Here is a 52,452-nt window from a genome sequence, read left to right on the forward strand (position 1 = left end):
TTCGACCTGTTGCGCCAGCGCCGTTTCGCCCCGTTCTTCACGACCCAGTTCCTGGGTGCGCTGAACGACAACGTGTTCAAGATCGGTTTCACGTCGCTCGTCACCTATCACACCGCGCGCTTCTCCGGTGTCGATGCGAAGACGGCCGCGTTCCTGATTTCCGCGATCTTCATTTTGCCGTTCGTGCTGTTCTCGGCCACGTCCGGCCAGATCGCCGACAAATACGACAAGGCGACGCTCACGCGTTTCGTGAAGACCTTCGAGATCGCGCTGATGCTGGTCGGCGCGGCCGGGTTCGTCACGCACAGCGCGACGCTGCTGTATCTGTGCACGTTCATGATGGGGATGCACTCGACGCTGTTCGGCCCCGTCAAGTATTCGTACCTGCCGCAGCATCTCGGCGAGCATGAGCTGGTCGGCGGCAACGGCCTCGTCGAGATGGGCACGTTCATCGCGATCCTGATCGGCACGATCATCGGCGGCGCGGCTGCGGGCATCGAAGGCAGCGGCGAGCGCGTGCTTGCCGTCAGCGTGGTCGTCATCGCGCTGGCGGGGCGGCTCGTCGCGCAACGCGTGCCGCCGACGCCGGCGCCGCAGCCCGATCTCGTGATCAACTGGAACCCGTTTAGCGAAACGTGGCGCAACCTCGGCCTCGCGAAGCAGAACCGCACCGTGTTCCTGAGCCTGCTCGGCATCTCGTGGCTGTGGTTCGTCGGCGCGACGTTCCTCACGTCGTTCTTCAACTTCGCGAAGGACGTGCTGTCCGCGAGCCCCGACGTCGTCACGGTCCTGCTCGCGACGTTCTCGGTCGGGATCGGCCTCGGCTCGCTGCTGTGCGAGCGGCTGTCGCAGCGGCGCGTCGAGATCGGCCTCGTGCCGCTCGGCTCGATCGGCATCAGCGTGTTCGCGATCGAGCTGTATTTCGCGAGCCGCTCGCTGCCGTCGCCCGGCCATCTGCTGTCGGTGGGGGAATTCCTGGCCGGCGGGCGCCACTGGCGCATCCTGGCCGATCTGTTCCTGCTCGCGATGTTCGGCGGTTTCTACAGCGTGCCGCTGTATGCGCTGATCCAGAGCCGCAGCGCGCCGACCCACCGTGCGCGGATCATCGCCGCGAACAACATCCTGAACGCGCTGTTCATGATCCTGTCGGCCCTGATGGCGATGGGGCTGACCCACGCCGGTGTCGGCATCCCGGGCCTGTTCCTCGTCACCGCGCTGCTGAACGTCGTCGTCGCGACGTACATCTACCTGCTGGTTCCCGAGTTCCTGCTGCGCTTCGTCGCATGGGTGCTGGTGCACACGTTCTACCGGATTCGCCTCGTGCATGCGGAGCGCATCCCGGAGGAGGGCGCGGCCGTGCTCGTGTGCAACCACGTGAGCTACGTCGATGCGCTCGTGCTGGCCGCCGCGAGCCCGCGGCCGATCCGGTTCGTGATGGATCACCGGATCTTCAAGGCACGTTTTGCGAGCTGGGTGTTCCGGCATGCGAAGGCGATCCCGATCGCGCCGCGCCACGAGGATCCCGACATGCTCGCGCGTGCGTATGACGCATGCGAGGCCGCGCTGAAGGACGGCGAACTCGTGTGCATCTTCCCCGAAGGCAAGCTGACCAAGACGGGCGACATCAACACGTTCCACCGCGGCATCACCGAAATCCTGGGCCGCACGCCGGCGCCCGTGATTCCGATGGCGCTGCGCGGGCTCTGGGGCAGCTATTTCTCGCGCCATTCCGATGCGCGGATGCCGCGGCCCATCAAGCGCGGCGTGATGAGCCGGCTGACGCTCGCGGTCGGCGAGCCGATATCGGCATCGATCGCGACGCCCGAGGCGCTGCAGGCCGCGGTGACCGAACTGCGCGGCGCGCGCAAGTAAGCGCGGCGGGCCCGGCGGCATCGCGCCGGGCCGTATGGATGGCCGGCCCGTGTGGTCTGAACGGTTCACACGGCCCACCGGCCCGGGACGGCTGGCATAATAGCGGTTTACCTCTTTTTCTCGACCGGCAAACGATCGGCCTGCCCGCGGCCCCGGCAGCGCATCGGTTTGTCCATTTCTCTTTGGGCGGTTCCATCATGTCCGGCAATACCCTCGGCACGCTTTTCACTGTCACGACCTTCGGCGAATCGCACGGTCCCGCGATCGGCTGCGTGATCGACGGCTGCCCGCCGGGAATGGGGCTGACTGAAGCCGACATCCAGTTCGAGCTCGATCGCCGCAAGCCCGGCACGTCGCGGCACGTGACGCAGCGCCAGGAGGCCGACGAGGTCGAGATCCTGTCGGGCGTGTTCGAAGGCGTGACGACCGGCACGCCGATCGCGCTGCTGATCCGCAACACCGACCAGCGCAGCAAGGACTACGGCAACATCGTCGAGACGTTCCGTCCCGGCCATGCCGACTACACCTACTGGCAGAAGTACGGCATCCGCGATTACCGCGGCGGCGGCCGTTCGTCCGCACGCTTGACCGCGCCGATCGTCGGTGCGGGCGCGGTCGCGAAGAAGTGGCTGCGCGAGCGTTTCGGCGTCGAGGTGCGCGGCTACATGAGCTGCCTGGGCGACGTCGACGTGCCGTTCGTCGACTGGTCGCATGTGCGCGAGAACCCATTCTTCTCGCCGAACGCGGCGATCGTTCCGGAACTGGAAGCCTACATGGACGCGCTGCGCAAGGACGGCGACTCGATCGGCGCGCGCATCGACGTCGTTGCGTCGGGCGTGCCGGTCGGCTGGGGCGAGCCGGTATTCGACCGTCTCGACGCGGACATCGCGAAGGCGATGATGAGCATCAACGCGGTGAAGGGCGTCGAGATCGGCGCGGGGTTCGACAGCGTCGCGCAGCGCGGCTCGGTGCACGGCGACGAACTGACGCCGGCCGGCTTCATCGGCAACCATGCGGGCGGCGTGCTCGGCGGGATTTCGACTGGGCAGGACATCACCGTGTCGATCGCGATCAAGCCGACGTCGAGCATCCGCACGCCGCGCCGTTCGATCACGAAGGCCGGCGAAGAGGCGACGGTCGAAACCTTCGGCCGCCACGATCCGTGCGTCGGCATTCGCGCGACGCCGATCGCCGAGTCGATGCTCGCGCTGGTGCTGATCGATCATGCGCTGCGCCATCGCGCGCAGTGCGGCGACGTCGAGACGTCGACGCCGAAGATCGCCGGCAGCGCGACCTGATGCGCGCGGGCCGGCGCCCGCCGGCTCGACCGATACGATGCGAAACGGGGCGCCTGGAGCGCCCCGTTTTCATTGAGCTGCCCGCGCCGGCGGTGGCGGCGCGGCCGATTCACGCACCCGCAGTTCCGGCAGCACCGCGAAACCGGGCCCGGTTTCGCCATTCCCGAGCGCGTCGAGCAACGCGTGGGCGGCCTTGCGCCCGATCGCGGCGGTGTCGACCCACATCGTCGTCAGCGACGGCCGGATTTCGCGCGCCAGCGCGACGTCGTCGAATCCGGTGATCGACAATTGCGACGGCACGTCCAGCCCCAGTGCCTGCGCCTCGAGCAGCGCGCCGAGCGCGAGGGCGTCGTTGCCGCAAATCACGGCCGTCGGGCGCGTCGCCCCGCTGTCGGCAATCGCGCGCAGGCTCGCCCGCCCGAACGCGATCGTTGCCGCGCCCTCATGCTGGTGTACCGGACGAACCGCGAGCCCGCGCGCGGCAAGCGTGTCGTGAATGCCGCGCAGGCGGGCCTGCACGCGGTCGTTGTCCGCGGAAGGCTGCATGATGATCGCGAAATCGCGGTGGCCGAGGTCGAGCAGGTGCGTGGTCAGCCGCGCGAATGCCGCGCGGTTGTCGAAGCCGATGCAGCAGTGCGGGCTGTCGTCGCGATACGCGTAGGTCACGACATACGGCACGCGATGCTGGTGGAGCAGTTCGAAGACTTCCGGCGGATACGCTTCACCGACCAGCGACACGGCTTCCACGCCGCGCGACAGCATCGCGCGCACCTGTGCCAGCGCTTGCGCGGGGTCGTAATTCGAGCAGCCCAGAAAGAGGGTGATGCCGTGTTCGGCCATGACCGCCTGCATTCCCGCTACCTGCGACGCGAACACCTGGTCGTCGAGTGTCGGGATGATCGCCCCCGTGATGTGGGTGCGCGTGGACGCGAGTGCGCGGCCGGCGGCGTTCGGAATCCAGTTCAGCGCGCGTGCGGCGTCGCGCACGCGCTGCTGTACGTCGGCCGATACCTTGCCGGGATCGTTGTACACGCGCGAAACGGTCGCGGTCGACACGCCGGCGAGTTTCGCGACATCCCCGAGCACCGACCGGCCGCTGCCCCGGCGTGCGCGCGTCGCGCCACCGCTGGAAGGAGGCGTGCTCATCGGGCCCCCCTGGCCACGGCTGTCGCGCAGACGCCGCCCGTTCTGAAAAGCGCCATCGTTTACCCTCGATTCATCGTGGTCCCGCTTGCATTTCCATTCTTGCCTGTGAGAATGTAAGCGCTATCTTGATGCGAATCCGTATTATGTCAGACATAGATTCCAGCTGCATTGTGAAGTTTTTGTCGACGTCGGCCTCTCCGGCCATTTTGTTTGTCTCAAATGTAAGCGGTTACATTCGATGATGAATTCTGTAAAGCCACCCCGAATCGCCGTCGTCGGCAGCGTCAACGTCGATCTCGTCACACGCGCGCCGCGTCTGCCCGTACCGGGCGAAACACTGCTCGGCACCTCGTTCCAGACCGTCCACGGCGGCAAGGGGGCGAACCAGGCGGTGGCTGCCGCGCGCCTCGGTGCGTCGGTCGCGATGATCGGCTGCGTCGGCAACGACGCGTTCGGGGCACGCCTGCACGACGCGCTTGCGGCGGAGCGTATCGACGTGACGCACCTGCACCGGATCGACGGGGAGGCAACCGGCGTCGCCACGATCACGGTCGACGCACACGGGGCGAACAGCATCGTCGTCGTGCCCGGTGCGAACGCATGTCTCGATGCCGCATTGATCGACGCGTCGCGCGACGTGATCGCCGGCGCGGCGCTGATGGTGTGCCAGCTCGAGGTGCCGATCGAGACCGTCGCGCGCGCCATCGGCAGCGCCATCGCCCATCGGACGCCCGTGCTGCTCAATCCGGCGCCCGCCCGGCCGCTGTTCGACGCATTGCTGGCCCGCATCGACTACCTCGTCGTCAACGAAACGGAAGCGGAGTCGCTGACCGGCATCGCCGTCGGCGATGACGCATCGGCGGTGCGCGCCGCGGATGTGCTGTGCGCGAAGGGCGTCGGCAACGTGCTGGTCACGCTCGGCGCGCGCGGCGTCTGCTGGCGAGGGACGGCAGGGCACGGCCGCCATCGGGCGAGGGCGGTGGTCGCCGTCGATACGACGGCGGCCGGCGACACCTTCGTCGGTGGGTTCGCGGCGGCCCGTGCGAGCGGTGCGTCGATGGATGACGCAATTGCATACGGCCAGCACGCGGCCGCGATCAGCGTGACGCGCCACGGCGCGCAGACCTCGATTCCCACACGCGAAGAAGTGGAGCGTGCGGCCGAATAGATTCCGCGACGAGGGAAAGGGCCGGAGCCCGGCCAACCATTCAGGACAATGGAGACAGACGCAATGAACGAGAATCATGCAGTTCCCACTGCGCCCCCACGTATCCGGCGCGGACAACGTATCGCGCTCGCGCTGTTGATGGTGAGCGGTATCGTCAACTATCTCGACCGCGGCACGCTGGCCGTCGCGAGTTCGGCCATCCGGAACGATCTGGGTCTGTCGCTCTCCGAGATGGGCTTGCTGCTGTCTGCATTTTCGTGGAGCTATGCGTTATGCCAGTTCCCCGTCGGCGGACTCGTCGATCGCATCGGACCGCGCCGTTTGCTGGGCGTCGGGCTGATCGTCTGGTCGCTCGCGCAGGCGTCGGGCGGCATCGTCGCCACCTTCGGCTGGTTCATCGTCGCGCGTATCGTGCTCGGCATCGGCGAGGCGCCGCAGTTCCCGTCGGCGGCGCGGGTCGTGAGCAACTGGTTTCCGCTGCGCGCGCGCGGGACGCCGACCGGCATCTTCAACGCGGCATCGCCGCTCGGCACCGCGCTCGCGCCGTTGCTGCTGGCGGTGCTCGTCGCCTCGTTCAACTGGCGCTGGGCGTTCGTCGCGACGGGGGCGCTCGGCCTCGTCGTGGCCGTCATCTGGTTCGCCCTGTACCGCGATCCGGCGCGTGCGCAATTGACGGCAGCGGAACGGGCGTATCTCGATGACGATGCGCAGACTGCCGTCGCGATGCCGAAGCTGACCTTCGCCGACTGGCGCAGCCTGTTCTCGCACGGTACGACCTGGGGCATGCTGATCGGATTCTTCGGGTCCGTGTATCTGAACTGGGTCTACCTGACCTGGCTGCCGGGGTACCTGACGATGGAGCGTCACATGAGCCTCATTCGCACCGGGTTTGCGGCGTCGGTGCCGTTCCTGTGCGGATTCGTCGGCTCGCTGGTCGCCGGCTGGCTGTCGGATGTGGTCACGCGCCGCAGCCGCTCGCCGGTCGTGAGCCGGCGCAACGCGGTGGTCGTCGCGATGCTCGGGATGGTCGCATTCACGATTCCGGCCGCGCTCGTGCAGAGCAACACGGTCGCGCTCGCGTGCATTTCGGTCGTGATCTTTCTCGCCAATGCGGCATCGGCGTGTTCGTGGGCGCTCGCGACGGCGGCCGCACCGCCGAGCCGCATCGCATCGCTCGGCGCGATCCAGAATTTCGGCGGTTTCATCGGCGGGGCGCTCGCGCCTATCCTGACGGGTGTCATCGCGCAGAAGTGGTCGTTCGTGCCCGCGCTGCTGACGGCGGCGGCAATCGCATTCGCTGGTGCGATGGCCTACCTGCTGCTGGTTCGCAAGCCGATTCCCGAGCAGGCCGCGAGCACCGCGTCCGGCGCGCTGCCGGCCTGAGCGCCGCGCCACCATCACGTATTGACGAAAGCAAGGAGAAACAGATGCAACACCATCAGCAGTCGAGCGCGACCATCGAGGGGATCGTACCGGTGATGCTGACGCCGTTCGACGACGCCGGTGCCATCGATTACGCGGGGCTCGAGCGACTCATCGAATGGTATCTGGCGCACGGCTCGGATGCGCTGTTCGCGGTCGCACAATCGAGCGAGATGCAATTCCTGAGTCTGGCCGAACGGGCGGAACTCGCGCGTTTCGTGGTCGAGCGCGTGGCCGGGCGCGTGCCCGTCGTCGCGTCCGGGCACATCAGCGACGATCTCGATGCGCAGGTCGCCGAGCTGCGCGCGGCCGCGGAATCGGGCGCACAGGGCGTCGTGCTCGTGACCAACCGCCTCGACCCGCAGCGCAAAGGCAGCGCCGCGTTTCTCGACCATCTTCACAAGCTGCTGGCGCGCCTGCCGTCGGATTTGCCGCTCGGCTTGTATGAATGTCCGGCGCCTTACCGCCGATTGCTGTCCGACGACGAACTGCGTGCGTGCATCGACACCGGCCGCTTCGTGATGCTCAAGGACGTGAGTTGCGACCTGGCGACGGTGAAGCGGCGCGTTGCGCTCGCCGCGGGATCGCCGCTGAAGATCCTCAATGCGAACGCCGCGATCGCGTGGGATGCGATGAAGGCGGGCTCCGCCGGCTTCAACGGCGTGTTTACCAACTTTCATCCGGATCTGTATCGATGGTTGCGCACGCAGGGCGACTCGGATCCGGCGCTCGCCGACGAGTTGTCGACGTTCCTGGTGGTCTCGGCCGTATCGGAAGTGCTGGGCTACCCGGCGCTGGCGAAGATCTATCACCAGCGGATCGGCACGTTCGCGTCGATTCGCTGCCGCGCGATCGACTACGACGTGCGCGAGCGGTTCTGGGCGCTCGATGCGGTGCTCGACAAGATCGTGTCCGGTACCGAGCACTTCCGGCGGCGGATCGCGGCGCGCTGACCGGGCCGCTCCGGCGTGTCGTGCATGCGTCGCACGCCGGAGCGCGGGCAGGGCAGCATCGACGGTCGAACGGGCGAAAAAAACGCCGCGCGAGGCGGCGTTTTCCGGCAGGTTACATGTTCGGGTAATTCGGCCCGCCGCCACCTTCCGGCGTGACCCACACGATGTTCTGCGTCGGGTCCTTGATGTCGCAGGTCTTGCAGTGCACGCAGTTCTGCGCGTTGATCACGAGGCGATCGCCGCCGTCGTCGTTCTTCACGAACTCGTACACCGCCGCCGGGCAGAAGCGGGCCTCCGGCCCCGCGTACGTGCGCAGGTTCACGTTCACCGGCACGTTCGCATCCTTCAGCGTCAGGTGCGCCGGCTGGTTTTCCTCGTGATTCGTGTTCGAGATGAACACCGACGACAGTCGGTCGAACGTCAGCTTGCCGTCCGGCTTCGGATACTCGATCGGCGTGCATTGCGATGCGGGCTTCAGCATCTCGTGGTCCGCATGCTTGTGGTGCAGCGTCCACGGCACGTTGCCGCCCATCACCTTCTGCTCGAGCCCGACCATCAGCGTGCCGAGATACAGCCCCTTGGCCATCCACTGCTTGAAGTTGCGCGCGCGGTACAGCTCCGTGTACAGCCACGATTGCTTGAACGCATCCGGGTACGCGTTGAGCTCGTCCGACTGACGGCCAGCCTGCACCGCGTCGAACGCGGCGTCCGCCGCCAGCATGCCGGTCTTGATCGCCGCGTGGCTGCCCTTGATCCGCGATGCGTTCAGGAAGCCCGCGTCGTCGCCGATCAGCGCGCCGCCGGGGAACACCGTCTTCGGCAGCGACAGCAGGCCGCCCGCGGTGATCGCGCGCGCGCCGTACGACACGCGCTTGCCGCCCTCCAGGAATGCGCGGATCGACGGATGCGTCTTGTAGCGCTGGAATTCCTCGAACGGCGACAGGTACGGGTTCGTATAGCCCAGGCCCACCACGAAGCCGACCACCACCTGGTTGTTGTCCATGTGATACAGGAACGAGCCGCCGTAGGTATCCGACTTCAGCGGCCAGCCGGCCGTGTGGATCACGAGGCCCGGCTTGTGCTTCGCGGGATCGATTTCCCACAGCTCCTTGATGCCGATCCCGTAGGCCTGCGGATCGGCGTTCGCGTCGAGCTTGAACTTCGAGATCAGCTGGCGGCCCAGGTGGCCGCGGCAGCCTTCGGCGAACAGCGTGTACTTCGCGTGCAGCTCCATGCCGAGCTGGAAGTTCTCGGTCGGCTCGCCGTCCTTGCCCACGCCCATGTTGCCGGTGGCGACGCCCTTCACCGAGCCGTCGTCGTTGTACAGAATCTCGGCAGCCGGGAAGCCCGGGAAGATCTCGACGCCCAGCGCTTCCGCCTGTGCCCCCAGCCAGCGCGTGACGTTGCCCAGCGAGATCACGTAGTTGCCGTGGTTCTGGAAGTTGGCGGGCAGCGCCCAGTTGGGCGTGGTGACCGCGCTCTGCTCGGACAGGAACAGGAAGCGGTCTTCCGTCACCTCGACATCGAGCGGCGCGCCGCGTTCCTTCCAGTCGGGGAACAGTTCGTTGATCGCGCGCGGATCCATCACCGCGCCCGACAGGATGTGCGCGCCGATCTCGGAACCCTTCTCGAGCACGCACACGCCGATCTCGGTGCCTTTCTCGGCGGCCAGCTGCTTGAGCCGGATCGCCGCCGACAGCCCGGCGGGGCCGCCGCCGACGATCACGACGTCGTATTCCATCGATTCGCGCGGGCCGTACTGCTCGATGAGGCTTGCGGGGGTCATTGGCGTTCCTCTAACCGTTAGAATGCTTTTATTCGGGAGCGTATTGTCTGCGAAACGAAACGCTTGCCGCAACAGCATGCGAATAGATTAGCACGATCGTTCTATTTTTTGTGCCAGGGTTATGCTGCGTGGGACAGGGCGCCCGTCGCGGCGAAACGATATCGAAAGGGGATGTGCAATGGGTCGATCGATCAATCTGGAAGGCAAGGTCGCGCTGGTCACGGGCGCATCGAGCGGTCTCGGGCAACGCTTCGCGCAGGTGCTGTCGCAGGCCGGTGCGAAGGTCGTGCTCGCGAGCCGCCGCGTCGAGCGCCTGAAGGAACTGCGCGCGGAGATCGAGGCGGCGGGCGGTGCCGCACACGTCGTGTCGCTCGACGTCACCGACGTGCAGAGCATCAAGGCGGCCATCGCGCACGCGGAGACGGAAGCCGGTACGATCGACATCCTCGTGAACAATTCGGGCGTCTCGACGATGCAGAAGCTCGTCGACGTGACGCCGGCCGATTTCGAATTCGTGTTCGATACCAACACGCGCGGCGCGTTTTTCGTCGCGCAGGAAGTCGCGAAACGGATGATGATGCGCGCGAACGGCAACGGCAAGCCGCCGTACCGGATCATCAACATCGCGTCGGTGGCCGGCCTGCGCGTGTTTCCGCAGATCGGCCTGTATGCGATGAGCAAGTCGGCGGTCGTGCAGATGACGCGCGCGATGGCGCTCGAATGGGGCCGCCACGGGATCAACGTCAACGCGATCTGTCCGGGCTATATCGATACCGAAATCAATCATTACCTGTGGGAAACCGAGCAGGGCCAGAAGCTGCAGTCGATGCTGCCGCGCCGGCGCGTCGGCAAGCCGCAGGATCTCGACGGGCTGTTGTTGCTGCTCGCGGCCGACGAGTCGCAGTTCATCAACGGCTCGATTATCTCCGCCGACGACGGCTTCGGCCTCGCCTGAGTGGATGACCCTCAGCAACAAAGAAGACTGCAATGAGCGAATATTCCCCCGTATTTGAAATGTCGATGCCGATCCGCTGGGGCGACATGGATGCGTTCGGCCACGTGAACAACACGGTCTATTTCCGCTACATGGAACAGGCCCGGATCTCGTGGTTCGAGGAACTCGGCATCGCGGGCGGCAACGGTGAGGGGCAGGGGCCCGTGATCGTCACGGCGTCCATGGAATTCCTGAAGCAACTGCACTATCCGGGCGACGTGATCGCGCGGATGTCGGCCGCGAAGCCTGGCCGCAGCAGCTTCGACACAGGTTTCGAGCTGACGCGCGCGGACGATCCGCAGCACGTCTATGCGCGCGGCAATGCGCGCTGCGTGTGGGTCGACTATGCGCTCGGCAAGTCGGTGGCGCTGCCGCAACTGTTGCGCGATACGATCGAGCGCGCGCTCGCGGCGAAGGTCGGCTGAGCGCCGCGGCATCGAACCCGGTGCGCGGGCGCCGGCGTGTCGCCATTTCCTGAGAGTCCCCCGAATCGGCCGTGTCACGCGGCCGATTGCCATTCCGGCGCGCGTGTTACTGGCCGAGCAGGCGCTGCAGCAGTTCCGGCGTATTGTTCGTGCCGTACTTGCGCATCAGCCGCGCGCGGTAGATGTCGACCGTGCGCGAACTGATGTCGAGCATGCGCCCGATCTGCTTGCTGGTCTTGCCGGTCGCGAGCTGCGCGGCGATCTCGCGTTCGCGCGGCGTCAGCTCGACGGCGACGCGGCGTGTCGCGCTCAGGTCCTCGAAGGTCCAGATGCCGGCCGCGAGCGGCGCGGTGCGGTCGAGCGCGCGGCCCGTCACGTGGCACCAGAACAGCTCGCCGTCGGCCCGTTTCATGATTCTGTCATCGGCGTAGATGCCGTTCGCGATCATCACTCGCGAAATGCGTTCGCCGATCCGCTGGAATTCGCCCGGCGACGGATAGAGCACCTCGTACGACTTCCCGAGCAGATCGGCCCGCGCGCAGCGGAAGATCGACGCGAGCGCGTCGTTGCAGTCCTCGATCACGCGGTCGCGCGACATCACGAGGCCGAGCGGCGCGAGGTGAAAGGCAGTCTGGTAATCGAGAGCGGGCATGGCGCAGGCAAGCGGAGGGAAACGCTTATGTATTTTTGCGTATTGTGCCGTATCCGCGCCGCATCGTACCCTTTCAGGCATCTCGCGGCGGTTTGTCGCGATATAAAAACAGCGCGCCTCGACGCAGGTATGGCCGTGCATGCATAGAATGATGCGGCGGGCTTGCGGCCCAGTGGGCGCGTGAACCGGTTTTGCTGGTTTCCATAGAGGAAGGGACAAACAGATGAACAAAGTCTATCCAAGCGCGGCCGCCGCGCTGGAAGGGATCGTCCGTGACGGACAGACCTTCGCGGTGGGCGGCTTCGGCCTGTGCGGGATTCCCGAGGCGCTGATCGGCGCGTTGCGCGATTCGGCCGTCAAGGGCATCACCTGCATCAGCAACAACGCGGGCGTCGACGGCTTCGGTCTCGGCCTGCTGCTGGAAACGCGCCAGATCAAGAAGATGATCTCGTCGTACGTCGGCGAGAACAAGGAGTTCGAGCGCCAGTACCTAGCCGGCGAACTCGAGCTCGAATTCACGCCGCAGGGCACGCTCGCCGAGAAGCTGCGCGCGGGCGGCGCCGGCATTCCCGCGTTCTTCACGAACACCGGCTACGGCACCGTGATCGCGGAAGGCAAGGAAACGCGCCAGTTCGGCGATCGCCACTACGTGCTCGAGCCGTCGCTGACGGCCGACGTCGCGCTCGTGAAGGCGTGGAAGGCCGACAAGTCCGGCAACCTGATCTATCGCCGCACCGCGCGCAACTTCAACCCGATGTGCGCGATGGCCGGCAAGATCACCGTCGTGGAAGTCGAGGAGATCGTCGAGAACGGCACGCTCGATCCGGACCAGGTCCACACGCCGGGCATTTTCGTGCAGCGCATCGTGCTGAACGCGACGCCCGAGAAACGCATCGAACAACGCGTCGTACGCGCGAAAGGAGACTGACATGGCCTGGAATCGTGACCAGATGGCCGCGCGCGCGGCGAAGGAACTGCAGGACGGCTTCTACGTGAACCTCGGCATCGGCCTGCCGACGCTCGTCGCGAACCACGTGCCGGAAGGCGTCGAGGTGTGGCTGCAGTCGGAGAACGGCCTGCTCGGCATCGGCCCGTCGCCGACCGAGGACGAAGTCGACGCGGATCTCATCAACGCCGGCAAGCAGACCGTCACGACGCTGCCGGGCTCGTCGATCTTCTCGTCGGCCGATTCGTTCGCGATGATTCGCGGCGGCCACATCAACCTCGCGATCCTCGGCGCGATGCAGGTCAGCAAGACAGGCGACCTCGCGAACTGGATGATCCCGGGCAAGATGATCAAGGGGATGGGCGGCGCGATGGATCTCGTCGCGGGCGTGAAGCGCGTCGTCGTGCTGATGGAGCACGTCGCGAAGGGCGACCAGCACAAGATCCTCGACGAATGCAACTTGCCGCTGACGGGTGTGGGCGTGGTCGACCTGATCATCACTGATCTCGGTGTGATCGAAGTGACGCCGAACGGCCTGAAGGTGCTCGAGCTCGCCGATGGCGTGAGCGCGGAAGAGATCCAGACGAAGACGGGCGCACCGCTCGATGTGAGCGCGGTCGCCTGAGCGTCGTTCTTTCAGCATGACCCTCGACGCCCCGCGTTCCGTCAGGAACGCGGGGCGTTTTGCCATGACCGCATGCGTCACGCGATCGCGCCGCCGCCGTCGATCAGCACCGTCGAACCGGTCGCGTAAGGCGTCGTGGCCAGGTAGACGATCGCGTTCGCGACGTCCTCGGGCTGGCCCACGCGGCGTGCGGGAAGGCGCTGGGCGGCGCCGGCGTACATCGCATCGCGCGCGTCGGGTGCGAGCTTGTCCCACAGCGGCGTCGCGATCAGTCCGGGCGACACGGTGTTCACCCGCACGGGCGCCAGTTCGAGCGCAAGGCCGCGGGCGAGCGCCTCGAGCGCCGCGTTGATCGCACCCTGCAGCACCGACGACGCGTTCGGCCGTACGCTGAGGTAACCCGACACGAATGTCAGCGAACCGCCGGGTGCAATATCGATCGAGCGGGCGATGCGGTATGCGCCCCAGAACTTGCTGTCCATCGCTGCCTGCGCGTCGGCAAGCGGCAGTGCGCGCAGCGGGCCCGTGGCCGTCTTCGCGGCCGAAATCACGACGTGGTCGAACTGGCCGACGCGCGCGCAGAACGCATCGACGGCCGCCGTATCGGTGATGTCGAGCGCTTCGGTGCGCACGTGCTCGTCCGGCGTGGCATCTGCACCGGCCCTGGCCGGGTCGCGCGATGCGATCGTGACGACAGCGCCGCGTTGCGCGAAGGCTTTCGCTGCCGCGGCGCCGATGCCCGAGCTGCCGCCGACGACAAGTACTTTGTTTCCGTGGAGTGGATCGTTCATGGTGGTCGTTCCGATGAGAGGAGGTGAGTGGAATCCGGTCAGATCGTTTCGGTTTCGCGCAGCGTCGACGGGCTGCGCAGCGCGAAGCGGGCGATGTCGTCCTTGCGCATGAAGGCCACCCCCGGGTGCGATCGAGCGTAACGCAGGAAAGCGTCCCAGGCGCGGACCATCTGCGGCGTGCCGCTGATCCGGTCGTGCGCGCTGATCGACATCAATCTGCGCCGCTGCCCGGCTTCCGCGTACAGCTGGTCGAAATCGAGCTTGATCTGCTCGAGAAACATCGTCGGCGAGTAGTTGCGGTCCTCGATCAGCAGGATGTCGTTGTTGCGCAGCGTGTACGGGACGACCACGAAATCGCGACCGCCGACGGTCTCGATGAAGGGCTCGTCCCGGCTGACGTCGTCGATGTGATACACGTAACCGAGTTCCTGCAGCAGCGGCAGCGTGTGCGGCCCGCGCCGCAGCCAGTTGCAGTTGTAGCCGACCGGGCGCTGCCCCGTCGCCGCTTCGACCATGTCGCGGGCTTCGGTGAGGAAGCGACGTTCGTCGTCGCGAGTCATCGCGAATTGCGAGCGCCATGTCGGGCCGTGCGCGGCCGCTTCGTGGCCGCGCGACACGATCTCGCGCGCCAGGTCGGGATGCCGGCGTGCGGCTTCCCCGATCATGTGCGACGTGACTTTCACACCATGCCGATCCCACAGGTCAAGCAGGCGCGGAATCCCTTCACGATAGCCATACGCGAACCACGTGGCCGACGCCAGATCGACCGGCACTGACGATGGAAATTCGACGGGCGGGAACGGGCTGTCCGCGCCCTTGGGCGGTTGTCCGCCGGCCTCGAATTGCATCGAGATCGAGATGACGAGCCGCGTATCGTTCGGCCAGAATCCGCCGGCGCGCGTGTCTTCCGGCTGCGGTGCCGGCGCGGCGGCGGCCGGCCGGGAGGCGCCCGCGACCACCGCGACGCCGGCCGCCAGCCCGGCGCCGGCCTGTGCAAGAAACGTGCGGCGCGCCGGAGGCGTCGCCGAATTGGAGTCGCTGTAGGTCATCGTCATCTCCTTCAGCCGACGAGCCCGAGCTGACGCATCAGCGTCAGGTTGTCCTCGATGTGCCAGTTTTCCGCAATCCGGCCGTGGTCGATCCGGTAGATGTCGGTCGCGATGAAGTCGACGGTCTGCCCGCTGCCGGCCGTGCCATTGAACGTGCCGGTGAAATGCCCGCGAAAATGCAGGTGCACGACGACTCGGTCGCCCGCGACGATCATCTGCTCGATGTCGCAACGCAGATCCGGGATGGCCGCGCGCATCGTCTGGGATGCCGCGAGCGGTCCCGGTACGCCCTGTGCGCGGCCGGCCGGAAGCGTTCGGTCGATGAAGCCGGCAGCGAGTGCCGTGCGGGCGAGGCTGGCGTCGCCGGTATCCCAGAACGTGCCGTAGCGACGCGCGGCGAGGATCTGCGCGCGTGCCTGCTGGGCCGGCAGGTCGGCCGCGACGGTCAGGCCGTGCGGCTCGACGAGGCCGGCCGAGTGGGAGACGGCCGGCGACAGCGCAACGACGCAGGCGGCCGCGGCGATGACGCGGGTGATCGGGCGAGCGGCCGAAAGAAGGCGAATCGACATGGTTTCGGGGGTCCTGTGTATGGCGTCGTGCGACGACGCGGAACAGGTATGGTAGGTTTTCGATTTCCATCTAAATACCGTCGGAAATCGAATGGATTATTCGAAAAAAGGAAAGGTTCAATCGGGGCCGGTGCCGCGATGCTGATCGACGATCTCCCGGCGCTCGATACCTTCGCGAGAATCGTGTCGGCCGGCAGCCTGTCGGCGGCGGCGCGCGAGCTGGACTTGTCGCTGTCCGTCGTCAGCAAGCGGCTTGCGCATCTCGAGTCGCAGCTCGGCGTGCGTCTGCTGCATCGGACGACGCGGCAGCAGACGCTGACCGACGACGGTGCGCAGTTCCACGCGCAGGTGCTGCGCATCCTGGCCGAAGTGGAGCGTGCCGAAACGCTGATGACCGATCGCCGCGGCACGGTCGGCGGTGTGCTGCGCGTCACGGCGCCGGGCGAGCTCGGCCGACTGCGGATCGCGCCGCTCGTCGCGGCGTTGCAGCGGCGGCATCCCGAGCTGATCGTGCAACTGATGCTGACCGATACGATCGTCGACCTGCTCGCGCATGACATCGATGTCGCCGTGCGGATCGGCAGCCTCGCCGATTCGACCATGATCGCCCGCGAGCTCGCACCGAATCATCGTGTGCTTTGCGCGTCGTCGAGCTATCTCGCCGCGCACGGGGTGCCGGCCGATCCGGCCGAGCTTCGTGCGCACCGATGCATCGTGATGGGCGACCAGCCGCGTGCCGAGTGGCGGTTCGACGGTGCACAGGGCACGGTTGCGGTCGAGGTGACGGCCGCGCTGCTGACGAACGACGGCGGCGCGGCTCGTACGTTGGCGCTGGAGGGCGCGGGCATCGCGCTGAAGTCGATCTGGGACGTCGGTGCCGATCTCGATGCCGGTCGACTGGTCCGCGTGCTGCCGGCATTCGCGGCGCCCGCGGCACCGCTTCATGCGGTTTATCCCGGTGGTCGTCACGTGCCGTTGCGCGTGCGCGCATTCGTCGATTTCCTGCGCGAGCAGTTGCGCGGCGCGTGGGGCCGCGGCGACTGAGCACGCTGCGAACGATGTGCCGGCGGTGGCGTGTGCGTGACGACCTGCGGTGACGAAGCGGTTTACAATCGTTTGCATCGGGCGGCGCAAGCGTTGTCCGCCGCGCCGCCTCTGTTCGACAGGATGCCAACGATGCCGATCACCTCAGCGAATCCTCCGATTCCCCGTCAGCGACGCGTGCAGTGTGCAAGCGCCGCTGGCCTTCACCACGTCGCCTATACCGAATGGGGCGACCCGGCCAATCCGCGCGTGCTGGTCTGCGTGCACGGCCTGACCCGTTCGGGGCGCGACTTCGACCGGCTCGCCGCCGCGCTGTCCGATACGTATCGCGTCGTCTGCCCCGACGTCGTCGGGCGCGGTCGCTCCGACTGGCTCGCCGATCCGCGGCATTACGCGATTCCGCAATACGTGGCCGACATGGTCACGCTGATCGCGCGGCTCGACGTCGAGTCGGTCGACTGGTTCGGCACGTCGATGGGCGGGCTGATCGGCATGGCGCTCGCGGGGCTGCCCGGTTCGCCGCTGCGCCGGATGATCGTCAACGACGTTGGCCCGCGCATCGAACCCGATTCGCTGACGCGCATCGGCGAATACCTCGGCGTGCAGCCGCACTTCGCGACCGAGCAGGAAGGTGTCGACTATCTGACGTCGCTGTCGCTGCCGTTCGGGGAGTTGACCGGCGACGAATGGCGCGAGATCAACCGGCCGCTGCTGCGCGAGCTGCCCGACGGCGGCTGGACGATGCGCTACGATCCGCGCATCGCCGAGCCGTTCAAGGCGACGACGCCCGAACTGGCCGCGCTCGGTGAGGCCGCGCTGTGGCGCGCGATCGAGACGACCGATGCGTCGCTGCTCGTCGTGCGCGGCGCCGAGTCGGACCTGTTGTCGCGCGAGACCGCCGCCGAGATGGTGCGCCGCGGCCGGCATGTGACGCAGGCGGAAATTCCCGGCACGGGGCATGCACCGGCATTCCTGGACGCCGACCAGATTGCGCTCGCGCGGCGGTTTTTCGTCGAAGGCGTCTCATAAACGCGTCATAATATGTGGTTCGGCGGCATGCGGGCCGCGTCGTCGCCGATTCTTCACCCACTCAAACGACCGGAACATTCCATGGCAGTCATTCGTCACCACGTCGGAGCCCGTCTCTCCGAAACCGCGATCCACAACGGTACCGTGTATCTGGCTGGCCAGATCGCCGAAGACACCACCCAGGACATCAAGGGCCAGACGCGTGAAGTGCTGGGCCACATCGACCGCCTGCTCGCCGAAGCGAAGAGCGACAAGGCGCATCTGCTGTCGGTGCAGATCTACATTTCGGATCTTGCGAACTTCGAAGGCATGAACGCGGAGTGGGACGCGTGGGTCGCGCCGGGCAACACGCCGCCGCGCGCGACCGTCGAGGCGAAGCTCGCGGATCCGGCGCTGCTGGTCGAGATCGTCGTCGTCGCCGCGCAGCGGAGCTAAGCGAAGCATCACGATGACCGAAATACGCCAGGCCGTGCGATGACCGAGTCCGTTACCGCTTCTTCCGTCGCGGCGCCGTCGTTCGACGACGTGCTCGCGTTCGTGCGCGAGCGGGCCGGCGACGCGCGCCTGTCGACGGGCGAACTGCTTGCCGATCACTCGGCGGGCACGGCGTCGATCATGCGCACGTTGAACGTCGACCCGCACGCGATGCAGGCGGCCGCGCTGTTCGTGCTGACGCCGCACCTGAACGATCCCGAGCGGGAACTGACCGAACGGTTCGGCGAAGAAGTCGCGCGGCTCGTGTCCGACGTGCGCAAGCTGCTGCGGCTCGGCACCGTCAGCCTGCGCGCCCAGAATGCGATGCCTGAAGCCGGGCGCGATGCGGCGGAAGAGCGGCGCACGCAGATCGAGGCGCTGCGCAAGATGCTGCTCGCGTTCGCGCAGGACATCCGCGTGGTGCTGATCCGGCTGGCGTCGCGGTTGCAGTCGCTGCGTTATTACGCGGCGGCGAAGATCGATCCGCCGCCCGACGTCGCGCGCGAGACACTCGAGATCTACGCGCCGCTCGCGAACCGTCTCGGCATCTGGCAACTGAAGTGGGAGCTCGAGGACCTCGCGTTCCGCTTCGAGGATCCGGTCACCTACAAGCGCATCGCCAAGCTGCTCGACGAGAAGCGCATCGAGCGCGAGGCCTACGTCGCCCAGGCGATCGAGCGGCTCCAGCACGAGCTGGCGGAAGCGCACATTCCGGCCGACGTGAGCGGGCGGCCGAAACATATCTACAGCATCTGGCGCAAGATGCGCGGCAAGGAGCTCGACTTCGCCGAGCTGTACGACGTGCGGGCGTTCCGCGTGATCGTGCCGGACATCAAGGATTGCTACGCGGTGCTCGGCATCGTGCATCACCTGTGGCAGCCGGTGCCGAAGGAATTCGACGACTACATCTCGCGCCCGAAGCCGAACGGCTACAAGTCGCTGCATACGGTCGTGATCGGCGACGACGGCCGCGCGTTCGAAGTGCAGATCCGCACGCAGGAAATGCACCGCTTCGCGGAGTACGGCATCGCCGCGCACTGGCGCTACAAGGAAGCCGGCGCGCGCGGCTATGGCGGCCAGTTCTCGGCGAGCGACAAGTACGACGAGAAGATCGCGTGGCTGCGCCAGCTGCTCGCATGGAAGGACGACGTCGAAGTGTCGGGCGACCAGGCGTGGGCCCAACTGCGCGAGACGTCGCTCGACGACGACCACATCTACGTGCTGACGCCGCAGGCGCGCGTGATCGCGCTGCCGCAGGGTGCGACGCCGGTCGATTTCGCCTACCACCTGCACAGCGAGCTCGGCCATCGCTGCCGCGGCGCACGCGTCGACGGCGTGATGGTGCCGCTGAACACGTCGCTCGCGAACGGCCAGACGGTCGAGATCGTCGCGGTGAAGGAGGGCGGGCCGTCGCGCGACTGGCTGAACCTGCAGCTCGGCTATCTGAAGAGTTCGCGCGCGCGACAGAAGGTGCGGGCGTGGTTCAACTCGATCGAGCAGGAAGAGAATATCGCGCATGGCCGCGCGCTCGTCGAAAAGACGCTGCAGCGCGAGGGCAAGACGTCGGTCAATCTCGACAACCTCGCCGCGAAGCTCGGCTTCAAGTCGCCCGAGGAACTGTTCTCGGTCGTCGGCAAGGAAGAATTCAGCCTGCGCAACGTCGAGCACGCGCTGTCCGATGCGCCGCCGCCCGAGCATGCGCCCGAGGCGCCCGCGGATTTCGAGAAGCGCAGCAGCGGGGCGAGTGTCGCGCACGGCGCGTCGACCGGCGTGCTGGTGGTCGGCGTCGATGCGCTGCTGACCCAGCTTGCGCGCTGCTGCCGTCCGGCGCCGCCCGACCCGATCAGCGGTTTCGTCACGCGCGGCAAGGGGATGTCGATCCACCGCAGCGACTGCCCGACGTTCCGGCGGATGGCCGAACGGGCGCCGGAGCGCGTGCTGCAGACGACCTGGTCGGCCGACGTGCTGGGCGGACGCGGCGTGTCCGTCTATCCGGTCGACCTGATGATCGAGGCGAGTGACCGGCAAGGCTTGCTGCGCGACATCTCGGAAGTGTTCGCACGCGAGAAAATGAACGTGGTGGGCGTGAAGACGCAGAGCCGCCGCAATGCGGCGTTCATGCAGTTCACGGTCGAGGTGTCGAATTCCGCGCAGGTGCAGCGTGCGTGCACGCTGCTTGGCGAAGTGCAGGGCGTCGTGCGGGCGGGGCGCAAGACGTGACGTCCCCGTCATGGGGGCGGAACGTAATCGTTTTGCTGCGTCCGCATAAAAACACTTGCCAAGTCAGCGTTAGCTCCATATAATCTTAGCTTCTCTAGGCTCGTAGCTCAGCTGGTTAGAGCACCACCTTGACATGGTGGGGGTCGTTGGTTCGAGTCCAATCGAGCCTACCAACGAATTGAGAATGCCCGGTTTCCGGGTATTCGATGCAGTAGATAACTCAACGCGAACAGGGCGAATACGGTTATGACACCGCGAACGTTGACCGAAACCTTTTCGGAGCGACGCTAGTCGAGGAACGTTTTCGCCCTTTCAGCCTGAGTGAAGTATCGAATGCGGCCCCTCGAAAGCGGGGCCGCATTTTTTTTGTCGCGAAATTTCGCGCGTGATTTTTTATATCGCGTACCTGGTTTGCCGCCCACTGTCGGCATCACGGAGATTGCTATGGTTTCGATACGCTTGCCTGACGGCTCAGTTCGACAATACGAGCATCCGGTGACAGTTGCCGAGGTTGCGGCCTCGATCGGTCCCGGCCTCGCGAAGGCTGCGCTTGGAGGCAAGCTCGACGGCGAGCTCGTCGACACGTCCACGGTCATCGATCGCGACGCAGCGCTCGCGATCGTCACGGACAAGGATGCCGACGGTCTCGACATCATCCGTCACTCGACCGCCCACTTGCTCGCGTACGCAGTGAAGGAACTGTATCCGGATGCGCAGGTGACGATCGGTCCCGTGATCGACAATGGCTTCTACTACGACTTCTCGTATAACCGCCCGTTTACGCCCGAAGATCTGGAAAAGATCGAAAAGCGCATGCAGGAAATCGCGAAGAAGGACGAGCCGGTGACGCGCCGCGTCGTGTCGCGCGACGAGGCGGCCGGCTATTTCCGCAGCATCGGCGAGAAGTACAAGGCCGAGATCATCGAATCGATTCCGCAAAGCGACGAAATCAAGTTGTACTCGCACGGCGGCTTCACGGATCTGTGCCGCGGCCCGCACGTGCCGTCGACCGGCAAGCTGAAGGTCTTCAAGCTGATGAAGGTCGCGGGCGCGTACTGGCGCGGCGACTCGAAGAACGAGCAGCTGCAGCGCATCTACGGTACGGCCTGGACGAAGAAGGAAGACCAGGATCAATATCTGCACATGCTCGAGGAAGCGGAAAAGCGCGACCACCGCAAGCTCGGCAAGCAGCTCGACCTGTTCCACATGCAGGAAGAGTCGCCGGGCATGGTGTTCTGGCATCCGAAGGGCTGGGCGCTGTGGCAGCAGGTCGAACAGTACATGCGCCGCCGCGTGAACGACGCCGGCTACCTCGAGATCAAGACGCCGATGATCATGGACCGCTCGCTGTGGGAAGCGTCGGGCCACTGGCAGAACTACCGCGAGAACATGTTCACGACGGAGTCGGAGAAGCGCGACTACGCGATCAAGCCGATGAACTGTCCGGGGCACGTTCAGGTGTTCAAGCACGGCCTGCGTTCGTACCGCGACCTGCCGCTGCGCTACGCGGAATTCGGTTCGTGCCACCGCAACGAGGCATCGGGCGCGCTGCATGGCCTGATGCGCGTGCGCGGCTTCGTGCAGGACGATGCGCACATCTTCTGTACCGAAGAGCAGTTCATCGCCGAGTCGATCGCGTTCAATACGCTGGCGATGAGCGTGTACAAGGATTTCGGGTTCGATCACATCGACATCAAGCTGTCGCTGCGCCCCGAACAGCGTGCGGGCACGGATGAAACCTGGGATCGTGCCGAGCAGGGCCTGCGCGACGCGCTGACGGCGTGCGGCCTGTCGTGGGAAGAGCTGCCGGGCGAGGGTGCGTTCTATGGTCCGAAGATCGAATACCACATCAAGGATGCGCTCGGCCGTTCGTGGCAGTGCGGCACGCTGCAGCTCGACATGGTGCTGCCGGAGCGCCTCGGCGCCGAGTACGTCGCGGAAGACAACAGCCGCCGCCGGCCGGTGATGCTGCACCGTGCGATCGTCGGTTCGATGGAGCGATTCCTCGGCATTCTGATCGAGCACCATGCCGGCGCGATGCCGGCCTGGCTTGCGCCGTTCCAGGCAGTTGTGCTCAATATCGCCGAAAGTCAGGTGGAATATGCACACTCTCTGACCCAAACGTTGCAAAAACAAGGGGTTAGAGTGGCGGGCGATTTGCGCAACGAGAAGATTAGCTATAAAATACGCGAGCACACGCTGGAAAAGGTGCCTTATCTCCTCGTCGTGGGTGATAAGGAGCGTGATGCGCAAACGGTAGCCGTGCGTGCCCGTGGCGGCGTCGATCTTGGCGTTATGCCGATCGAAGCCTTCGTTGAGCGTCTGCAGGAAGACCTGCGCTCGTTCAAGTAACCGCCCTGGCAGCGCGGCTCGTTTTTTTAATTTTTAGAGGAAACGTAACATCGCTACTGATAAGTCGTCGCATCGCATCAACGGTGAAATCTCTGCGCCGGAAGTGCGTCTGGTCGGGATCGAGAACGAACCGCTCGGTATCGTAAAACTCGCTGATGCTTTCCGTAAATCGGAAGAACTGGATGTTGATCTGGTGGAAATCGCGCCGCAAGCGGTTCCCCCGGTCTGCCGTCTGATGGACTACGGCAAGTTCAAGTATCAGGAGTCCAAGAAGCAGCACGAAGCGAAGCTGAAGCAGAAGGTCATCCAGGTGAAGGAAGTCAAATTCCGCCCGGGTACCGATGACGGTGACTACAACGTCAAGCTCCGCAATCTCATGCGCTTCCTCGAAGAGGGCGACAAGACGAAGATCACGTTGCGTTTCCGCGGCCGTGAAATGGCTCACCAAGAGATCGGCATGCGGATGCTGGAACGTCTGCGCACGGATCTCGAGGAAGTCGGCCAGGTCGAGCAGATGCCGAAGATGGAAGGGCGCCAGATGATCATGGTGCTCTCGCCGAAGAAAAAGAAGTAACGGGCCCGCGCGCACGGCGCGCAGGTTCGAAAGTGGTTCGGTGCGTTGCCCGGTCAGGGCGGCGCGCCAACAATGACGGCGGCTGCGCAAGCGGTTCGCCGTACACAAGTGGACTGGGTTTCGAAGGGCGGGTCAAGGGCGCATGCCAACCGCACACCCATCGCCATCTAATAAACTGGAGTTGTTCGTCATGCCTAAGATGAAGACCAAGAAGAGTGCTGCAAAGCGCTTCGTGGTGCGTCCGGGCGGTACCGTCAAGCGCGGTCAAGCCTTCAAGCGTCACATCCTGACCAAGAAAACCACGAAGAACAAGCGTCACCTGCGCGGCGCAACGGCAGTTCATGATTCCGATCTGAACTCCGTCCGCGCAATGCTGCCGTTCGCGTAACCCCTCAACTGATACTCTAAGGAGAGAAACATGCCTCGAGTCAAACGTGGGGTAACCGCACGGGCCCGCCACAAGAAGATCATCAAGCTGGCCAAGGGTTATCGCGGCCGTCGCAATAACGTCTACCGCATCGCCAAGCAGGCGGTGATGCGCGCTGGTCAGTACGCGTACCGCGATCGCCGCAACAAGAAGCGTGTGTTCCGCGCACTGTGGATCACGCGTATCAACGCGGCAGTTCGCCAGCACGACATGACCTACAGCGTGTTCATCAACGGCCTGAAGAAGGCGTCGATCGAACTCGACCGCAAGGTCCTGGCCGACATGGCGGTGTTCGACAAGGCTGCTTTTGCTGCGATCGTCCAGCAGGTGAAAGCCGCCGTTGCAGCCTAATTGCGAAATTAGCACTGCGTGGTTAGTTGCAGCGATGTTCCGGTAGTTTCGGCCGCTGCAGCGAAAACGGGGCTCTTCCGAGCCCCTTTTTTGTTTGGTGGGCAGATTTGCTCGCCAAGACCGAATGACGTTGGAAATGATGGGATCTATGGATCTGGACCAGATTGTCGCCGACGCGCAGCAGTCCTTCGAACAGGCTGCCGACATCACCACGCTCGAAAACGAGAAAGCACGATTTCTCGGCAAGTCGGGTGCGCTGACCGAGTTGCTCAAGGGCCTCGGCAAGCTCGATCCCGAAGCACGCAAGACCGAAGGCGCACGCATCAACGTCGCGAAGCAGCAGGTTGAAGCCGCGCTGACCGCACGTCGCCAGGCGCTCGCCGATGCACTCTTGAACCAGCGCCTCGCCGCCGAGGCGATCGACGTCACGCTGCCGGGCCGCGGCGCAGGTGCAGGCAGCCTGCACCCGGTGATGCGCACGTGGGAGCGCGTCGAACAGATTTTCCGCTCGATCGGTTTCGACGTGGCCGACGGTCCCGAAATCGAGACCGACTGGTACAACTTCACGTCGCTGAACAGCCCGGAGAACCATCCGGCGCGTTCGATGCAGGACACCTTCTACGTCGAAGGCAAGGATGCCGACGGCCGCCAGCTGCTGCTGCGCACGCACACGAGCCCGATGCAGGTGCGTTACGCGCGCATGAACCGTCCGCCGATCAAGGTGATCGCGCCGGGCCGCACGTACCGCGTGGACAGCGATGCGACTCACTCGCCGATGTTCAATCAGGTCGAAGGGCTGTGGATCGACGAAAACATCAGCTTCGCCGACCTCAAGGGCGTCTATACCGATTTCCTGAAGAAATTCTTCGAGCGCGACGACATCCTCGTGCGCTTCCGTCCGTCGTATTTCCCGTTCACGGAACCGTCGGCCGAGATCGACATGATGTTCGAGCACGGCAAGAACGCCGGCAAATGGCTCGAGATCTCGGGCTCGGGGCAGGTGCATCCGACCGTGATCCGCAACATGGGCCTCGATCCCGAGCGCTACATCGGCTTTGCGTTCGGCAGCGGCCTCGAGCGCCTGACGATGCTGCGCTACGGCGTGCAGGATCTCCGGCTGTTCTTCGAGAACGATCTGCGTTTCCTGCGCCAGTTCGCATAACGCACGCGCCGCGCCGACATGTGCCCGCGCACGCCCCGCCGGACGTTTCCGACGGGGCCCGGGCGTCGATCTAACCTGTTTCGAACGTAGACATCCATGCAATTCCCTGAATCCTGGTTGAGAACCTTTGTCGACCCGCAGCTGACGACCGACGAACTGTCGCACGCGCTGACGATGGCGGGGCTCGAAGTCGAATCGCTGAGCAAGGCTGCGCCGCCGACGTCGAAGATCGTCGTCGGCCGCGTGCTCGAAGTCGTCAAGCATCCGGATGCGGACAAGCTCAATGTCTGCCAGGTCGACGCCGGCACCGGCGCGACGCTGAATATCGTTTGCGGCGCACCGAACGTGGCGCCCGGCATCAAGGTGCCGGTCGCACTGGTCGGCGCGGAACTGCCGCCGGCGGAAGAGGGCGGCAAGCCGTTCGCGATCAAGCTGTCGAAGCTGCGCGGCGTGGAGAGCCAGGGGATGCTGTGCTCGGCGCGCGAGCTGAAGCTGTCCGAAGACCACAGCGGCCTGCTGATCCTGCCGGAAGACACGCCGGTCGGTCAGGACATCCGCGACACGCTCAATCTCGACGACACGATCTTCGAAATCAAGCTGACGCCGAACAAGGCCGATTGCCTGTCCGTGTTCGGCATCGCGCGCGAGACGGCCGCGATCACCGGCGCTCCGCTGACGCCGGTCGATATCCGTCCGGTGCGCGTCGAGCTCGACGAGACGCTGCCCGTGCGCATTGCCGCGCCCGATCTGTGCGGCCGCTTCTCCGGCCGCGTGATCCGCGGCGTGAACGCGCACGCGAAGACGCCGCAATGGATGGTCGAGCGCCTCGAGCGTTCGGGCCAGCGCAGCGTGTCGGCGCTCGTCGACATCTCGAACTACGTGATGTTCGAGCTCGGCCGCCCGTCGCACGTGTTCGACCTGGACAAGATCCACGGCGGCATCGAGGTGCGCTGGGGCAAGCGTGGCGAGTCGCTGAAGCTGCTGAACGGCAATACGGTCGAACTCGACGAAACGGTCGGCGTGATCGCGGACGACCGCCACGTCGAAAGCCTCGCGGGCATCATGGGCGGCGACAGCACGGCCGTCACGCTCGACACGACCAACATCTACCTGGAAGCCGCGTTCTGGTGGCCGGACAGCATCCGTGGCCGCGCGCGCAAGTACAACTTCTCGACCGATGCGGCCCATCGCTTCGAGCGCGGCGTCGACTATGCGACGACCGTCGAGCACGTCGAGCGCATTACTCAACTGATTCTCGAGATCTGCGGCGGCAAGGCCGGCCCGATCGACGATCAGGCGGTCAACCTGCCGCAGCGCGCGCCGGTGAAGATGCGCGTATCGCGCGCGAACCGCATCATCGGCGTGAAGATCGACGCCGACGAGATTGCGGACATCTTCACGCGCCTCGGCCTGCCGTTCGAGCGTGACGACGACGCATTCCTGGTCACGCCGCCGTCGCACCGCTTCGACATCGAGATCGAGGAAGACCTGATCGAGGAAGTCGCACGCATTTACGGCTTCGAGAAGATTCCGGCGCGTCCGCCGGTCGCGACGAGCGAGATGCGCGCGACCAACGAGACGCAGCGTTCGATCCACGACATCCGTCATGCGCTCGCGGCGCGCGACTACGCGGAAACGGTCAACTTCAGCTTCGTCGATGCGGAGTGGGAGCACGATTTCGCCGGCAACGACAACCCGATCCGCCTGCTGAACCCGATCGCGAGCCAGCTGTCGGTGATGCGCACGACGCTGTTCGGCAGCCTGATCTCGGTGCTGCGCCACAACCTGAACCGTCGCGCGGATCGCGTGCGCGTGTTCGAGGCGGGCCGCGTGTTCCTCGCCGATCCGTCGGTGAAGGCCGGCGAGCTGACCGTCGAAGGCTACACGCAGCCGAAACGTGTCGGCGCGCTCGCGTACGGCCCGGCGGTCGACGAGCAGTGGGGCGTGACAACCCGCGCAGTCGATTTCTTCGACGTGAAGGGCGATCTCGAGGCGCTGCTCGCGCCGGCTGCCGCGCGCTTCGTGAAGGCCGAACATCCGGCCCTCCATCCGGGCCGCAGCGCGCGCATCGAAGTCGATGGCCGCGCGGTCGGCTGGATCGGCGAGCTGCATCCGCGCCTGATGCAGAAGTACGAGCTGCCGCATGCGCCGGTGATGTTCGAAATCGACTCGGACGCGCTGATCGCGCGTGCGCTGCCGGCACCGACCGACGTGTCGAAATTCCCGCCGGTACGGCGCGATATCGCCGTCGTGGTCGATCAGGCGGTCGAGGTTCAGGCACTTTTCGACGAAATGAAGAAGGCGCTGGCCGACGACGCCTGCCGATTCGTTCAGAAGGTTGTACTCTTCGACGAATTTCGTGCAAAATCAAATACTTCCGGTGGCCTTGCCGCGCACGAGAAGAGCCTTGCCTTCCGCGTGACGCTGCAGGACGCGGCTGGCACGCTACAGGACGAGGTCGTCGATCAGGCGATCCAGACGCTGGTCGAGCGAATGGCTCGTGCTGGTGCTCGCCTGCGCGGCTAAGGAGAGGGGCCGCCCGTTGGCGGGCGGCTTTTCCCCATCGTAAGTTTTGGTTTAACGCGCTGTATGGCAGATATGAACGACATGACCTCGAGTGAATTCGAAGCCCTCCTGACGGCGCAACGCAGCGCCATGAACCGCGACGCTTCGGCGCCGGCGTCCACCGAGACGCCGACGCTGACGAAAGCGGAACTGGCGGAGCTGCTGTTCGACAGCGTCGGGCTGAACAAGCGTGAAGCGAAGGACATGGTCGAGGCTTTTTTCGAAGTGATCCGCGACGCGCTCGAAAACGGTGAAAGCGTCAAGCTGTCGGGATTCGGCAATTTCCAGCTGCGCGACAAGCCGCAGCGTCCGGGCCGTAATCCGAAGACGGGCGAGGCGATTCCGATCGCGGCCCGCCGGGTCGTAACCTTCCACGCGAGCCAGAAGCTGAAGGCGCTGGTCGAAAACGGCGTGGAATAACGCCCGCGCGTTGACGTCTCCGCGCGGTCGCCGCGCACCCTTACCGACGGTTAACCGACGATGACCACTACGGTTGAGAAAGTCGTCTTGCCTCCGATTCCCGCGAAGCGCTACTTCACGATCGGTGAGGTCAGTGAGCTGTGCGGGGTCAAGCCGCACGTGCTGCGTTACTGGGAACAGGAATTCACGCAGTTGCGGCCGGTGAAGCGGCGTGGCAATCGCCGGTACTACCAGCATCACGAAGTGCTGCTGATCCGGCGGATTCGCGAGTTGCTGTACGAACAGGGGTTCACGATCAACGGGGCGCGCAACCGGCTCGATTCGCCGGGCGGCGAACGCGGTGCCGTGGCACCGGTCGAGCCGGACATGCCGGCAGCCGATGAGCGTGCGCCGGGCAAGCAGGGGGCAACGGTCGACGTGAACGCGTTGCGGCAGGCGCTCCTCGACGTGATCGACGGACTGAAGCACGACTGAGCGTGACGCTCGAATCAAGAAAAAGCCCGGTTGGCGAAGTGCCACCGGGCTTTTTTCATGCACGCGGGACCGCGCTGTCAGCGCGATGCGAGCGGATTCGGCTTGCCCATGTCGACGACGAGCGTGCCGTCCGGCAGCATCCGCACCGAGCCCTGCGCGACCTGGCTGCGGTAGCCGTACAGGTCGAAACGCATCGGGCCGGCCTCGGCAGAGTTCCGAATCAGTGCGCGCACATTCAGTTCGAGTACGTTGAACATCTTCATGTCGCCGCCGTCCATCCACATGTAGCTCGGCGCGTCGATCTGTGGCCGCTTCGGCACCGGTGCGTCGGCGGCACGCCGGAACGTGAGACGCAGTCCGTCGCGTTCGACCGTCGCCTGGGCGAGTTTTCCGTTCAGCACCGGCGGCGGAAATACGGTGTACTGATCGAGCACGAGCGTGTCGCCGCGCAGTTCCGCGCCGCGGCGCTGCAGCGGCGTCAGCGACGCGAGTTCGATGCCGAGCGAGCGCAGCAGCTTCGCCTGCGGAATGCCGAGCACCGAGACCTGCGACGGCTTGAACGCGAGGTGCCGATCGTCGAGCACCGACAGCGAGCCCTTCATGTCGGTCGGCAGCCACACGCCGGGCACGTGATTCCAGAGCTTGATGCCGCCCTGGACGCGCAGGTCCTGGCCATCCGCGCTCAGTTGCAGGTCGTTCAGCGAGCGCGGCGAATAGTCGAGCAGATAGTTGTTGAAGAGCGCCGACATCGCCTTCCACGATTCGACGACCGTTCCGCCGAGAATGCGGATGTCGTACTGGTTCGGATCGTCGAGGTCGACCGGCTCGCCCGGCCGTTTCGCGATGAGCTGCACGTCGAGATCCTCGACATGGAAGCCGATGTCGCCGGACAGGTTGAAGTCGACGTTGTGCAGATGGATCGTCGGGTTGCGGTTCGACACGTGCCGTTCGTTGAACGGCGTGGTCGACGAGCGTCGCATCGCGACTTTCTGCATGCTGGGCTGCGCCGCGGTGGCCGCGAGCGCAAACGCTTCCCAGTGCTGGCGCAAGTCGCGCAACGCGTTCTGCTGCGCGGCGAGGAAGCTGTCGTTCAGGCGTGCGGCCGCATTGCCCAGCGGCGCGCCGCTCGCGGGGCCCGCATACGACGGCATCCGGATCGCCATCGCACCGCTTTCGTCGAAATTGAAATAGCCGGCCGACACCTGGTCGCGATAGTGGTACAGGTCGAACACGAAATTCTGGTCGCGCTTCGTCGGATCGACGGGGCTGATCAGGATGTCGGCATTCATCGGCATCGAGCGCATGAATTTCACGTCGCCGCCGCGAATGTACATCGCCTGTTGCGGCGCGTTGGCGGGCAGCGCGAAGCCGGCGTGCGAGCCGTCGTCGAGCGTCAGGTCGAGTCCGGCCGGCGTCACGCGCAGCGCGGTGATCCGGATCTTCAGCCGCGGCGGCGGCATCAGCTTGTCGACCGACATCACGAGGTCGTCGCCGACGAGCCGCGCGATCGGTGTCTCGACCTTCAGTAGGTCGGCCATCTTCACGTTGGCCGCGCGCATCACCGGCTGCGCATTGATGCCCGATACGCGCACGCCGCTCGGGTGGAACACGAGCTGACTGCCGTCGCGGATCGCCAGCGTGCCGGTCAGCGAGAACGGCACCCAGCCGTCGCGCTGCATCTCGCCTTGCAGATGGATCACGCCGTCGCCGGCCGATACGGCGAGCTTGCGCAGCGGTGCGTTGCGGTAACCGAAGATGTAGGTGTCGAAGAGGGCGGTCAGCTTCGTGTTGTCGAGCGTGACCGTGCCTTCGTGCACGTCGATCTCGAAGCTCGTCGGATCATCGAACACGATCGGCGCGCCGGCCTGCGTCGGCACGAGTGTCGCGGACAGCTGGTGGATGAAGAAGCCGAGGTTGTTGACGATGCGGAAATCGACATCGCGCAGAAACGTCATCGCACCGTTCTGGCCCGAGTCGCGCAGCGTGAACGGGCGCGGCTGCGTGAGGCGGATCGACGCGAGCGACGGCACGGTGCGGGCGATCTGCTGTTCATGAGCGAGACGTTCGGCCTTGGCGCGCTCGATTTTCGTCGAGGCGACCGACGCGTTGCCGTCACGCTGCGCGGCTGGTTCCGCGCAGCCGGCGCAGAGCAGCGCGAGCGCCAGCGCGCCGCAGCCGAGTGCACGGGAGGTGCCGCGTGAAACCGAGGCTGCCGCGCGTCGCTGGGCAGCCATCCAGTCGAAAATTGCCAAAGGCGTGCGATGGCCGCGCCGGACCGCATTCCGCATCGTCTGTCTCCAAGTCTTGTCGTGATCGACGGGGGGCGCGCGGCCGATGCGCGGCGCGGACGTCGATGCGGTGCAGTGTGGCATAGCGCGGTAGAGCGGCGTCACCAAACAACGGGAGTCCGGGCAAGGCCGGGCGGCGCACGACAGGACAATGGATTCCCGGTGGCAGGGCGGCAAGATCAAACGGTCGTTTGGTTTTGCTGCGGGGGCGGTCGGCGCGCTGAGCCGATCGTCAAACCGGCGCCGGCATGGGCCGACGCGGGTTTTCGTGCCGGGTGAGAGCCGCGTTCGATTCGGGACGCAGGCGGCGGCGCGGCGGCGGATGCGGTATCGCTGCCGTCGCCGGCACGGCCGATCAGACCAGCATGCGCTGCCGGATCGCATTCTGCGTCGGCTGGTCCAGTTGCAGGCCGTTATCGATGTACGACGCCATCGAGCCGTACGACGTGACGACTTGATCGAATGCCGCCTGCAAATAGGCGTCCTGCGCGCTCTGCAGCGCGGCCATCATGTCCGCCGCATCCTGGCCGCCGCTCTTGCGCGCCTGCGCGACATAGGCGGCGATTTCCGACGCGCTGTAGACGTTGGTCAGCAAATAGTCGGCGAGAATCGTCTGCCGGGGGACGCCGAGGATCGTGTGCAGAATGGCCGTCGCCCAGCCGGTGCGATCCTTGCCGGCGGTGCAGTGGAAGACCAGGTTGCCGCCGGACGCGGCAAAGCCGGCGAATAGCGTGCGGTAACTCGTCCGCGCCGTTTCCGACGTCACGAACGCCCGATACATGCGCTGCATGAAGGCCTCGGCCGTCGCGCCACTGGTCGGAAGCGGACCGAGCCCAGCGGCACCAAGCACGTTGAGGTTCTGCCAGGTGGCGCCGGCCAATGGCACATCCGGCTGCGCCTGGATCTCGGAAGTCGTGCGCAGGTCGCACACCTGCGTGATGCCGAGCGTATCGATCGTTGCGAGGTCGGCAGCGGACAACGCGAGCGCGGAAGACCGGTAGATCACGCCTTTTTTCATCGCTGCGCCGCTCGCGGTGGCATAGCCTGTTCCGTCGGGTCCCGCGGTGTCACGAAAGTTCGCTGCCGACCCGAGCCTGGGCGTCGTGACGGGGGCGACCCCGATCGAGTCGCCGCCGCACGCGGACAGAAGCGACGTGCTTCCCAGCGCGATGCCGAGCGTGCCGGCACCCAGCTGGAGAAAGTGTCGACGGGAAATTTCGTTTTTCTGATTCATTCACTGGCCTTTTTCGGAGACGGTGACAGGAAGTCGCGACCGCGGTTGCGACCGAAACCGCTGCCGGCATGCCGCACGGCGCGACAAAGCGCGGCGGTGCCGTTTCGGTCGGCATGCAGCCGGACGATGCGCCGTGCGCGTCGATTTCGCGTCAATCTCGCGCCGGGTAAGCGCACGGTAGCGATCCGCGGCGAAACGGCCATCGTCCTTTTCGATTAGGACGCGACGTGGATTGCCGGTGCGATTCACGCAACTTGTCGTGGGTGCCACGGCCGAGGCGCGGTAAGATCGGCATCAGTGGCTGGATGGATCAGCATGGTGGCCGACACGGGGGAGGCGTCATGGATCTGAAGGAGCTCGACGTATTGGGAGCGGATGTAGGCGATCACTGGTACTACGCGTCGAAGGCGCGCGCGATCCGTCGGCTTCTGGGCCCGTCGGACGCGAGCCGGATCCTCGACGTCGGTGCGGGCTCGGGGTTCTTTTCCAAGCATTTGCTCGAGCGCACGCAGGCGACCGAAGCGTGGTGTGTCGATACGAGCTACCCCGACGATACCGACGGGGAGGCGGCCGGCAAGCCCGTCCATTTTCGGCGCGCCGTCGATCGATTCGATGCCGATCTCGTGTTGCTGATGGATGTCCTCGAGCACGTCGATGACGATGTCGGGCTGCTTGCGCGATATGTGGCGGGTGCGCCGAAGGGCAGCCGGTTCCTGATCACGGTTCCCGCGTTTCAGTTCCTCTGGAGCGCGCATGACGATTTTCTCGAGCACAAGCGCAGGTACACGCTCGACGGTCTTGAAGACGTCGCGCGTCGTGCGGGGCTCGAGGTCGAGCACGGCGCCTACTACTTCGGCCTCACGTTTCCGCTCGCGGCGGCATTGCGGCTGAGCGAGCGGGCGCGTCGGCAACCGCGCGAACCGGCGTCGCAATTGCGCCGGCACCATCCGGTCGTCAATGGTTTGCTCAAGCTGATCTGCCGGGCCGAGTTGCCGATGTTCCGGTTCAATCGGATGGCGGGCCTCACGGTCATCTGTGTCGCGCGCAAGCGGTGAGCATCGGGCGGATCGCATGGCCGGCGTATGGGCGTGGCACGATGCGCGTTGCCGCCCGCGTCGAGGCCGTCACGTGGAGTCACGCCATCTCGAAAAAATTTCGCAGGAACATTCACAAAATGCATGCGACCCGTTCTAAACCGGACAACTGTCTGTTATAATTTTTTTCTTTCGGGGCGTAGCGCAGCCTGGTAGCGTACCTGCATGGGGTGCAGGTGGTCGGAGGTTCAAATCCTCTCGCCCCGACCAGATCTAAACCCGCACAGCGTAAGGCTGTGCGGGTTTTTTACTTCGTGCTCAATTTTTGTGCAAATTGGAGACCGTATTAGAGAATCTCTAATATCGGGGCGCGATTTATGCAGATTTGAGCGTCGGCAGGTGAAGGACGACGTTCGATCGCGGCACCTCGCGCGACTTGATGTAGGTCTCGGTCGTTGAAGTGTCGGTATGTGCGCCGGCGACCCGCAGCTCCTCGATCGCATAGCCTGCGCGCTTGGCATCGGTCATCGCCTTCGCGCGGATGTCCTTGATCGTATAGGGTTTGCCCTTAATCGATGCGTCGAACTTCTCGACGCGTTCGATCGCACCGTCCCACGCGTCGCGGCATGCCTGGTCCGTCTTCGGATTTCCCTTTTTGTCCCGGATCACATACTTCTGGCCGAACGCGGGATCGAGCAGCTTCGCGCGCGCGAGCACCGCGTCGATGTCAGGCGTGAGAGGCCAATCGACAGCTTCGCCGCTCGAGTCTTCGGTCTTCGTCGGGATGAAGTGGATCACGCCGGCTTCGCGGTCAATCTGGTCCCAGCGCAGTAGCCGGATTTCGGTCGACCGCTGGCAGGTCAGGTAACACAGGTCGACAAAGCACTGCATCATGGCGCCGGTCGGGACCGTGCCGATGATCGTTTTCTCGTTCGGCTTCCCCTCGTTCTTCTTGTACCGATAGGTCATCATGGCGGCGCGGATCGCGAGGAAGTGCCGATCAGGGATGTAGACGTCCCGGTCCTTCGGCTTCTTCACCTTGACCTCGCGGCAGGGGTTCACCTGCATCAGCTTCTTCTTCCGGATCACCCAGCTGAAAAATCGCGTGAGCCATGCCTTCATGGCGCGCTGCATCGGCAGCTTGTCACCCCATTTCAGGTTCAAAAAATCCTCTACCGCGCCCGCGTCGATCCGCTCGACATTCCAATCACGTAGGGCCGAGATCACCGCGTCGCCGCGCCGAATCCACTCGTCGCGATAGGTCTCAGCGTACTGCTTCTTGTGCGTGTCGACGTACTCGCCGACGAGCCGCGGAATATTGCCGACACCGGTGGTCGGCTCGAACTTCCGCTTCTCCTCGGCGAGCCGCTCGTGCATGCGGATGTCTCCATCGTCGACGCGGCACAGGCGTTTCCACTTCCCATCGGGGCGCACCCAGTAGAACGAGCCGTCTCGCATGTAGACGCGACTCGGCAGCCCGTCTGGCCGTTTTCGGCGGCGTGCATTCATGGATTGCTGTCCTAGTAGATCCGTGGCCGTTCGAACACGGCTTCGGCGCGAGCTTCTGCCGTGCGCAGACCGAGCTTCGCTTCGGCGAGGAGCCGGAACGTTTCCCAGGTGAGCGCGATGCTGCCGTCGTCGCGCCGCGGTACGTCGACGTCGAACTGAGCCTTGAACCATGCCGCCTGAGCGCTGTAGCGCTTCTTGCCGCTCGCCTGTTCGAGGTCGGCGGCCGTCATCAGACCGGTGCTCATCGTTCGATCCTCCGAAATTCCAGAGCCCACACCCAAGGGTTTGCTTCCCAACCATAGCCGCGGGCAGCATTGATACCGTCCCAGAGCGTCAGGAACGAGCCGATCGGGTTGCCTGACGCCATCCCATCCTCGGAATAGTCTCGCCACATTCCTTGCAGATCGGGGTCGTCGGTTTCGAATACCTCGATGCCTTCTGAGATCGCATCAGCCTCGCTGATGCTTTGCAGGCGCTCGACGCGCACGCCGGTGATCTCGAGCGTGATGCGCGATGCCGCGCGCGGCATGTGGATCGACGGCCGCCACACCCTGTACTTCCCCTCAGGCGATTTCTCGCCATCCGGCCCGTGTGGATCGTCGATATAGTCGGCGCGATAGTGCACAAGGCAGTCGGCGTCGTACGGGCCGAGCGGGTGGTTGCTGTGTTGCCAGGCTTCGCGCACCCACAGGCGATCGCTGATCTTGCCGTATGGGCTGGGCGTCCAGTACCAGTCACCAGCCATCGGGTGCTTCTCCGGCAATACGGGCCAGCGCCTCAGCGTCTTAAGGGGTTTCCCCGCCTGCTGCTCCTCGGACCAGTAAAACGATCCGACCGGGCGTGGCTTGCCGTCTTGCATCAACGAATGACCCTCCGAGGCGAATGTGGCCCAGGCCGGCGGCTGCTCGCCGCGCACGGTCACGACGCGGCGGGTTTGCGTCTTCCGGCCTTCGAGGATGGCGCGCACCATCGCGCCGCTGAAAAGAATGGGGCGTTCTTTCATCGCGCGGCCTCCGAATAGCGTTTCAGGAAGATGCTTTCCTGGTAACTGACGCCTCGCCGGTCGCAGATCCGCATGACCGAGATCAGGAACGAGTCGACATTGTTGCCGGCGAGCGAAAGCGCGCGCAGGAGGTCCATCTCAATACCGCGTTCGACCGGAAGTTCGAACGTAGATCCCCGTTTCCCGCGTTCGAACTCGACGGTTGCTACCATCGACATGCCTCTGGTCCTGAGCTTGTGTGCAAGCTCGAGTAGGGCAGGGGCGATCTCATCGTCGTAGAATTTTTCGTTTTCGCTCATGAATTCGCCTCGGCTGTTTCGACGAGGTTGGACGCAACCCATTGGCGCATACGAGTCCAGCGCTCTTCGGGCGTCTCGAAAACCGATTTCCCGAGAGCGTGATCCCAGCGGTAGCCGTTCTCGTCATTCTCGAAAACGACTTCGGCGGCGAGAGCGGGAGCGATGTTAAAGGCCGTGGCGACTGCTTCCCTGTCTTCGGGATCGATGCTCTTCAGATCGAGGCCTCGCACGTTGCCGAGCACGCCAAGCGTGCAGAAATCGCCATCCGCATCCTGCAGCTCTGCTGTAATCAACCGCTTTTCCGGCATCGCATCGAGCGCGGCAGCCAGATCGCGGAGCAGGGATTGCCCGCGTTTTCCGCGAATCGCATTGCGCACCGCCATGCGCCACAGTTCGACGTTCTCGCAATCGTCGCTATATCCACTTCTGCTCATGACTGGGACTCCGTGAGGTTGTCGGCCGGTACTTCAGCTGCGCGAGCTGCGTGGCGGTCTGCGATGAACTTCTTCAGCCACTCGACTGCGTCGTCGGGCGAGCCGAGTGAGCCAGTGACCTTGCGGCGCTTATTCATCGCGCCGCATTGCTCGAACGTGATCGGGACTGCGCCGGCGGCGATGGCGGCAGCGCGCTTGCTGATCGCGATGTCGAAGTGCTCGTCGCGCGTGCCGCGGTGCTGGATCCATTTCGGATTGACGTCGATCGCGCGGACCATGGCGAGCAGCTCATCGGATGTATCTGCGATGAGGTGCGACATCTTGTAGACGCGGCCGCTCGCCGTCTTGAATTCGCCGATCGGGTGGCGATACATGTCGTCGACGTAGACGGTCATTGCATCACCTTGGGCGCATGGATGGTGATGTCGCGCTGCTCGACGCCATCGATTCTGATTTCCTTGTTCACGTCGTGACCTTCTCGGCGCACCAGCTCGAGCGTCAGGCCGACGAAAACGCCGGTGACGAATGCAAGGACATCGGTGACGGGCGCGTCGTCCAACGCGCGGTCGATGGCTTCGCCGAGAGCTTCAATTGCGGTGCGGCTCATGATTGCTCTCCAGCGCGATCGAGACGTTCGATCTCCGCGAGGATCATTCCGCCAGCCTTGATCAGGTTGCGGCGTTTCGTCGTCGGCTTCCACCATTTCCGAGACCATCCGGCTGGCCACAGCTTGTTGAATAACCCGAACATGTCAAACACGAACAGTTCGGCCAACAGGTAGCATGCGGCCGCGAAAGCCAATTCTCCGTCGTCGTGCTCATCGTCATGCTCGGGAGTCCAGCCTTCCTGTTCTACCTGCCGACGGCGCTCGGCAATGACGTCCCGTACGGCTTGGGTGTCGTGCGCCACCCACGCAGGCGGTTTTCCGAGCGGAGGCTTCCACTGCTCGGCGCCATCCACATATGTGTAACCCCTGGCTTCGAGGGTGCGCACCGCAGCGTTTCGTGCGCGCAGCGCTGCCTCGCGTGCTTCATCGCGCGCCTTGCGCATCTTGAAGAAGCCGCACGGTTCGACAGTGCCATTCTCGACGTTTCGATCGTCCCCGCAATCGTTGAGGCAATCGCAATTAGGTTTCGTGCTCATTGGGGTTCTCCTGCGCGGGCGGCGGCACGGTCGAGCCTCTCGATCTCGGCGAGGATCAGCGCGCCCGCCTTGACGAGATTGCGGCGCGCGCCCGCATCCTTCCACCATTCGTTATCCCACGGCCAGAACGTCGGCGGCTGCGGGCATGGCCCAACCATCGCACCAGCTTCGTGCATTCCTGCGCGTTGCGCGTAAGACGCGGCAGCACTAGCCATTTCGCCACCGTTGTGCTCGTCGTCATGTTCAGGCGTCCATCCTTCGTCCTCGACTTGCCGACGACGCTCCGCGAGAACATCGCGCGTAGCGTCCGTCACCTCGGCGCGCGGCTCCGGGTGCTGGGTGGCGAGGACTTCTCGCTCGATGGCTCGGGCAAAGTCCCGTAGACGCACCTGTCGGTCATATCCTAGATTGAGCAATGCGAGTTCCTCGATGCGCTCGTTTGTCAGCGTCTTATTCATTCTTGGCACCTTCGAGAAGGGCGCGGAGAACCTTGGAATAGCCGGCATACGGCGTATCGGGGAGCACGGACTGGTCGAACCACTTGACTGCGAATTCGATCGCTTCCCGCTCTCCATCCGTCAGCCCCTGCCGAGTGGCGACCTGCGCGGGCGGGGCGGTGTAGACCTCGTATGACCCGTCCGACAGCGAACCGTAGTAGTCGAAATCGGTGTTCACAAGCCCCCTAAAACGCGAGACAGTCAGGCAGCCGACCGTCTCTTGCCCCGCTGCCGCTGCAGGTTCGTCGTCTACCGTCTGATGCATCGCGGCTTCCAATTCGTGATACTTGTCGCACCACTCTTTCGCGCATTGCTTCCAGATTTCGATCTGACCGCGCTCGCCCGACAGCATCGTTTGAAGCTGCTCGACGACCGCTGCGGGCTGCGATGCTGCCGCGCGGGCCGCTTCCCAGCCCATTCGAGCATCGCGCGCGTCGCCAATCAATGCGCGCCGTTGCGGCGACAAGGACGAAAGCCATTCTTCGAACGTCGCCACCGCCCGCTCGTCTGCCGGCGCTGCCGCTGCATCTGCGGAGGGAGGCTGCGGGGCAAACGGGTGAAGCCCGACGTGCCAAACGACGATCCCGCCGATCTCGAACGAGCAACTCCACGTATCGGCGGCCCACTGGTCGTCATCGTCGAGATCTTGTGCATACATGGCGCGCAAGTCTCCCGTCGCATCCGATGCTGATCCGTAGATCATGCCGAGAACAGCGTCGAGCAAGTCGTCGCGACGCGTGACGATCTTTGCCTCGGGAATATCGCTTTCGCCGTGGCCGATGACGATGAAGCATTCGCCCGCCACCGCTCCCGCCACATCAGTGCGAGGGGTGCGGGCGGCATATTCTCGAGCGACCTGCTTTCGGCCGTCCTCAACACCGCGCAAGTACTCGCTGCGCAATTCTTCTTGGCGAGCATCTTCAGGAGTTGCCACGCGCACATGAGCACGTGGCGCATCGTGTGCGTATCCGCTACCCCCGCAAACATCGCAGGTGTAGCTTTCGCAAAGTGCGTCACCGAGCTGACCGTGACCTTGACATTGCGAGCAGGTGCTCATGCCTTTTCTCCTGCATCGACCAGCAGCCGCGCAAGATCATTGATAGCGCCGACCGTCAGCGTGATCCCATGTTCGCCTTGCCAGTCGAACACTGCCGCGCGCGCACGCACCATAGCCGCCCGCTCATCCGCCCCATTGCCCGTGCCTTCGAGCGGGGCGGCTTGCGTCTGCTGAGACAGAAACAGCTTCACCCCTTCGCTCACCTTCAGGTCCGGGTGTGCGGCGGCGAATTCTTCCGTGTATCCGATCGCGTTCAGCACAGCTACCAGCGTGTCCATAGCATCTTTCGCGTCGGCCGGCGCTGCTTCGTGCTGCTCGACAGCAATCAATGCCTCAATTTCACGCGCCCATACCTTGTGGATATGCGCGCCCTTGTATTCGTCGGCGGCCGGATTGTAAGTGCGCAACTCATGCACAATGCGGCGTAACTCGGTCAGCGCATCAGCCACGTCATCCAGCGTCATGCCGAGTGCCTCACGCCGGCTCTTGAGCAGTTCTCCGAGTTTCATATCAGTCGGCCCTCCAGCACGAACCATCCGTCTTCATCTTGCATGCTTCGTTCGTGGCGCATCCGCAATCCGACGCTTCGTCGGCCACTGATGACGATTCTGGCTGCACTGCCAAATATCTACGCTCACTACCAACTGCGCCGCAAATTTCGCATTGGTCCTGATCGGACCCGATCGATTTCCAACTTGGGTGCTGGCACCTGGAAGGACATTGCTCGTTAATCCGCCCTTCGTCATCCATACGCATCGCATCGCTTATCGCCATAGCATCATCACTCGGCGCTGCTTCGTGCTGCTCGACAGGGGATGCGCCTGCCGGTGGCGGCGGCAGCGTCAGGACCGTGCCGACCGGGAAATACTCGTGCGGCAGCATGTCCGCGAATTCTGGATTGCACGCCAGGATGTGCCGCCACTCCATTTCGTTGCCGCACTGGCGCAGGGCGATGCCCATGACGGATTCGCCCGGCTGCGTGGTGTGCGTGCGCGGCTGCTCGACAGGGCGCGCGGCATCCTTGGCGAAACCGCAGAACTTGCAAACGGTTTCTCCATTCATTCCGTACGGTCCATAGAGGCAGTCCGCATCTACCAGAAGCGGGCATCGGGTCAGCGCATCAGCGCGGCTATTGTCGGTGGTGGTCATGGTGGTCCTCAGGTCGTCAGGCGTTCTGAAAGGTCAGCACAACGCAGCCAAATGGCGGACTGCTATTGAACTTGCCATCTTCATTTCCAGGCACGCCGAAGTTGAATCGGCGACGCAGGAATTCGGCCTTTATGGGTGATCCCGGCTTGTCCCTGAATGGCTCTACATGGTCTTGCCACCATGCCTGCTCGGTCCGGTTAGCCGGTAAAAGCATGACGATCACGGGGCAGCCTGCGGCGAATTCTCCGTGTGCTTTTGCGACCCATGAACCGAGATTGCTGTACGGCGGATTGCACCAGACTCGGTGGGGCGCCCAAGGCTGCTTCAACCCGTCGCTCTCCAGATCGAAGAACGCCGGCTTCTTCGCGTTGCTGGCATTTGCCGCAGCGTCCAATGTGAACCCGTGCAAGGCGTCGTATCGTTCGAACAGCCAGTCAGGCGTGATGCGCTCGTCAACGGTGTCGCGCGCTCCACGCTTCGCGACCTGTTGCGGGTGGTTCGTGATCTTGAAACCTACAAGGCTCATCGTCATCCTCAATCAGTAGTACAGCCTCAATGGCGGGTGCTCGATTAGGCCGAGCGATAGGTTTTCGTCAGATCGCCGTCAACGGCTTTGCCAAGTGACCTGAGAAGGTTCGCCAGTCGCGCGCGATCCTCGTGACTGGCAGTTGCCTGACGCAGCAGCCCGAAATAGGAATTCGCAACTTGCATCATGTCGCCGGGCGAAGTGTCGGCAACGCGGCGCAGTGCTTCGTTGCGTGTGCGCTTCCGCGTCTCCCGGCGCCATGGTTTGATGACCTGGCCGACGAAGTCGACGCCGCGGTCGATTGGCTGCAGGATCGTCTTGCGCGGGTTGATCCGCGCGCCGAGACGCGCCGGCAGGAATACCGTCACATCCGAGAGGATCTCGTTCAGGCGCGCCGTCGATTCGTGCAGGAACATGAAATCGTCGACGTATCGAATGTAGTGCCGGGCGCGTAGCTGATGCTTGGCGCGCTGGTCGAGCACGTCGAGATAGACGTTCGCGAAAAACTGACTCGACAAGTTCCCGATCGGCAATCCGAGATGCGGCGCCTGTTCGAGCAACCTCTTATGGGGCGGAACGAGATCCATCATGACCGGATCGCCGTGGTACACGTAGTCGGCCCGTGGATCGTGCATCAGCACGGTTTCGGTCAGCGATCGCCAGAATGGCTCGGAGATCTTCGCGAAAAGCAGGTGGAGCAGAATTCGCTTGTCGATGCTGACGAAGAAGTTGGCGAGGTCGCACTTCAGGTAAAACGCGCGCCGCGACCAGTTCTGCGTGATCGAGCGCACCTTCGATTCCAGGCGCTCGGCAGCGTATAGCGTGCCGCGGCCCTTGATGCAGGCGCAAGAATCGGCGATGAACGACCGTTCGAAGCGCGGCCCGATCCGGTTGTAGAGCAGGTGGTGCACGATACGATCGCGAAAAGCTGCCGCCCATACTTCGCGCGGCTTCGGTCGCGTGATGACGAAGCACTTCGAGCGGCCTGGCGTGTAACTGCCATCGGCCAACTCGTCGTATAGGCGGCGCAGGTTGCGCTCGAGCCGCATCTCGAACGCAAGCGCCGCATTGCTGTTTCGCTTCGTTCGCCGGCAGTCGAGATATGCCTCGACGAGATCGACGAACGAAATTGGCCCTCGATCTGCGGACGGCGCGGGCGCGGAACTCGTAGTGCTGGTGGTTGTTGTTCTGGTTGCCATTGTTGAAGTTCTGATACCACGCCCAGCCGGAATATCGTGCTATCTACGTCGCCCGACCGATTTCTCGGGTGGGAAACTGCGCTGGACCTTTCCGCACGCCGGCGGCCGGTTTCCTCATTGCGCATGGCGGTGGCCTTATGAGCCAGCGGCACGACCAGATTGAAATATCGCTCAGTCGCGAAAGCCTTGACCTTCGCGAAGCGGGCGATTGGATGCGGACTTCTTCCATGCGGTGGCCTGCTTGCCGATGCTGGTCGTCAATTCGACTGCGCGCGCATATGCGCCCTTGTCGACCTTGCGCTTGTTGAAGCCGAGTCGAAGCAGAAGATTGATTACCTGCAGACGCTCGATGAGCGCCGTCAGATGCGGAGACTTATCGGCGGCGACGTTGGCGCGATAGACGAGCACGATAATTTCGATGCACTCGTCATTGATCTTCTCGCCGACTGACCGCTTGAAGTTCCGCTGCATGTTCGTGACCACATCGGTCACGACATCCAGAAGATCCTCCGCCGCTCGGTAAATCGGCAGTTGGGTATGCAGGGCCACGGTGGATTAGAAAATCAAATTACTGAAGGAATGAATCTGCGGACGGCGCGGGCGCGGAACTCGTAGTGCTGGCGGCTGCCGCACTGGTCGCCATCGAGGAAGTGCTGATACCACGCCCAGCCGGGTTCCGATTCATGCGCCTCTGCAGACCAATAAGCGCGCTCCTCGAACTCGCCTTTCAGGGTGGCGAACAGCAACGATTGCTCGCGGCGCGTCGGCAGTTCGCCGCCACGCTCTGCCGCCCATTCCTTGGCGTCCGACCAGGGGATGTCATCTGCGTCGCCGGGCAGCAGAATCAGGTAATGGCTCAGCGTGCCATCCTCATTGAGGACTTGACCTGCGAAACGCTCGCCGGCCTCGAGCGGGATCGTGAGAGCTTCGATGCGGTAATTCGTCGCTTGCCCTTGCTTCTTGATTGCTTCGATCATCGCGCCGATGCGCGCATGATCCGCTTCGATCTGTTCGAGCGTGATCGTCATTGCTTTCTCCGTTGAAAATGGATGAAGGGTTAAATCGACAATCTGCGGACGGCGCGGGCGCGGAACTCGTAGTGCTGGTGGGTGAGGCTCTGGAAGCCAGTGCCGAAGTACTGATACCACGCCCAGCCGGCGTATTCCGGATCGTCGTCAGGCGTGTTCGACCAGTACGCAGTCGGCTTGAACTGATCGCTAAGCTTCTCGTACGCGATTACGAGCTCGGCGCGGGTCGGAAGGTCGCCCCCGATGCTCTTAGCCCACTCCATCTGTTCCTGCCACGAGGCGAGATCGTTGTCGCCCGGCAGGAGGATCGTGTGCGTGACGTCACCGTTCTTGTCGACGAAGCCGCCGAGGTAGATCTCGCCTTCAGCGAGCGGGGGAAGCTGGATCTGCATGGGATCTCCATGAAAAAGGAGCGGGCGCCACAAAGGACGCCCGCAAAGTGCTACTGCCAATCAGTAAGTCGAAAGGGAAGGCGCCGTTACGCGCGCCGTACGACCGGAGTGCGCTCCAGACGCTCGGAATGCTCCTGAAGCAGCGCCTGAAGGGAGAGGAACACGATGAGGGCGGCGAGGGCGCCCAGCCAGATTTTCAGAAGGACCACGGCAGCACCCCCGCACGAAAAGCAACGCAGAGAAACCAGACACACCCAACGCTCACGCCGCACAAGAGGGACATCGCGCATGCTTTGACGATGCCGCCGTGAATCTGGTGGCATGAGGCGAGTAAGTCGTTGTCGCGCGGGACGCGCGTCACAAGCGATCGCCTGTTTTCGTGAAATACAGGCTGCAGGCTGTTAGAGGCACCCCGCATCACAAATTCTCCCCGCACATCCGATAGTAGGTGGGCGGATCGGGCTTCCGTTCGATGGTCAGATAGCCGGCTTTGACGAGCGCCGCTTCCATCACAATCCGCGTCGCGGACTTGATCGCATCCGCCGGGATCGTGTTGAGCGCGAGTTGCAGCGCATCGGCCATATCCACGGCCGTGCTAGCCAGGCGGCAGTCGTCCGCGCTGATAAACCGAGCGGCGCCGGCACCGTCGATCGTGAGCAGGGAAAGCGTCGGCGCATGCGCCGAAACGAGGCATTCCGGGTATTGCGCGTGTTGGAGCCAAGGCCCCGGAGTGTGCTTGATCTGGTTCATGTGGTCTCTCGATGTGGTTTGCCGCGGATCAGGCGCCCTCGAGCGCGTTCGCGACGCCGGCCGCGATCAGGTTTAGGGCGATTCGGCGAAGCTCCGGCGAGTGCGGATTCTCTCGGCGCAGTTCGATCAGGTCGCGCGCTGCTTGGCTCATGATGTACCCCTGGGTGATTGGCCGCCGTAGCGGGCGCAGTTGTTATGCGATGTGATCGGCTATCCAGTGCTGGGCCGTGTCGCGGTAGCTGCAATGGGTAACGCGCTTTCCTGCGAAGTAGATCGCGAAGGCCTTTTCCCAGCCTTCCGGTTCTTCCTGCTTGATCGTGTACATCTCGTTCCCCTTCGTGGTTGCGTGGTCAGTGGCGCTGCCGGCGCGTCGGCACTTTCCTGAGATCGAGGACGACGACGAGCAGAAGTGCAGCGGAAAAAACTCCCAGGCCGAAGCCAATCAGGAATGTGCTCACAGATTCGTACTCCGAAATTAATTGGTGTCTGAACTGCGTCGAGCCGCCTGACTGCGCTCAAGGAATGGCACTGTGCGAGGCAATGCCATTCGATCAGAACAGTCGAACTCTCAAGGGCGCGCACTCGGGGTGCTGCGTGCGCTGCTGCTCGGTGGATGAATGCGGAGGATCCGCGTCCGAATGCGCGCTCTTGAGAGCATTGTTTTACGTCCCTGTCCGGCAACACCTGGCCGGGCCAGCTCCGGAGCAGGGACGGTGCGACGGGTTACCACGCCACTCATCGCTGGGCGCCGCAATGCGGTAGCAGCTCATCAGGCCGCCATTTCTCGCGCTTTTACATTCAGCCGCACGAGGCCAAGGGCTGGGTGCTGAGCACCTATTCATCTGCCGCCAGGGTTAGAGAGCGATCCGCCGGGGCGGTGGCGCAGCGATCTGTGCTGCGTTGGAATGAATAATAGCGGCGCTATTTGTAAATTGCAATAGCGGAGCTAGTCGAGCGCGTGGAAATTTGTAACATCAGGATGACCGGCCTGATGTGCATGTTGGATTTGGCGGTATTACCCATCACGGAACGCAGGTATGGGCCGGCGCTGCTATTCTGGTGCTCGTTGCGACCACAAGAGATGAGGGAGGAGGGGCGGTGATAAGCGATAGATGGGCAATTCGAGGCGCGGTCGGCGTGCTCGCATTCCTCGGCTACCTAGCATGGAAGTTTGCGTCCGAGCCTATGTCAGCCGCCGATGTGACGATTATCGATCCAGCAAAAGCGGTGACCGACCGCGTGCATAGCCAACGCGTTTCGGCAGCATATGTCGCATACAGAAGGATCGCCGCCTCCATGCGAGATCCCGATAGCTTCCATCTCGAATCGGCTGTTTTGGTCGGTGAGGGAGCCGTGTGTTACCAGTTTCGCGCGCGAAACGGTTACGGTGGCATGAATCGGGGCTACGCCGTCCTGAACTCGCCTGGCGGGATGCTGACTACCAATGAAATGTCGACGTTCCGAAGTGCATGGCGCGCGTCGTGCAATGGGAAAGCCGGAGAGGACATTTTGCGTCAACTTGTCGTTTTGGACGGCCTAAATCCGGACCTTCGTAGAAATTAGTTGCGGCCGAGAAGCCAAAGCCTGTTGAAAGCCCCCAATTCTGGCGCTACACTACTGTACATGCATACAGGTATTTGGCGCTGACGAAGACGAGGGCAGCGGATGAAACAAGAAGCGATGAAGCGCCTGCGCTGCAGGCCCGGGGACTTGGCGATTGTGACGAGCTGTCGTGTGCCGGAACGGCTTGGATTGTTGGTGCGCGTGATAGAGCGCAGCTCCGACGCCGCATATGACTGGCTCGTCGAGCTATCTGGGAGCGGAATTGAGGCGCCCGGAGTAACCACAGGCATCGTAATGAATAGAACTCGTGCTGTGCTTCGGGATGGCAGCCTTACCCCGATCGGCGCGGATCCTCATCCATATCAAACGGCTCTTCCGAATTCGGAAGCATACGAAGCATCAACCTGAAGGTCGTTTCAGGTTCACCGGCCTGGTCGGCCCTGTAAACAGCCTCGACGACTTTGGCTGCCGGCTCGCTAAGTTCCTGCTGGATGCTGTTGACGACCCGTGAATATGCCCGCTCTATATCTAGAGCGAGCCTCGGGCTGAACGACGGGATCTTGACCCCCAGACCGATCGAAAAAGCGGTCGCTGCGGCGATATTTAGGGGGCGTCGGCCATTTAGGTATTGCCAAACCATTCCCTGCGTGCCGATCCCATATCGAGCGCCAAACTCCCCTTGCGACAGGTCGCTCCTCTCTTCGAAGAGCTTGGCCAATGCTGCCGCCTCCTCGGCCTGCCAGGGAGGAACTTCCTTCTCGTCGGGTTTGCGGTTATCTGACATGGCTGAAGTGTAGCAATGCTATTACTCGCCTCAACTAGCCCTGCTATTGACAAGATGTAATAGCGTAGCTAGTATCGGTGCATGGATCTCTCAACTTATCTCTCGTCGCGGAAGATCACCCAAGCCGCATTCGCCCAGCAACTGGGCGTAAGCCAAGGACTGATCTATCAGTGGCTCACTGGCCGGCGGCCGATTGCCATTGACAAGTGCGTGGTTATTGAGCGCATCACGGCGGGAGAAGTCAGCCGTCGAGAGCTCCGGCCGAACGACTGGCAACTGATCTGGCCGGAGTTGTCCGATCTGTCGGGACGTGTAGACGCCTCCGACGACGTGCAGCCTCCGGGTGGCGTTCCGGATCGAAAGGAGGGAGCGTGAAGATCACTCTTTCGAAATGGGTCTGCAATTTCTGCAATCGAACCGAGGACGATGTTGCTCATATCGTCACGGGACCGTCGAACGTGGCGATCTGCGATGAGTGCGTGGCGATTTGTGCCGAGGTCATTGCCAAACCCCGCAACCCATCCGATGTTCAGCCTCCGGCCGGAACGTCGGATCGAAAGGAGGGGGAGTGATATGCAGCCACCACCCGAGTTGGTTGGTGTTTGTGCGTCGTACTCGAGGGCATTGGAGCTTTCGATGCTCTCCATTCTCACGATGCTTGGCCAGGATCTGACGAGAACGCAGCAGGCACGACTTCGGCGGCTACGCCGCGTTGCAAAGCGACGGCTAGAAGTCGCTCGAGTGGCGGATGCCCATACGCTTGTTCCGGGGCCGTCGCCTGGCAGACGAGGACTTTGAGTACGTCCCAGTGATACTCGCGCAGATGTCGAACGAATGACGTGACAGCAGTTGATGGGTTCGACGAGAACGTAAGGCCGTGTGCAACCCCTGTTTCTAGCAGGCGTGCTTGCGGATTGGTCGGAAGCGGTTTGATTCTGACCTGAAGCACGAACAGATGCTGTTTCGTGAATTGATCTTGTGTAGCGACGGTCATGCGAGCCCCGTTGTGTGGTGGTTGAAGAGGTCAGAGGCTTCAATTCTCGCATGGCGGTGGTTCGCATCTAGTTGGTTGGGTGATGCAAAAAATTTTGCGCCTCACCCGAGTCGTAATTCCAGTGGTAACCCGGTTGTTTTTTCCTATGGAGTCTGAATGCTCTTACAGCCTCACCACCAGCCTGCAAGCGGCGCCCGTGCGGAGCAGGCTGAGTTTGTGCCGCAAGAATCGATCGCGGAATGTCGTTCCTTCCGTGATGCCGTGCGCCTCGCGTGGAAGCAGCGAGTCGAGCGCGGCATGACGCAAAGAACGCTGGCTGAGCGCCTGGAGGTTCCTGCATCGCACCTTTCGAACATGCTCAACCGCGACCCGGTTGATCGACACGGGAAGGCGCGGCAGGACTTGCCTGCGAGGCTGATCGCGGACTTTGAACGGGTCGTCGGCAACCGCGCTGTGTCGCAGTATCTCGCGCGCATGGCGATGCTGACGTTGATGGAGGAAGTGATTCAGCAGAGGGCCACTATGAAATGACCGAGGAACAGGCGCTTCGGATTGGCCGGAAGGCCGTAGAGGATGCCCGGCGACGGGTGGGGAATGACCGAAACGCACTGCTACAGGAGTTGGAGAAAGGCACAAAGAAAAACGTGGAGACGATGCAGGCGTTTGCGATAGCTGGACGTCTGTTTCTTCTGGCAAGTCAGGCAACGAAGCAGTAAGGCACGCCGGCTCCGGCCGGCGTACTGAATTCGATCACAAGCGTTCGCGCGCGAGCTCTTCTGATCCGATTTAGTAGTCCTACGCGGTAGAGACCGCAAGGAGATGCCAGTGGACGATTTTTTCAGCGCCCGCACCGGGCACCGCGTCAGCGAGACGCAGCAAGACAGCTTCCATTCCATCCCGCTGGCCGAACTCACGGCCAAGCAGAAGATGGTGATGGACTGCTTCGATTCGCCCATGGTCCTGCTCACCCGCGAGGACATCTCGGCGCGGACGAATCTCAAACTTTCAAGCGTGTGCGGCCGCGCACGTGAACTACTCGACGCTGGCCGCCTGGCGAAGCGTGGCTCGCGGAAGCGCACTGCCACGGGCAAGTCACAAGAATTGCTCGGCCTGCCGGTGGCGTGACATGGCGCGATTCCATTGCCGATGCCGGCACTGTGAGGCGCGCCGGGTTCTGAAGAAGCCCCCCCAGAGTACGCCCGGCAGCCGCAGTGCAACGTCTGCGGTCGACGCGATTTCCGAATCGATTCATGGATGCAGAAGCGCAACACGCGACTCATGGCGTGCACCTGCGCCGGCTACTGGTTCTGGCATCGCCGCGGCTCTCTGTACTGCTGGCACCGGGCCGACGGCTCAATCCGATCACCTGGCGATCCCGATTTCGCGGATCGCAATCCGCTGCCTGACGCTGTAGCGGCCTGAATCTCCCTCCTGGAGGAAACGTGGCAAAGAATTCCATCGACGCGTACGGCGCGGCCGGCAAGAGCAACGTCCTGTTCTTCGATCCGGACGCGCTGACGCTCATCACGGACCCGGCACACCCGCTGTTCGATCGGCGCGCGCTCCTGCCTTTCGATGAAGCAATGGTTCGGAATATCCGTCATCGCGGCGTGCTCGAGACGATCCTCGTGCACAAGGATCCGGAAACGGGCGATGTGATCGTCGTCGACGGCCGGCGCCGCGTAATCGCAGCGCGTGAGGCAAACCGTCGCCTGCGCGAAGCTGGGGAGGCGCCGGTGATGGTGCCGGCGCTCCCCAAGCGCGGGAAAAAATCGGAACTCGCCGGGATGATGGTCGCGACGAACGAACATCGCGAGCACGACAGCCCGATCAACCGTGCCGAAAAGATGCAGCGCCTGCGCGATCTCGGGTACGACGACGAGCAGATCGCCGCCGAGTTTCGTATCGAGCCGCCGACGGTCGCGGCATCGCTGCGCCTGCTCGATTGCACGGCTGCCGTGCGCGACGCGCTCGAAGCCGACCAGATCACGGTATCGCATGCGCTGAAGCTGGCGAAGCTGACCCCGGAGCAGCAGCGCGAGAAGGTCGCGGCAGTGATCGCGGCTGCCGACGGCAAGGAAGGCCATGCCAAGGCACGCGCGCAGAAGGCCGCGCTGACGGGCGATGCTGCCCCGCGCATGCGTACGCGCAAGCAGATTGCTGCCGAGCTCGCGCAGGCCACTGGCGAGCGCGCTGACGCGCTGCGTTGGGTGCTCGGCTTGGACGCCGGGGCTCAAGACGGAGCGGCAGTCGATCCGCGCCAATTGTCGATCGACGAGGCAGCATGAGCGTCACCGCTACATTTTGGGTCCGCGCACAACGCGTCGGCAAAGGGTCGCCGAAGGCCGTTCTGATCGCGCTCGCCGACTTCGCCGGTGAGGATTTTCGCGTGTGGGCGAGTATGGACGCGATCGAGCAGTTCATCGAGCAGGACCGCAAGACGATTCTCGCGAACATCAAGCGCCTGAAGGAGCTGGGCTATCTCGAAGATACCGGCGAGCGTACCGGCCGAACCGGTCAGGTAATCGTCTACCAGATGACGAGCCCGGTCGGCGCCCCGAAAGTGCAGATGACCAATCGCGATGGCAAGGTCGTCGAGATCGGGCCGCCCCAATCCAAACAAACCCAAATCCGGAACAGTTCCGAAAACGGAACCGTTAAACACACCCAGAAACGGAATAGTTCCGAAAACGGAACAGTTCCGAATTTGGATGGCAACGGTCCCGTTTTTCCGTCGAAACAGTCCCAAATTTCCGCCGAAACGGTCCCAAATTTGGGACACGGAACTACCAAGGAACTACCAGAGGAACTGAAAGGCAACGACCAACCCGCGCGGCGTGCGCCGCGAGTTGCGTTGCATTCCGAGCTGCGTGAACTCGAACTGCCCGACTGGCTGACGGCAGACGCATGGGTCGATTGGTGCGAACACCGCGAAGCGAAGGCCCGAGACAAGTCGGCGCCGTGGACGCGTCCGGCTGCGAAGGTCTCGATTCGTCGTCTAGCGAAGCTCCGCGAGCTCGGTCACGATCCGGTCGCATGCATCGACGAAGCCGTGCTTCGTGGTTGGACGGGACTGTTCCCGGTGAAGGACGCACAACAGGGCGCCGCAGGCATCCCCTCGGCTCCTGCTGACTGGTGGAAATCGGAGAGCGGCTATCTGGCCCGTGGCGCGCAGCTTGGTGTCGACCGAGCGAAGTTCCAGTACTTCGAGCAGTACAAGGCGAAGGTCTGCAAGCTGGCGGGCCCGGGTGAATGGATGGAAGAGCTGCTCCGCACGGTCAGCCGTGAAAGCGAGGAGCGCTACGAGGCCCTGTACGCCTACTTCAACGACATCCCGCGCGAGCAGGTTGCGCAGACGGAGGCCGCGTGACAAAGCGAACCTCCTGGCCGATGCGGATCGACGCTGGAACCAAGACAGTCGGCACGGCGCGCGTGCGCGACGACTCACGTCCGAAGATGACGGCCGCCCAGAAGGCGATCTTCGACACAACCGGGAACCGGCCGCAGGTCGCTGCCGGCTTCGATGACATCGCTGATGGCGTCGATGCTGGCCGGCCGGTCCCGCTGTCCATGCAGAAGCCGAAGAAGGAATCGAAATACCGGAACCAGGCGTGCGAACACGACGGTATCAAGTTCGACAGCCGCCGCGAGCGCGATCGCTGGATTGAACTGTCGCGCCAGCTCGCGGCCGGCGAGATCTCCGAGCTCGAGCGTCAGGTCGTGTTTGTGCTGGCTGACGCGGTTGTGATCGACGGTCGCAAGAAGCCTGCACTCCGCTACATCGCGGACTTCGTCTACGAGCGTGATGGCAAGACCGTGATCGAGGACGTCAAGGGCATGGTCACTCGGGAATACCGAATCAAGAGGCATCTGATGGCCGTGCGTGGCCTGCAGATCGTCGAGATCAAGTAAGGGGCGAAATCAAATGGCTGAACGGATGATGGGTCACACGGCGCGCCTGATCTGCGAGTCCCTCGCGCAGACGCCGAACATGACGGCAAACCAGGTCGCGGAAAGCCTCGACAAGACATTCGAGGCGATCAAGAACCCGCTGCGCAAGCTAATTGCCGAGGGCTATATCAAGCGCGGTCATCGTCGAAAGGACGGATTCCCCATGTGCCTCACCGGTAAGCCGTTCCCGCCGTCGAGCGCTAACGCGCGACGGCCCGATCCCGCATTCCTGCGGGCGGTCCGTATTGACGAGGGCTTTGGCGCCCTCATTCCCGCCATGCGCGCGATGGTCGAAATCGGGCGAGTCTCGGCATGAATGCCATGACACCGATGGAGCGGCTCATTCAAGAGGGCGTCAATGTCGAGCACGACGGCGTCGAGGTATCGGGGTATTGGCGCGGAAACCATATATGGGTTCGACGCAGCACAGATCTGCGTGACGGCGCTTGGTACATCCAAGTGAGGCATTCGGACGGTGGCTACCTATATGACGGATGGTGGGAAAACTCCGATGCCTCTCCCGCTGATGCCGTCGCCGAAGCTTTCGGTGGCGCTTGCCTCTTGGAGGATGAATGAAGCGGTCTGGTTTCGGCCCGCGCAAAACACCGATGTCGCGCGGATCATGGTCCCGTAAAAGCTCACCGTTACCGCAGCAGGCGCCGCGAAAGGCTGCGATGAAGCGGAGCGCGAAGCGGCCGACGGTCGCCGAAGGCTCGAAGTATCTCGCGGTATGCCGCGGCGAGCCCTGCTATTTGCGCGTGCCGGGCGTCTGCCGGCTCAATCCGCTCGATGACACCGTCGTGCCGTGCCATTCGAACCAGGCGCGGCAC

General features: G+C 63.8%; 61 protein-coding genes and 2 tRNA genes (2 of these 63 running past the window's edge). 34 read left to right on the forward strand and 29 right to left on the reverse strand.

The genetic code is table 11. The features are described 5' to 3' along the window. Both LMA02_RS06895 and aroC read left to right on the forward strand, forming a co-directional pair. A protein-coding gene (locus LMA02_RS06895) for an MFS transporter (protein WP_228907399.1) crosses the window boundary here: on the forward strand, window positions 1-1,872 show its 3' portion. It extends 63 nt beyond the left edge of the window; 1,872 of the gene's 1,935 nt are visible here — the last part of the coding sequence; the start codon falls outside the window, past its left edge; it ends in the stop codon at window positions 1,870-1,872. Window positions 1,873-2,069: 197 nt separating this feature from the next. After that, window positions 2,070-3,170 carry a chorismate synthase gene (gene aroC / locus LMA02_RS06900; RefSeq protein WP_228907400.1) on the forward strand — a complete coding sequence of 367 codons (1,101 nt, stop codon included), beginning with the start codon at window positions 2,070-2,072 and terminating at the stop codon, window positions 3,168-3,170. A 69-nt stretch (window positions 3,171-3,239) separates the two neighbouring features. Here the strand turns inward: aroC and LMA02_RS06905 are convergent, their stop codons facing one another. Then, on the reverse strand, window positions 3,240-4,316 hold the full coding sequence (locus LMA02_RS06905) for a LacI family DNA-binding transcriptional regulator (RefSeq protein ID WP_228907401.1): 1,077 nt from the start codon (window positions 4,314-4,316) through the stop codon (window positions 3,240-3,242). A 238-nt stretch (window positions 4,317-4,554) separates the two neighbouring features. On the opposite strand from LMA02_RS06905, the gene rbsK reads away from it, so the two are divergent. From rbsK to LMA02_RS06920, 3 genes are all read left to right on the forward strand, one after another. Continuing rightward, on the forward strand, window positions 4,555-5,484 hold the full coding sequence (rbsK, locus tag LMA02_RS06910) for a ribokinase (RefSeq protein WP_228907402.1): 930 nt from the start codon (window positions 4,555-4,557) through the stop codon (window positions 5,482-5,484). A 63-nt stretch (window positions 5,485-5,547) separates the two neighbouring features. Further along, window positions 5,548-6,867, forward strand: coding sequence for an MFS transporter (locus tag LMA02_RS06915; RefSeq protein WP_228907403.1), 1,320 nt, complete (start codon window positions 5,548-5,550; stop codon window positions 6,865-6,867). A 44-nt stretch (window positions 6,868-6,911) separates the two neighbouring features. Beyond that, window positions 6,912-7,859 carry a dihydrodipicolinate synthase family protein gene (locus LMA02_RS06920; protein WP_228907404.1) on the forward strand — a complete coding sequence of 316 codons (948 nt, stop codon included), beginning with the start codon at window positions 6,912-6,914 and terminating at the stop codon, window positions 7,857-7,859. 112 nt (window positions 7,860-7,971) lie between these two features. On the opposite strand, the gene LMA02_RS06925 is transcribed toward LMA02_RS06920, so the two are convergent. Further along, entirely contained in the window at window positions 7,972-9,645 is a 1,674-nt protein-coding gene (locus tag LMA02_RS06925) for an electron transfer flavoprotein-ubiquinone oxidoreductase (protein ID WP_228907405.1), read from the reverse strand. A gap of 178 nt (window positions 9,646-9,823) precedes the next feature. Here LMA02_RS06925 and LMA02_RS06930 point away from each other — a divergent pair, with 178 nt between their 5' ends. Further along, window positions 9,824-10,600 carry an SDR family oxidoreductase gene (locus LMA02_RS06930; RefSeq protein ID WP_006753332.1) on the forward strand — a complete coding sequence of 259 codons (777 nt, stop codon included), beginning with the start codon at window positions 9,824-9,826 and terminating at the stop codon, window positions 10,598-10,600. Window positions 10,601-10,632: 32 nt separating this feature from the next. After that, window positions 10,633-11,064: an acyl-CoA thioesterase gene (locus tag LMA02_RS06935; protein WP_228907406.1), complete on the forward strand. Its 432-nt coding sequence runs from the start codon at window positions 10,633-10,635 to the stop codon at window positions 11,062-11,064. A gap of 106 nt (window positions 11,065-11,170) precedes the next feature. Here the strand turns inward: LMA02_RS06935 and LMA02_RS06940 are convergent, their stop codons facing one another. Continuing rightward, on the reverse strand, window positions 11,171-11,716 hold the full coding sequence (locus tag LMA02_RS06940) for a PAS and helix-turn-helix domain-containing protein (protein WP_011656664.1): 546 nt from the start codon (window positions 11,714-11,716) through the stop codon (window positions 11,171-11,173). 223 nt (window positions 11,717-11,939) lie between these two features. Between LMA02_RS06940 and LMA02_RS06945 the strand changes: the two genes are divergently transcribed. Together LMA02_RS06945 and LMA02_RS06950 are read left to right on the forward strand one after the other, a co-directional pair. Next, window positions 11,940-12,644, forward strand: a complete 705-nt coding sequence (locus LMA02_RS06945) for a CoA transferase subunit A (protein WP_006753329.1) — start codon at window positions 11,940-11,942, stop codon at window positions 12,642-12,644. A gap of 1 nt (window position 12,645) precedes the next feature. Beyond that, on the forward strand, window positions 12,646-13,287 hold the full coding sequence (locus LMA02_RS06950; protein ID WP_228907407.1) for a CoA transferase subunit B: 642 nt from the start codon (window positions 12,646-12,648) through the stop codon (window positions 13,285-13,287). A 77-nt stretch (window positions 13,288-13,364) separates the two neighbouring features. Here the strand turns inward: LMA02_RS06950 and LMA02_RS06955 are convergent, their stop codons facing one another. From LMA02_RS06955 to LMA02_RS06965, 3 genes are read right to left on the reverse strand one after another with little or no spacing between them, the layout of a single operon-like run. Continuing rightward, entirely contained in the window at window positions 13,365-14,078 is a 714-nt protein-coding gene (locus tag LMA02_RS06955) for an SDR family oxidoreductase (RefSeq protein WP_228907408.1), read from the reverse strand. A gap of 38 nt (window positions 14,079-14,116) precedes the next feature. Then, window positions 14,117-15,133, reverse strand: a complete 1,017-nt coding sequence (locus tag LMA02_RS06960) for a polysaccharide deacetylase family protein (protein ID WP_416378661.1) — start codon at window positions 15,131-15,133, stop codon at window positions 14,117-14,119. 5 nt (window positions 15,134-15,138) lie between these two features. Next, on the reverse strand, window positions 15,139-15,696 hold the full coding sequence (locus tag LMA02_RS06965; RefSeq protein WP_228907410.1) for an ester cyclase: 558 nt from the start codon (window positions 15,694-15,696) through the stop codon (window positions 15,139-15,141). A 138-nt stretch (window positions 15,697-15,834) separates the two neighbouring features. On the opposite strand from LMA02_RS06965, the gene LMA02_RS06970 reads away from it, so the two are divergent. From LMA02_RS06970 to LMA02_RS07030, 13 genes are all read left to right on the forward strand, one after another. After that, on the forward strand, window positions 15,835-16,740 hold the full coding sequence (locus tag LMA02_RS06970) for a LysR family transcriptional regulator (protein ID WP_228907619.1): 906 nt from the start codon (window positions 15,835-15,837) through the stop codon (window positions 16,738-16,740). A gap of 132 nt (window positions 16,741-16,872) precedes the next feature. Then, window positions 16,873-17,769, forward strand: coding sequence for an alpha/beta fold hydrolase (locus LMA02_RS06975; protein ID WP_228907411.1), 897 nt, complete (start codon window positions 16,873-16,875; stop codon window positions 17,767-17,769). An 81-nt stretch (window positions 17,770-17,850) separates the two neighbouring features. Beyond that, on the forward strand, window positions 17,851-18,204 hold the full coding sequence (locus tag LMA02_RS06980; protein WP_228907412.1) for a RidA family protein: 354 nt from the start codon (window positions 17,851-17,853) through the stop codon (window positions 18,202-18,204). A 39-nt stretch (window positions 18,205-18,243) separates the two neighbouring features. Beyond that, window positions 18,244-20,463, forward strand: coding sequence for a RelA/SpoT family protein (locus tag LMA02_RS06985; RefSeq protein WP_228907413.1), 2,220 nt, complete (start codon window positions 18,244-18,246; stop codon window positions 20,461-20,463). Window positions 20,464-20,559: 96 nt separating this feature from the next. Then, a tRNA-Val gene (locus LMA02_RS06990) sits at window positions 20,560-20,636 on the forward strand. 271 nt (window positions 20,637-20,907) lie between these two features. Beyond that, complete coding sequence (gene thrS / locus LMA02_RS06995; protein ID WP_228907414.1) at window positions 20,908-22,815, forward strand: threonine--tRNA ligase; 1,908 nt, start codon at window positions 20,908-20,910, stop codon at window positions 22,813-22,815. A 49-nt stretch (window positions 22,816-22,864) separates the two neighbouring features. Beyond that, window positions 22,865-23,389: a translation initiation factor IF-3 gene (infC, locus tag LMA02_RS07000; protein WP_166721564.1), complete on the forward strand. Its 525-nt coding sequence runs from the start codon at window positions 22,865-22,867 to the stop codon at window positions 23,387-23,389. A gap of 190 nt (window positions 23,390-23,579) precedes the next feature. Next, complete coding sequence (gene rpmI / locus LMA02_RS07005) at window positions 23,580-23,777, forward strand: 50S ribosomal protein L35 (protein WP_004191477.1); 198 nt, start codon at window positions 23,580-23,582, stop codon at window positions 23,775-23,777. Between the two features lie 30 nt (window positions 23,778-23,807). Beyond that, window positions 23,808-24,167 carry a 50S ribosomal protein L20 gene (rplT, locus tag LMA02_RS07010; RefSeq protein ID WP_006052502.1) on the forward strand — a complete coding sequence of 120 codons (360 nt, stop codon included), beginning with the start codon at window positions 23,808-23,810 and terminating at the stop codon, window positions 24,165-24,167. A gap of 148 nt (window positions 24,168-24,315) precedes the next feature. Beyond that, on the forward strand, window positions 24,316-25,329 hold the full coding sequence (gene pheS / locus LMA02_RS07015) for a phenylalanine--tRNA ligase subunit alpha (protein WP_006753318.1): 1,014 nt from the start codon (window positions 24,316-24,318) through the stop codon (window positions 25,327-25,329). 96 nt (window positions 25,330-25,425) lie between these two features. Beyond that, window positions 25,426-27,855 carry a phenylalanine--tRNA ligase subunit beta gene (gene pheT / locus LMA02_RS07020; protein ID WP_228907415.1) on the forward strand — a complete coding sequence of 810 codons (2,430 nt, stop codon included), beginning with the start codon at window positions 25,426-25,428 and terminating at the stop codon, window positions 27,853-27,855. Between the two features lie 72 nt (window positions 27,856-27,927). Next, window positions 27,928-28,314: an integration host factor subunit alpha gene (locus LMA02_RS07025; protein WP_006753316.1), complete on the forward strand. Its 387-nt coding sequence runs from the start codon at window positions 27,928-27,930 to the stop codon at window positions 28,312-28,314. Window positions 28,315-28,374: 60 nt separating this feature from the next. Then, entirely contained in the window at window positions 28,375-28,788 is a 414-nt protein-coding gene (locus tag LMA02_RS07030) for a MerR family transcriptional regulator (RefSeq protein WP_228907416.1), read from the forward strand. A 77-nt stretch (window positions 28,789-28,865) separates the two neighbouring features. Here the strand turns inward: LMA02_RS07030 and LMA02_RS07035 are convergent, their stop codons facing one another. Beyond that, complete coding sequence (locus LMA02_RS07035; RefSeq protein ID WP_228907417.1) at window positions 28,866-31,076, reverse strand: hypothetical protein; 2,211 nt, start codon at window positions 31,074-31,076, stop codon at window positions 28,866-28,868. A 355-nt stretch (window positions 31,077-31,431) separates the two neighbouring features. After that, a complete protein-coding gene (locus LMA02_RS07040; RefSeq protein WP_228907418.1) occupies window positions 31,432-32,310 on the reverse strand; it encodes a tyrosine-protein phosphatase in 879 nt (292 codons plus the stop codon). 341 nt (window positions 32,311-32,651) lie between these two features. Here LMA02_RS07040 and LMA02_RS07045 point away from each other — a divergent pair, with 341 nt between their 5' ends. Beyond that, the gene (locus tag LMA02_RS07045; RefSeq protein ID WP_228907419.1) at window positions 32,652-33,365 is read left to right on the forward strand and encodes a methyltransferase domain-containing protein; all 714 of its coding nucleotides are present in this window, start codon (window positions 32,652-32,654) and stop codon (window positions 33,363-33,365) included. Between the two features lie 172 nt (window positions 33,366-33,537). Continuing rightward, a tRNA-Pro gene (locus LMA02_RS07050) sits at window positions 33,538-33,614 on the forward strand. Window positions 33,615-33,719: 105 nt separating this feature from the next. On the opposite strand, the gene LMA02_RS07055 is transcribed toward LMA02_RS07050, so the two are convergent. From LMA02_RS07055 to LMA02_RS07145, 21 genes are all read right to left on the reverse strand, one after another. Beyond that, the gene (locus LMA02_RS07055; protein ID WP_228907420.1) at window positions 33,720-34,853 is read right to left on the reverse strand and encodes a tyrosine-type recombinase/integrase; all 1,134 of its coding nucleotides are present in this window, start codon (window positions 34,851-34,853) and stop codon (window positions 33,720-33,722) included. Between the two features lie 11 nt (window positions 34,854-34,864). Beyond that, the gene (locus LMA02_RS07060) at window positions 34,865-35,098 is read right to left on the reverse strand and encodes a DUF4224 domain-containing protein (RefSeq protein WP_228907421.1); all 234 of its coding nucleotides are present in this window, start codon (window positions 35,096-35,098) and stop codon (window positions 34,865-34,867) included. After that, window positions 35,095-35,856, reverse strand: a complete 762-nt coding sequence (locus LMA02_RS07065; RefSeq protein ID WP_228907422.1) for a hypothetical protein — start codon at window positions 35,854-35,856, stop codon at window positions 35,095-35,097. Before LMA02_RS07065 ends, LMA02_RS07060 begins: the two co-directional genes overlap by 4 nt. Further along, window positions 35,853-36,155 carry a hypothetical protein gene (locus LMA02_RS07070; RefSeq protein ID WP_228907423.1) on the reverse strand — a complete coding sequence of 101 codons (303 nt, stop codon included), beginning with the start codon at window positions 36,153-36,155 and terminating at the stop codon, window positions 35,853-35,855. The genes LMA02_RS07065 and LMA02_RS07070 overlap by 4 nt, the downstream gene beginning before the upstream one ends. Next, a complete protein-coding gene (locus LMA02_RS07075; protein ID WP_228907424.1) occupies window positions 36,152-36,589 on the reverse strand; it encodes a hypothetical protein in 438 nt (145 codons plus the stop codon). Before LMA02_RS07075 ends, LMA02_RS07070 begins: the two co-directional genes overlap by 4 nt. Then, a complete protein-coding gene (locus LMA02_RS07080) occupies window positions 36,586-36,984 on the reverse strand; it encodes a DUF4031 domain-containing protein (protein WP_228907425.1) in 399 nt (132 codons plus the stop codon). The genes LMA02_RS07075 and LMA02_RS07080 overlap by 4 nt, the downstream gene beginning before the upstream one ends. Further along, window positions 36,981-37,196, reverse strand: coding sequence for a hypothetical protein (locus LMA02_RS07085; RefSeq protein ID WP_228907426.1), 216 nt, complete (start codon window positions 37,194-37,196; stop codon window positions 36,981-36,983). The genes LMA02_RS07080 and LMA02_RS07085 overlap by 4 nt, the downstream gene beginning before the upstream one ends. Next, window positions 37,193-37,732, reverse strand: a complete 540-nt coding sequence (locus tag LMA02_RS07090) for a hypothetical protein (RefSeq protein ID WP_228907427.1) — start codon at window positions 37,730-37,732, stop codon at window positions 37,193-37,195. The genes LMA02_RS07085 and LMA02_RS07090 overlap by 4 nt, the downstream gene beginning before the upstream one ends. After that, on the reverse strand, window positions 37,729-38,190 hold the full coding sequence (locus LMA02_RS07095) for a hypothetical protein (protein WP_228907428.1): 462 nt from the start codon (window positions 38,188-38,190) through the stop codon (window positions 37,729-37,731). The genes LMA02_RS07090 and LMA02_RS07095 overlap by 4 nt, the downstream gene beginning before the upstream one ends. Continuing rightward, window positions 38,183-39,286 (reverse strand): hypothetical protein, encoded by a 1,104-nt coding sequence (locus LMA02_RS07100; protein ID WP_228907429.1) that lies wholly within the window; start codon window positions 39,284-39,286, stop codon window positions 38,183-38,185. Before LMA02_RS07100 ends, LMA02_RS07095 begins: the two co-directional genes overlap by 8 nt. After that, window positions 39,283-39,795: a helix-turn-helix domain-containing protein gene (locus LMA02_RS07105; RefSeq protein ID WP_228907430.1), complete on the reverse strand. Its 513-nt coding sequence runs from the start codon at window positions 39,793-39,795 to the stop codon at window positions 39,283-39,285. The genes LMA02_RS07100 and LMA02_RS07105 overlap by 4 nt, the downstream gene beginning before the upstream one ends. A 1-nt stretch (window position 39,796) precedes the next feature. Continuing rightward, complete coding sequence (locus LMA02_RS07110; protein ID WP_228907431.1) at window positions 39,797-40,435, reverse strand: LysM peptidoglycan-binding domain-containing protein; 639 nt, start codon at window positions 40,433-40,435, stop codon at window positions 39,797-39,799. A gap of 16 nt (window positions 40,436-40,451) precedes the next feature. Beyond that, window positions 40,452-40,967 carry a phage N-6-adenine-methyltransferase gene (locus tag LMA02_RS07115; RefSeq protein WP_228907432.1) on the reverse strand — a complete coding sequence of 172 codons (516 nt, stop codon included), beginning with the start codon at window positions 40,965-40,967 and terminating at the stop codon, window positions 40,452-40,454. Window positions 40,968-41,005: 38 nt separating this feature from the next. Continuing rightward, window positions 41,006-42,010: an RNA-directed DNA polymerase gene (locus LMA02_RS07120; RefSeq protein ID WP_228907620.1), complete on the reverse strand. Its 1,005-nt coding sequence runs from the start codon at window positions 42,008-42,010 to the stop codon at window positions 41,006-41,008. 321 nt (window positions 42,011-42,331) lie between these two features. Then, window positions 42,332-42,709 (reverse strand): four helix bundle protein, encoded by a 378-nt coding sequence (locus tag LMA02_RS07125; RefSeq protein ID WP_212116245.1) that lies wholly within the window; start codon window positions 42,707-42,709, stop codon window positions 42,332-42,334. A gap of 14 nt (window positions 42,710-42,723) precedes the next feature. Next, window positions 42,724-43,188, reverse strand: coding sequence for a DUF1566 domain-containing protein (locus tag LMA02_RS07130; RefSeq protein ID WP_228907433.1), 465 nt, complete (start codon window positions 43,186-43,188; stop codon window positions 42,724-42,726). Window positions 43,189-43,217: 29 nt separating this feature from the next. Beyond that, complete coding sequence (locus LMA02_RS07135; protein WP_228907434.1) at window positions 43,218-43,580, reverse strand: DUF1566 domain-containing protein; 363 nt, start codon at window positions 43,578-43,580, stop codon at window positions 43,218-43,220. 417 nt (window positions 43,581-43,997) lie between these two features. Next, on the reverse strand, window positions 43,998-44,330 hold the full coding sequence (locus tag LMA02_RS07140) for an acetyl-CoA carboxylase (RefSeq protein ID WP_228907435.1): 333 nt from the start codon (window positions 44,328-44,330) through the stop codon (window positions 43,998-44,000). Between the two features lie 28 nt (window positions 44,331-44,358). After that, window positions 44,359-44,481, reverse strand: a complete 123-nt coding sequence (locus LMA02_RS35240) for a hypothetical protein (RefSeq protein ID WP_267478974.1) — start codon at window positions 44,479-44,481, stop codon at window positions 44,359-44,361. A gap of 42 nt (window positions 44,482-44,523) precedes the next feature. Beyond that, window positions 44,524-44,655 (reverse strand): hypothetical protein, encoded by a 132-nt coding sequence (locus LMA02_RS35245; RefSeq protein ID WP_267478975.1) that lies wholly within the window; start codon window positions 44,653-44,655, stop codon window positions 44,524-44,526. A gap of 1,569 nt (window positions 44,656-46,224) precedes the next feature. Continuing rightward, window positions 46,225-46,677 carry a hypothetical protein gene (locus tag LMA02_RS07145; protein ID WP_228907436.1) on the reverse strand — a complete coding sequence of 151 codons (453 nt, stop codon included), beginning with the start codon at window positions 46,675-46,677 and terminating at the stop codon, window positions 46,225-46,227. A gap of 81 nt (window positions 46,678-46,758) precedes the next feature. Here LMA02_RS07145 and LMA02_RS07150 point away from each other — a divergent pair, with 81 nt between their 5' ends. The 10 genes from LMA02_RS07150 to LMA02_RS07195 form a co-directional block, all read left to right on the forward strand. Beyond that, entirely contained in the window at window positions 46,759-47,052 is a 294-nt protein-coding gene (locus tag LMA02_RS07150) for a transcriptional regulator (protein WP_228907437.1), read from the forward strand. After that, window positions 47,049-47,249: a ClpX C4-type zinc finger protein gene (locus LMA02_RS07155; protein ID WP_228907438.1), complete on the forward strand. Its 201-nt coding sequence runs from the start codon at window positions 47,049-47,051 to the stop codon at window positions 47,247-47,249. Before LMA02_RS07150 ends, LMA02_RS07155 begins: the two co-directional genes overlap by 4 nt. A 578-nt stretch (window positions 47,250-47,827) precedes the next feature. Continuing rightward, window positions 47,828-48,202: a helix-turn-helix domain-containing protein gene (locus LMA02_RS07160; protein ID WP_175725139.1), complete on the forward strand. Its 375-nt coding sequence runs from the start codon at window positions 47,828-47,830 to the stop codon at window positions 48,200-48,202. Between the two features lie 294 nt (window positions 48,203-48,496). Next, the gene (locus LMA02_RS07165; RefSeq protein WP_228907439.1) at window positions 48,497-48,796 is read left to right on the forward strand and encodes a hypothetical protein; all 300 of its coding nucleotides are present in this window, start codon (window positions 48,497-48,499) and stop codon (window positions 48,794-48,796) included. Window positions 48,797-49,113: 317 nt separating this feature from the next. Further along, window positions 49,114-49,959 (forward strand): ParB/RepB/Spo0J family partition protein, encoded by an 846-nt coding sequence (locus tag LMA02_RS07170; RefSeq protein ID WP_228907440.1) that lies wholly within the window; start codon window positions 49,114-49,116, stop codon window positions 49,957-49,959. Continuing rightward, complete coding sequence (locus LMA02_RS07175) at window positions 49,956-51,041, forward strand: helix-turn-helix domain-containing protein (RefSeq protein WP_228907441.1); 1,086 nt, start codon at window positions 49,956-49,958, stop codon at window positions 51,039-51,041. The genes LMA02_RS07170 and LMA02_RS07175 overlap by 4 nt, the downstream gene beginning before the upstream one ends. Then, on the forward strand, window positions 51,038-51,583 hold the full coding sequence (locus tag LMA02_RS07180) for a DUF1064 domain-containing protein (RefSeq protein WP_228907442.1): 546 nt from the start codon (window positions 51,038-51,040) through the stop codon (window positions 51,581-51,583). The genes LMA02_RS07175 and LMA02_RS07180 overlap by 4 nt, the downstream gene beginning before the upstream one ends. A gap of 13 nt (window positions 51,584-51,596) precedes the next feature. Next, on the forward strand, window positions 51,597-51,938 hold the full coding sequence (locus LMA02_RS07185) for a hypothetical protein (RefSeq protein WP_228907443.1): 342 nt from the start codon (window positions 51,597-51,599) through the stop codon (window positions 51,936-51,938). Next, window positions 51,935-52,198, forward strand: coding sequence for a hypothetical protein (locus LMA02_RS07190; RefSeq protein ID WP_228907444.1), 264 nt, complete (start codon window positions 51,935-51,937; stop codon window positions 52,196-52,198). Before LMA02_RS07185 ends, LMA02_RS07190 begins: the two co-directional genes overlap by 4 nt. Then, window positions 52,195-52,452: the 5' portion of a nuclease domain-containing protein gene (locus LMA02_RS07195; RefSeq protein WP_228907445.1), read on the forward strand. 192 nt of this gene lie beyond the right edge of the window; the window shows 258 of its 450 coding nt (coding positions 1-258); its start codon is at window positions 52,195-52,197; the stop codon falls past the right edge of the window. Before LMA02_RS07190 ends, LMA02_RS07195 begins: the two co-directional genes overlap by 4 nt.

This window comes from Burkholderia sp. B21-005 (assembly GCF_020843965.1).
In the GTDB taxonomy this organism is placed as follows: Bacteria; Pseudomonadota; Gammaproteobacteria; order Burkholderiales; family Burkholderiaceae; genus Burkholderia; species Burkholderia ambifaria.

Excerpts from the sequence above, each read along its gene's own strand:
- LMA02_RS07040 (WP_228907418.1), bottom strand. The coding sequence starts at position 32,310 with ATGAATCAGAAAAACGAAATTTCCCGTCGACACTTTCTCCAGCTGGGT.
- LMA02_RS35240 (WP_267478974.1), bottom strand. The coding sequence starts at position 44,481 with ATGAGCCAAGCAGCGCGCGACCTGATCGAACTGCGCCGAGAGAATCCG.
- pheT (WP_228907415.1), top strand. The coding sequence starts at position 25,426 with ATGCAATTCCCTGAATCCTGGTTGAGAACCTTTGTCGACCCGCAGCTG.
- LMA02_RS07175 (WP_228907441.1), top strand. The coding sequence starts at position 49,956 with ATGAGCGTCACCGCTACATTTTGGGTCCGCGCACAACGCGTCGGCAAA.
- LMA02_RS06960 (WP_416378661.1), bottom strand. The coding sequence starts at position 15,133 with ATGACGATGACCTACAGCGACTCCAATTCGGCGACGCCTCCGGCGCGC.
- aroC (WP_228907400.1), top strand. The coding sequence starts at position 2,070 with ATGTCCGGCAATACCCTCGGCACGCTTTTCACTGTCACGACCTTCGGC.
- LMA02_RS06985 (WP_228907413.1), top strand. The coding sequence starts at position 18,244 with ATGACCGAGTCCGTTACCGCTTCTTCCGTCGCGGCGCCGTCGTTCGAC.
- LMA02_RS06920 (WP_228907404.1), top strand. The coding sequence starts at position 6,912 with ATGCAACACCATCAGCAGTCGAGCGCGACCATCGAGGGGATCGTACCG.
- LMA02_RS06925 (WP_228907405.1), bottom strand. The coding sequence starts at position 9,645 with ATGACCCCCGCAAGCCTCATCGAGCAGTACGGCCCGCGCGAATCGATG.
- LMA02_RS06935 (WP_228907406.1), top strand. The coding sequence starts at position 10,633 with ATGAGCGAATATTCCCCCGTATTTGAAATGTCGATGCCGATCCGCTGG.
- LMA02_RS07025 (WP_006753316.1), top strand. The coding sequence starts at position 27,928 with ATGAACGACATGACCTCGAGTGAATTCGAAGCCCTCCTGACGGCGCAA.
- LMA02_RS06940 (WP_011656664.1), bottom strand. The coding sequence starts at position 11,716 with ATGCCCGCTCTCGATTACCAGACTGCCTTTCACCTCGCGCCGCTCGGC.
- LMA02_RS07100 (WP_228907429.1), bottom strand. The coding sequence starts at position 39,286 with ATGAGCACCTGCTCGCAATGTCAAGGTCACGGTCAGCTCGGTGACGCA.
- pheS (WP_006753318.1), top strand. The coding sequence starts at position 24,316 with ATGGATCTGGACCAGATTGTCGCCGACGCGCAGCAGTCCTTCGAACAG.
- LMA02_RS07060 (WP_228907421.1), bottom strand. The coding sequence starts at position 35,098 with ATGAGCACCGGTCTGATGACGGCCGCCGACCTCGAACAGGCGAGCGGC.
- LMA02_RS07105 (WP_228907430.1), bottom strand. The coding sequence starts at position 39,795 with ATGAAACTCGGAGAACTGCTCAAGAGCCGGCGTGAGGCACTCGGCATG.
- LMA02_RS07065 (WP_228907422.1), bottom strand. The coding sequence starts at position 35,856 with ATGAAAGAACGCCCCATTCTTTTCAGCGGCGCGATGGTGCGCGCCATC.
- LMA02_RS06965 (WP_228907410.1), bottom strand. The coding sequence starts at position 15,696 with ATGTCGATTCGCCTTCTTTCGGCCGCTCGCCCGATCACCCGCGTCATC.
- thrS (WP_228907414.1), top strand. The coding sequence starts at position 20,908 with ATGGTTTCGATACGCTTGCCTGACGGCTCAGTTCGACAATACGAGCAT.
- LMA02_RS06950 (WP_228907407.1), top strand. The coding sequence starts at position 12,646 with ATGGCCTGGAATCGTGACCAGATGGCCGCGCGCGCGGCGAAGGAACTG.
- LMA02_RS07130 (WP_228907433.1), bottom strand. The coding sequence starts at position 43,188 with ATGACGATCACGCTCGAACAGATCGAAGCGGATCATGCGCGCATCGGC.
- rbsK (WP_228907402.1), top strand. The coding sequence starts at position 4,555 with ATGATGAATTCTGTAAAGCCACCCCGAATCGCCGTCGTCGGCAGCGTC.
- LMA02_RS07055 (WP_228907420.1), bottom strand. The coding sequence starts at position 34,853 with ATGAATGCACGCCGCCGAAAACGGCCAGACGGGCTGCCGAGTCGCGTC.
- LMA02_RS07160 (WP_175725139.1), top strand. The coding sequence starts at position 47,828 with ATGCTCTTACAGCCTCACCACCAGCCTGCAAGCGGCGCCCGTGCGGAG.
- rpmI (WP_004191477.1), top strand. The coding sequence starts at position 23,580 with ATGCCTAAGATGAAGACCAAGAAGAGTGCTGCAAAGCGCTTCGTGGTG.
- LMA02_RS06930 (WP_006753332.1), top strand. The coding sequence starts at position 9,824 with ATGGGTCGATCGATCAATCTGGAAGGCAAGGTCGCGCTGGTCACGGGC.
- LMA02_RS07030 (WP_228907416.1), top strand. The coding sequence starts at position 28,375 with ATGACCACTACGGTTGAGAAAGTCGTCTTGCCTCCGATTCCCGCGAAG.
- LMA02_RS07095 (WP_228907428.1), bottom strand. The coding sequence starts at position 38,190 with ATGAATAAGACGCTGACAAACGAGCGCATCGAGGAACTCGCATTGCTC.
- LMA02_RS07090 (WP_228907427.1), bottom strand. The coding sequence starts at position 37,732 with ATGAGCACGAAACCTAATTGCGATTGCCTCAACGATTGCGGGGACGAT.
- LMA02_RS35245 (WP_267478975.1), bottom strand. The coding sequence starts at position 44,655 with ATGTACACGATCAAGCAGGAAGAACCGGAAGGCTGGGAAAAGGCCTTC.
- LMA02_RS07045 (WP_228907419.1), top strand. The coding sequence starts at position 32,652 with ATGGATCTGAAGGAGCTCGACGTATTGGGAGCGGATGTAGGCGATCAC.
- LMA02_RS07085 (WP_228907426.1), bottom strand. The coding sequence starts at position 37,196 with ATGAGCCGCACCGCAATTGAAGCTCTCGGCGAAGCCATCGACCGCGCG.
- LMA02_RS07150 (WP_228907437.1), top strand. The coding sequence starts at position 46,759 with ATGGATCTCTCAACTTATCTCTCGTCGCGGAAGATCACCCAAGCCGCA.
- LMA02_RS07035 (WP_228907417.1), bottom strand. The coding sequence starts at position 31,076 with ATGCGGAATGCGGTCCGGCGCGGCCATCGCACGCCTTTGGCAATTTTC.
- LMA02_RS06905 (WP_228907401.1), bottom strand. The coding sequence starts at position 4,316 with ATGAGCACGCCTCCTTCCAGCGGTGGCGCGACGCGCGCACGCCGGGGC.
- LMA02_RS06970 (WP_228907619.1), top strand. The coding sequence starts at position 15,835 with ATGCTGATCGACGATCTCCCGGCGCTCGATACCTTCGCGAGAATCGTG.
- LMA02_RS06915 (WP_228907403.1), top strand. The coding sequence starts at position 5,548 with ATGAACGAGAATCATGCAGTTCCCACTGCGCCCCCACGTATCCGGCGC.
- rplT (WP_006052502.1), top strand. The coding sequence starts at position 23,808 with ATGCCTCGAGTCAAACGTGGGGTAACCGCACGGGCCCGCCACAAGAAG.
- LMA02_RS07145 (WP_228907436.1), bottom strand. The coding sequence starts at position 46,677 with ATGTCAGATAACCGCAAACCCGACGAGAAGGAAGTTCCTCCCTGGCAG.
- LMA02_RS07120 (WP_228907620.1), bottom strand. The coding sequence starts at position 42,010 with ATGCGGCTCGAGCGCAACCTGCGCCGCCTATACGACGAGTTGGCCGAT.
- LMA02_RS07185 (WP_228907443.1), top strand. The coding sequence starts at position 51,597 with ATGGCTGAACGGATGATGGGTCACACGGCGCGCCTGATCTGCGAGTCC.
- LMA02_RS06975 (WP_228907411.1), top strand. The coding sequence starts at position 16,873 with ATGCCGATCACCTCAGCGAATCCTCCGATTCCCCGTCAGCGACGCGTG.
- LMA02_RS07110 (WP_228907431.1), bottom strand. The coding sequence starts at position 40,435 with ATGACCACCACCGACAATAGCCGCGCTGATGCGCTGACCCGATGCCCG.
- LMA02_RS07140 (WP_228907435.1), bottom strand. The coding sequence starts at position 44,330 with ATGAACCAGATCAAGCACACTCCGGGGCCTTGGCTCCAACACGCGCAA.
- LMA02_RS07075 (WP_228907424.1), bottom strand. The coding sequence starts at position 36,589 with ATGAGCAGAAGTGGATATAGCGACGATTGCGAGAACGTCGAACTGTGG.
- LMA02_RS07070 (WP_228907423.1), bottom strand. The coding sequence starts at position 36,155 with ATGAGCGAAAACGAAAAATTCTACGACGATGAGATCGCCCCTGCCCTA.
- LMA02_RS07190 (WP_228907444.1), top strand. The coding sequence starts at position 51,935 with ATGAATGCCATGACACCGATGGAGCGGCTCATTCAAGAGGGCGTCAAT.
- LMA02_RS06945 (WP_006753329.1), top strand. The coding sequence starts at position 11,940 with ATGAACAAAGTCTATCCAAGCGCGGCCGCCGCGCTGGAAGGGATCGTC.
- LMA02_RS06955 (WP_228907408.1), bottom strand. The coding sequence starts at position 14,078 with ATGAACGATCCACTCCACGGAAACAAAGTACTTGTCGTCGGCGGCAGC.
- LMA02_RS07135 (WP_228907434.1), bottom strand. The coding sequence starts at position 43,580 with ATGCAGATCCAGCTTCCCCCGCTCGCTGAAGGCGAGATCTACCTCGGC.
- LMA02_RS07115 (WP_228907432.1), bottom strand. The coding sequence starts at position 40,967 with ATGACGATGAGCCTTGTAGGTTTCAAGATCACGAACCACCCGCAACAG.
- LMA02_RS06980 (WP_228907412.1), top strand. The coding sequence starts at position 17,851 with ATGGCAGTCATTCGTCACCACGTCGGAGCCCGTCTCTCCGAAACCGCG.
- LMA02_RS07080 (WP_228907425.1), bottom strand. The coding sequence starts at position 36,984 with ATGACCGTCTACGTCGACGACATGTATCGCCACCCGATCGGCGAATTC.